Annotated in this window: 50 protein-coding genes and 2 pseudogenes (1 of these 52 cut by a window edge); 34 read left to right on the forward strand and 18 right to left on the reverse strand. The window is 69.2% G+C overall.

Translation table 11 applies throughout. The annotated features are described in order from the left end of the window. Positions 1 to 367: 367 nt before the first annotated feature. Together Aco03nite_RS47140 and Aco03nite_RS47145 are read left to right on the forward strand one after the other, a co-directional pair. Entirely contained in the window at positions 368 to 847 is a 480-nt protein-coding gene (locus tag Aco03nite_RS47140) for a hypothetical protein (RefSeq protein WP_203808726.1), read from the forward strand. Positions 848 to 961: 114 nt separating this feature from the next. Further along, complete coding sequence (locus Aco03nite_RS47145) at positions 962 to 1399, forward strand: CBS domain-containing protein (RefSeq protein ID WP_203808728.1); 438 nt, start codon at positions 962 to 964, stop codon at positions 1397 to 1399. Between the two features lie 61 nt (positions 1400 to 1460). Here Aco03nite_RS47145 and Aco03nite_RS47150 read toward each other — a convergent pair whose 3' ends face one another. Then, complete coding sequence (locus Aco03nite_RS47150; protein ID WP_203808730.1) at positions 1461 to 3473, reverse strand: polysaccharide biosynthesis tyrosine autokinase; 2013 nt, start codon at positions 3471 to 3473, stop codon at positions 1461 to 1463. Between the two features lie 222 nt (positions 3474 to 3695). After that, the gene (locus Aco03nite_RS47155) at positions 3696 to 4223 is read right to left on the reverse strand and encodes a hypothetical protein (RefSeq protein WP_203808732.1); all 528 of its coding nucleotides are present in this window, start codon (positions 4221 to 4223) and stop codon (positions 3696 to 3698) included. Positions 4224 to 4377: 154 nt separating this feature from the next. Here Aco03nite_RS47155 and Aco03nite_RS47160 point away from each other — a divergent pair, with 154 nt between their 5' ends. Further along, positions 4378 to 5877 (forward strand): alkaline phosphatase D family protein, encoded by a 1500-nt coding sequence (locus Aco03nite_RS47160; RefSeq protein ID WP_203808734.1) that lies wholly within the window; start codon positions 4378 to 4380, stop codon positions 5875 to 5877. Here the strand turns inward: Aco03nite_RS47160 and Aco03nite_RS47165 are convergent. From Aco03nite_RS47165 to Aco03nite_RS47175, 3 genes are all read right to left on the reverse strand, one after another. Further along, positions 5798 to 6136, reverse strand: a complete 339-nt coding sequence (locus tag Aco03nite_RS47165; protein ID WP_203808736.1) for a protealysin inhibitor emfourin — start codon at positions 6134 to 6136, stop codon at positions 5798 to 5800. The two genes, Aco03nite_RS47160 and Aco03nite_RS47165, sit on opposite strands and share 80 nt — an antisense overlap. Positions 6137 to 6248: 112 nt before the next feature. Continuing rightward, positions 6249 to 6824 (reverse strand): nucleoside/nucleotide kinase family protein, encoded by a 576-nt coding sequence (locus Aco03nite_RS47170; RefSeq protein ID WP_239146012.1) that lies wholly within the window; start codon positions 6822 to 6824, stop codon positions 6249 to 6251. A gap of 74 nt (positions 6825 to 6898) precedes the next feature. Then, entirely contained in the window at positions 6899 to 7822 is a 924-nt protein-coding gene (locus tag Aco03nite_RS47175; protein WP_203808739.1) for a siderophore-interacting protein, read from the reverse strand. A 159-nt stretch (positions 7823 to 7981) separates the two neighbouring features. On the opposite strand from Aco03nite_RS47175, the gene Aco03nite_RS47180 reads away from it, so the two are divergent. Continuing rightward, the gene (locus Aco03nite_RS47180) at positions 7982 to 8452 is read left to right on the forward strand and encodes a response regulator (RefSeq protein ID WP_203808741.1); all 471 of its coding nucleotides are present in this window, start codon (positions 7982 to 7984) and stop codon (positions 8450 to 8452) included. A 2-nt stretch (positions 8453 to 8454) separates the two neighbouring features. On the opposite strand, the gene Aco03nite_RS47185 is transcribed toward Aco03nite_RS47180, so the two are convergent. Next, positions 8455 to 9321: a universal stress protein gene (locus Aco03nite_RS47185; RefSeq protein ID WP_203808743.1), complete on the reverse strand. Its 867-nt coding sequence runs from the start codon at positions 9319 to 9321 to the stop codon at positions 8455 to 8457. Positions 9322 to 9680: 359 nt separating this feature from the next. Here Aco03nite_RS47185 and glnII point away from each other — a divergent pair, with 359 nt between their 5' ends. The 9 genes and pseudogenes from glnII (at position 9681) to Aco03nite_RS47230 (ending at position 18385) form a co-directional block, all read left to right on the forward strand. Continuing rightward, the gene (gene glnII / locus Aco03nite_RS47190; protein WP_203808745.1) at positions 9681 to 10691 is read left to right on the forward strand and encodes a glutamine synthetase; all 1011 of its coding nucleotides are present in this window, start codon (positions 9681 to 9683) and stop codon (positions 10689 to 10691) included. 88 nt (positions 10692 to 10779) lie between these two features. Then, complete coding sequence (locus tag Aco03nite_RS47195; RefSeq protein ID WP_275415989.1) at positions 10780 to 11538, forward strand: N-formylglutamate amidohydrolase; 759 nt, start codon at positions 10780 to 10782, stop codon at positions 11536 to 11538. Positions 11539 to 11579: 41 nt separating this feature from the next. Next, positions 11580 to 11909, forward strand: a complete 330-nt coding sequence (locus Aco03nite_RS47200; RefSeq protein WP_203808749.1) for an STAS domain-containing protein — start codon at positions 11580 to 11582, stop codon at positions 11907 to 11909. Further along, entirely contained in the window at positions 11902 to 12291 is a 390-nt protein-coding gene (locus Aco03nite_RS47205; RefSeq protein ID WP_203808751.1) for an ATP-binding protein, read from the forward strand. The genes Aco03nite_RS47200 and Aco03nite_RS47205 overlap by 8 nt, the downstream gene beginning before the upstream one ends. Before the next feature lie 112 nt (positions 12292 to 12403). Next, the gene (locus Aco03nite_RS47210; protein ID WP_203808753.1) at positions 12404 to 14716 is read left to right on the forward strand and encodes a rhamnogalacturonan lyase family protein; all 2313 of its coding nucleotides are present in this window, start codon (positions 12404 to 12406) and stop codon (positions 14714 to 14716) included. Positions 14717 to 14741: 25 nt separating this feature from the next. After that, positions 14742 to 15482, forward strand: coding sequence for an alpha/beta fold hydrolase (locus Aco03nite_RS47215; protein WP_239146017.1), 741 nt, complete (start codon positions 14742 to 14744; stop codon positions 15480 to 15482). Then, entirely contained in the window at positions 15479 to 15760 is a 282-nt protein-coding gene (locus tag Aco03nite_RS47220) for a TM2 domain-containing protein (protein WP_203808757.1), read from the forward strand. Before Aco03nite_RS47215 ends, Aco03nite_RS47220 begins: the two co-directional genes overlap by 4 nt. 36 nt (positions 15761 to 15796) lie before the next feature. Then, positions 15797 to 16429: pseudogene (locus Aco03nite_RS54935) on the forward strand (NACHT N-terminal helical domain 7-containing protein); the annotation flags it as partial. 102 nt (positions 16430 to 16531) lie between these two features. After that, on the forward strand, positions 16532 to 18385 hold the full coding sequence (locus Aco03nite_RS47230; RefSeq protein ID WP_203808761.1) for an NACHT domain-containing protein: 1854 nt from the start codon (positions 16532 to 16534) through the stop codon (positions 18383 to 18385). On the opposite strand, the gene Aco03nite_RS47235 is transcribed toward Aco03nite_RS47230, so the two are convergent. Beyond that, on the reverse strand, positions 18343 to 19230 hold the full coding sequence (locus Aco03nite_RS47235; RefSeq protein WP_203808763.1) for a helix-turn-helix domain-containing protein: 888 nt from the start codon (positions 19228 to 19230) through the stop codon (positions 18343 to 18345). The genes Aco03nite_RS47230 and Aco03nite_RS47235 overlap by 43 nt on opposite strands. A gap of 9 nt (positions 19231 to 19239) precedes the next feature. After that, positions 19240 to 20244 carry an LLM class flavin-dependent oxidoreductase gene (locus Aco03nite_RS47240; protein ID WP_203808765.1) on the reverse strand — a complete coding sequence of 335 codons (1005 nt, stop codon included), beginning with the start codon at positions 20242 to 20244 and terminating at the stop codon, positions 19240 to 19242. A 69-nt stretch (positions 20245 to 20313) separates the two neighbouring features. On the opposite strand from Aco03nite_RS47240, the gene Aco03nite_RS47245 reads away from it, so the two are divergent. Further along, entirely contained in the window at positions 20314 to 21171 is an 858-nt protein-coding gene (locus tag Aco03nite_RS47245) for a L,D-transpeptidase (RefSeq protein WP_203808767.1), read from the forward strand. 124 nt (positions 21172 to 21295) lie between these two features. Here Aco03nite_RS47245 and Aco03nite_RS55105 read toward each other — a convergent pair. Beyond that, a pseudogene (locus Aco03nite_RS55105) lies at positions 21296 to 21518 on the reverse strand (helix-turn-helix domain-containing protein); the annotation flags it as partial. Between the two features lie 187 nt (positions 21519 to 21705). Between Aco03nite_RS55105 and rho the strand changes: the two are divergent. The 4 genes from rho to Aco03nite_RS47270 all read left to right on the forward strand — a co-directional run bounded on the left by rho (position 21706) and on the right by Aco03nite_RS47270 (position 26696). Continuing rightward, positions 21706 to 22737, forward strand: coding sequence for a transcription termination factor Rho (rho, locus tag Aco03nite_RS47255; protein ID WP_203808771.1), 1032 nt, complete (start codon positions 21706 to 21708; stop codon positions 22735 to 22737). 149 nt (positions 22738 to 22886) lie between these two features. After that, entirely contained in the window at positions 22887 to 24350 is a 1464-nt protein-coding gene (locus Aco03nite_RS47260; RefSeq protein WP_203808773.1) for a PP2C family protein-serine/threonine phosphatase, read from the forward strand. Positions 24351 to 24516: 166 nt separating this feature from the next. Next, a complete protein-coding gene (locus Aco03nite_RS47265) occupies positions 24517 to 25839 on the forward strand; it encodes a phage tail tape measure protein (protein ID WP_203808775.1) in 1323 nt (440 codons plus the stop codon). Between the two features lie 104 nt (positions 25840 to 25943). Beyond that, complete coding sequence (locus tag Aco03nite_RS47270; protein ID WP_203808777.1) at positions 25944 to 26696, forward strand: hypothetical protein; 753 nt, start codon at positions 25944 to 25946, stop codon at positions 26694 to 26696. 41 nt (positions 26697 to 26737) lie between these two features. Here Aco03nite_RS47270 and Aco03nite_RS47275 read toward each other — a convergent pair whose 3' ends face one another. Then, on the reverse strand, positions 26738 to 27358 hold the full coding sequence (locus Aco03nite_RS47275) for a TetR/AcrR family transcriptional regulator (RefSeq protein WP_203808779.1): 621 nt from the start codon (positions 27356 to 27358) through the stop codon (positions 26738 to 26740). Between the two features lie 92 nt (positions 27359 to 27450). Between Aco03nite_RS47275 and Aco03nite_RS47280 the strand changes: the two genes are divergently transcribed. From Aco03nite_RS47280 to Aco03nite_RS47290, 3 genes are read left to right on the forward strand one after another with little or no spacing between them, the layout of a single operon-like run. After that, the gene (locus tag Aco03nite_RS47280; protein ID WP_203808781.1) at positions 27451 to 28599 is read left to right on the forward strand and encodes an acyl-CoA dehydrogenase family protein; all 1149 of its coding nucleotides are present in this window, start codon (positions 27451 to 27453) and stop codon (positions 28597 to 28599) included. A 13-nt stretch (positions 28600 to 28612) separates the two neighbouring features. Beyond that, complete coding sequence (fabG, locus tag Aco03nite_RS47285; protein WP_203808783.1) at positions 28613 to 29362, forward strand: 3-oxoacyl-ACP reductase FabG; 750 nt, start codon at positions 28613 to 28615, stop codon at positions 29360 to 29362. A 17-nt stretch (positions 29363 to 29379) separates the two neighbouring features. Continuing rightward, positions 29380 to 30537 carry an acyl-CoA dehydrogenase family protein gene (locus Aco03nite_RS47290; protein WP_203808785.1) on the forward strand — a complete coding sequence of 386 codons (1158 nt, stop codon included), beginning with the start codon at positions 29380 to 29382 and terminating at the stop codon, positions 30535 to 30537. 127 nt (positions 30538 to 30664) lie between these two features. Here the strand turns inward: Aco03nite_RS47290 and Aco03nite_RS47295 are convergent, their stop codons facing one another. Continuing rightward, complete coding sequence (locus Aco03nite_RS47295; protein WP_203808787.1) at positions 30665 to 31432, reverse strand: hypothetical protein; 768 nt, start codon at positions 31430 to 31432, stop codon at positions 30665 to 30667. Positions 31433 to 31481: 49 nt separating this feature from the next. Between Aco03nite_RS47295 and Aco03nite_RS47300 the strand changes: the two genes are divergently transcribed. Genes Aco03nite_RS47300 through Aco03nite_RS47310 form a run of 3 tightly spaced genes read left to right on the forward strand, consistent with a single transcriptional unit; the run spans position 31482 to position 33968 of the window. Next, on the forward strand, positions 31482 to 32441 hold the full coding sequence (locus tag Aco03nite_RS47300; RefSeq protein WP_203808789.1) for an ornithine cyclodeaminase family protein: 960 nt from the start codon (positions 31482 to 31484) through the stop codon (positions 32439 to 32441). Positions 32442 to 32493: 52 nt separating this feature from the next. Further along, on the forward strand, positions 32494 to 33126 hold the full coding sequence (locus Aco03nite_RS47305) for a CG0192-related protein (RefSeq protein WP_203808791.1): 633 nt from the start codon (positions 32494 to 32496) through the stop codon (positions 33124 to 33126). After that, positions 33123 to 33968, forward strand: a complete 846-nt coding sequence (locus tag Aco03nite_RS47310) for a DUF4037 domain-containing protein (RefSeq protein WP_203808793.1) — start codon at positions 33123 to 33125, stop codon at positions 33966 to 33968. The genes Aco03nite_RS47305 and Aco03nite_RS47310 overlap by 4 nt, the downstream gene beginning before the upstream one ends. Before the next feature lie 40 nt (positions 33969 to 34008). Here the strand turns inward: Aco03nite_RS47310 and Aco03nite_RS47315 are convergent, their stop codons facing one another. Then, entirely contained in the window at positions 34009 to 35367 is a 1359-nt protein-coding gene (locus Aco03nite_RS47315; protein ID WP_203808834.1) for an FAD-dependent oxidoreductase, read from the reverse strand. 173 nt (positions 35368 to 35540) lie between these two features. On the opposite strand from Aco03nite_RS47315, the gene Aco03nite_RS47320 reads away from it, so the two are divergent. The 7 genes from Aco03nite_RS47320 (at position 35541) to Aco03nite_RS47350 (ending at position 46112) form a co-directional block, all read left to right on the forward strand. After that, complete coding sequence (locus tag Aco03nite_RS47320; protein WP_239146013.1) at positions 35541 to 38426, forward strand: glycoside hydrolase family 3 C-terminal domain-containing protein; 2886 nt, start codon at positions 35541 to 35543, stop codon at positions 38424 to 38426. A gap of 112 nt (positions 38427 to 38538) precedes the next feature. Continuing rightward, positions 38539 to 39555 (forward strand): LacI family DNA-binding transcriptional regulator, encoded by a 1017-nt coding sequence (locus tag Aco03nite_RS47325; protein WP_203808797.1) that lies wholly within the window; start codon positions 38539 to 38541, stop codon positions 39553 to 39555. Positions 39556 to 39660: 105 nt separating this feature from the next. Continuing rightward, positions 39661 to 40968, forward strand: a complete 1308-nt coding sequence (locus Aco03nite_RS47330; RefSeq protein WP_203808800.1) for an ABC transporter substrate-binding protein — start codon at positions 39661 to 39663, stop codon at positions 40966 to 40968. Positions 40969 to 41024: 56 nt separating this feature from the next. Beyond that, positions 41025 to 41924 carry a carbohydrate ABC transporter permease gene (locus tag Aco03nite_RS47335; protein WP_203808802.1) on the forward strand — a complete coding sequence of 300 codons (900 nt, stop codon included), beginning with the start codon at positions 41025 to 41027 and terminating at the stop codon, positions 41922 to 41924. Then, positions 41921 to 42748: a carbohydrate ABC transporter permease gene (locus tag Aco03nite_RS47340; RefSeq protein ID WP_203808804.1), complete on the forward strand. Its 828-nt coding sequence runs from the start codon at positions 41921 to 41923 to the stop codon at positions 42746 to 42748. Before Aco03nite_RS47335 ends, Aco03nite_RS47340 begins: the two co-directional genes overlap by 4 nt. A gap of 9 nt (positions 42749 to 42757) precedes the next feature. Then, complete coding sequence (yicI, locus tag Aco03nite_RS47345; RefSeq protein WP_203808806.1) at positions 42758 to 45067, forward strand: alpha-xylosidase; 2310 nt, start codon at positions 42758 to 42760, stop codon at positions 45065 to 45067. A 334-nt stretch (positions 45068 to 45401) separates the two neighbouring features. Further along, on the forward strand, positions 45402 to 46112 hold the full coding sequence (locus Aco03nite_RS47350) for a hypothetical protein (RefSeq protein ID WP_203808809.1): 711 nt from the start codon (positions 45402 to 45404) through the stop codon (positions 46110 to 46112). 235 nt (positions 46113 to 46347) lie between these two features. On the opposite strand, the gene Aco03nite_RS47355 is transcribed toward Aco03nite_RS47350, so the two are convergent. Beyond that, positions 46348 to 47592, reverse strand: coding sequence for a DUF418 domain-containing protein (locus Aco03nite_RS47355; RefSeq protein WP_203808811.1), 1245 nt, complete (start codon positions 47590 to 47592; stop codon positions 46348 to 46350). 64 nt (positions 47593 to 47656) lie between these two features. Then, positions 47657 to 48289 (reverse strand): SDR family NAD(P)-dependent oxidoreductase, encoded by a 633-nt coding sequence (locus Aco03nite_RS47360; protein WP_307837686.1) that lies wholly within the window; start codon positions 48287 to 48289, stop codon positions 47657 to 47659. 166 nt (positions 48290 to 48455) lie between these two features. On the opposite strand from Aco03nite_RS47360, the gene Aco03nite_RS47365 reads away from it, so the two are divergent. Then, positions 48456 to 49046 carry a TetR/AcrR family transcriptional regulator gene (locus Aco03nite_RS47365; protein ID WP_203808813.1) on the forward strand — a complete coding sequence of 197 codons (591 nt, stop codon included), beginning with the start codon at positions 48456 to 48458 and terminating at the stop codon, positions 49044 to 49046. A 430-nt stretch (positions 49047 to 49476) separates the two neighbouring features. Here Aco03nite_RS47365 and Aco03nite_RS47370 read toward each other — a convergent pair whose 3' ends face one another. Together Aco03nite_RS47370 and Aco03nite_RS47375 are read right to left on the reverse strand one after the other, a co-directional pair. Continuing rightward, positions 49477 to 52719, reverse strand: a complete 3243-nt coding sequence (locus Aco03nite_RS47370; protein ID WP_203808815.1) for an NACHT domain-containing protein — start codon at positions 52717 to 52719, stop codon at positions 49477 to 49479. 7 nt (positions 52720 to 52726) lie between these two features. After that, positions 52727 to 53074, reverse strand: coding sequence for a hypothetical protein (locus Aco03nite_RS47375; RefSeq protein ID WP_203808817.1), 348 nt, complete (start codon positions 53072 to 53074; stop codon positions 52727 to 52729). 175 nt (positions 53075 to 53249) lie between these two features. Between Aco03nite_RS47375 and Aco03nite_RS47380 the strand changes: the two genes are divergently transcribed. Beyond that, a complete protein-coding gene (locus tag Aco03nite_RS47380) occupies positions 53250 to 55658 on the forward strand; it encodes a phosphoketolase family protein (RefSeq protein ID WP_203808819.1) in 2409 nt (802 codons plus the stop codon). Positions 55659 to 55836: 178 nt separating this feature from the next. Beyond that, on the forward strand, positions 55837 to 56289 hold the full coding sequence (locus tag Aco03nite_RS47385; RefSeq protein WP_203808821.1) for a peptidoglycan-binding domain-containing protein: 453 nt from the start codon (positions 55837 to 55839) through the stop codon (positions 56287 to 56289). Between the two features lie 40 nt (positions 56290 to 56329). Here Aco03nite_RS47385 and Aco03nite_RS47390 read toward each other — a convergent pair whose 3' ends face one another. Continuing rightward, entirely contained in the window at positions 56330 to 57088 is a 759-nt protein-coding gene (locus tag Aco03nite_RS47390; protein ID WP_203808823.1) for an energy-coupling factor ABC transporter ATP-binding protein, read from the reverse strand. Beyond that, positions 57085 to 57325, reverse strand: the end of a protein-coding gene (gene cbiQ / locus Aco03nite_RS47395) for a cobalt ECF transporter T component CbiQ (protein WP_203808825.1). 500 nt of this gene lie beyond the right edge of the window; 241 of the gene's 741 nt are visible here — the last part of the coding sequence; its start codon lies off the right edge, out of view; it ends in the stop codon at positions 57085 to 57087. The genes Aco03nite_RS47390 and cbiQ overlap by 4 nt, the downstream gene beginning before the upstream one ends.

Here is a 57325-nt window from a genome sequence, read left to right on the forward strand (position 1 = left end):
ACCGGGTGGGCCTTTCTGTGTTTCCGGAACTTTTTCGAACCTTTATCCGGGTCTGCGAACTGATCCCTGTGGATGCGCATCGGAACTTATGACGGGACGATGTGGGTCTGCGCGGGAGGCGGGGATGAGGATGCGGCGGACGGTTGTTGCGGCGGGGCTGGTGGCCGGGCTGGTGTTGCTTGCCGGATGCCAAGGTGGGTTCGAGCGCGTTGACGGGCTGGCATCGCCGGACGGAGCCGGCCATGTGGACGGTTCCTCGTCGGGGCAGAGCGGGTCGGTGACGGGTGAATCGGCTCCCGGCGGAGCGGGGCCGGGCGGAGCAGGGCCGGGCGGGGTGGCGTCTGGTGGGGTGGCGTCTGATGGGGCCTTGCTGGATGAGAAGTTGCGGCGTCGGGGGGTTACTCCTGTTCTCGGGCCGGATGGGCTCGGTGGACTGAAGCTCGGTACGCCGATGGCTGTGGCGGTGGAGTCCGGGCTGCTTGCCGTTGACTCGTTGTCTGCTGCTCGGATGGTCTGTAACGACGAGTACAAGGTTGCGGCGGCCGGCAGTGCGGAGTCTCCGGTGGTCTTCGACATTCATCGGGTGCTGGTTTCCCTGGTGGCTTTTCCGGGGGTTGCCACTCCTGAGGGCGACGGGCTGGGTAGTTCGGTTACGGCGGTTCGTAAGGCCTATCCGGATCTTCAGATGGTTCCTGAGTCCGACTTCGGGGCAGCTTCCGGGGGGAGCTGGGGATTTGTGTCGGTGCCGGGGAATGACCGGGCCGGCTACTACTTCGGTGTTCTCGACGACAGGGTTGCCCGGATCAAGCTTCAGCTGGATCGCACGGACTGCCATCCGATGATGTGACGGGCCGGGGGTGGGTGGTTCTTCTTGACAGCGGTGGGGCGGGTTGGGCATAGAGGTGGTACGCGAGTCGAACCACAGCGGGGATCCAACGTCGGACCAGTGCGAGGAGGGACTGTGCGGATCAGCGACATTCTCCGGGTCAAAGGGGACCAGGTTGTCACCGTGACGCCGGAGAGCAGTATCGAGCAGCTGCTGGAAGTGCTTGCCGAGCATCGGATCGGGGCCGCGGTCGTGTCCCGGGACGGGGCCGTGGTGGACGGGATAGTCAGTGAGCGGGACGTCGTTCGGGCACTGGCGTTGCGGGGGGCCGGGGTGCTGGCGGAACCGGTCGGTGCCATCGCCACCGCCAAGGTACGGACGGTGGCGCCCGACGCCCAGCTCGAGGATGTCGAACGGTTGATGACCCGGTGGCGGTTCCGGCACGTCCCGGTGGTGGTGGACGGCGCCCTCTGCGGGGTCGTCAGCATCGGTGACGTGGTCAAGAACCGGATCGGGGAGCTGGAGACCGAACGCAGCACCCTCACCGAATACATCACCGGCGACCGGGCCTGAACGGGCGACGCCACCGCCCGGACGGTGGGCGGTGGCGTCGGCTCGTGGTTCAGACCTGAGATCAGCCTCGGGCTCGGACGGTGTCCTTTCCGGACTCGACCTCGTCGGCATCCGGTGACGCCGGAGAAGAAGCCGGGTCGGCGGAGGACCCGGCCGGAGACGAGTCCGGGACGGCGACGACCGAGGTGGATTCCGGGTCGGCGGTGGTCTCCGGGTGGAGGCCGGCGATGTCGGCGGGAGAGGACGCCGCAGCGAGATCCTCCAGGTCCTCGTCCGAGGTCTCCGCGGTGTCGCCGGCATCCGAGGAAGCGGAACCGGACGAAGGGGAAGCGGAACCGGACGAAGAGGAAGAGGAACCGGACGAAGAGGAAGAGGAACCAGACGAAGAGGAAGAGGAACCAGACGAAGAGGAAGAGGAGTCGGGCGCGGCGGGGGTGGAGGAGTCGGGCTCGGCGGAGGAAGAGGCATCGGGCGCCTCGTGGTCGATGGGTGCTTCCACGGTGGGGCCCGGCACGATGTGAGCCTCCACGGTCGGCCCGGAAATGGCCTGAGCCCCGGAACCGGACGTGGCGGCCGCGTTGGTCGAGGCGTACACAGTGGCGGTCTGGGTCGACCCGTAGATGACCGGAACGGCGACCGTGGCGGTGCGCGCGTAGTAGTCCGCCAGATCGGTAGCGGCCTCGTCGTCCTCGGCCACCACCTCGACATAGGCGTGCGAGGTCACCCCGGGAGGCGCCACGTCGTCGGCGTCGGAGACGAGACGGTCGCGCGTGAGCGGCCCCTCCTCCGACGTCACCGAGTGCACCCGCGCCCGGGGCACCAGACCTCCGGCGCTCTTGGGCACGTTGACCAGAACCGGGCTGACGTTGCCGTGCACCACTTCGGCAAGCTCGTCCAGGGCACGCCGAACGGTCTCCCGCCGGGTGCGCCGGTAGTCACCGACGAGCAGCACCAGATCGCTGAGGGCGGCCAGCGCGATGGCGTCAGCGGCGCTGAGAACCGCGGACGTGTCGATGACGACGACGTCCGCGTGTTTCTGCACGGCCCGCAGCACCCGGGCGATCTGTGCGCTGTCCATCAGGTCGACATGGTCCCCGTCACGCTGCCCGGCCGGGATGAGGGACAGCCGGGGCACCCGGGTCTCCTCGATCACCTCGGACACGCCGGTGTCGCCGTCGAGCAGGGTGGTCAGGCCGTAGTCGCCGGTGACCTGGAAGACGTGGTGCAGCTGCGGGTTGCGCAGGTCGGCGTCGACCAGGACGACGGTGCGGCCGGCCTGGGCCAGGGTGACTGCCAGGTTCGCGGCGGTGGTGGTACGCCCCTGGTGGTCGCCGGGGCTGGTCACCAGGATCGTGGTGGTGCTGGTCGGGCGCAGCGCCGTCTGCAGGCGGGACCGCAGGTAGCGGTACGACTCGGCGGCCGGCGACTCCGGTTCGCGGAGCACCACGGGCGCCCCGGTGGACGTACCGGAAGGGCGCTTGTAACGGGGAATGGTGGCGATGACCGGGGTGCCGGCGAGTGTGCCGAAGTCGTCGCGGGAGCGGATCAGTCCGCGGGTGCGCGAGCGCAGGAACGCGGTGCCCAGCCCGAGGAGCAGTCCGGCGCCGAGCCCGGCGGCCAGGTCGGGGAGGAGCGGGCGGGTGTCGGGCTCCTCGGCCAGGGTGGGCTCGCTGAGGACGGTGACGTCGGCGGGGCCCTGGGCGCGGTAGCCGACGTACGCCTCGACGAGTGCCTTGGCCCGGATCTGGGCGCTGAGCCGGTTGTCCGATTCGTAGACGACCTTGAGCACGCTGGCGCCGGGGACGACCTCGACGGTCAGGTCGCGGGCGAAGTCGTCGATGCCGGAGCCGACCCGGCCGGCGGCGGGCAGCAGCACCAGGTCGGAGAGGGCGACCTCACGCTCGGTGGCGACGTCGGGTTCGACCGGGTTGGCGATCGGGGTGGTGACGGTCCGTGCCGCGGTGGTGGTGGTGTTGGTGAGGCGGGCCTCGACCAGGACCGTGGCCTCGGACCGGTAGACGGATGGCGCCTGCTGGTTGAGGCCGTAGGCGGCAGCGACCGTCGCTGTCGTCACCACCAGTGTCCATGGACCGTATCGGCGCAATAGTCGCGCGGATCGTCCGTAGGTCGTCATCGCTGGTGGCCTCCCCGTAGATCAGATCTAAGCCGAGGATTCTTCCATTCATCGGGGGTCCGGCGCGTCGATCATTCCGGCGATATGTGTCTCGTTGTTACGGCGCCCCGCGTGGGTCGGGCGGTGGATATGACGAGAATCTCCCCTGGTCAGTGACGTGCGTCAACGAACGACGGTGAACCGGCGCCGTCCGGGCCGGTCACTCTGGGTGCGAGTGGCGCGTACGGCGAGGGGTGCCAGGAACACCGCGACGGTGCCGAGGACGAAGCGCAGCATCACGTGGTCGGTTCCGGCCACGGTCTCCATGACGGCGCCGGCCGCCGCGGTGGCCGGGGCGATCACGGCCATCCGGGCGAGGGCGGCGCGGGGGTTGCGGAAGCGGTCGCCGTGGCCGAGCCAGTAGCCGGGCAGCAAACGCTGCAGCAGGACCGCGAAGAGCAGGGCCGGGAGTACGGCGATGAGCGCGACGACGACGCACATCAGCAGGCTCGCGCCGTTCAGGGTGGCGCCGACCGCGGCCGCGGTGGCCAGCATGATCACGTCCAGGCGCCGCCTGCCGTAACCGGTCTGCGCGGTCAGCCAGACGGCGGCGACGGCGAGCGTGGGCACCGGGAACCACGGCAGTACCGCGCTGGTCAGGAAGACCGTCAGGTAGGCGGCCGTGAAGGCGGCGGAACGCAGCGCGTACATGAACAGAACCATCGGCGTGGCCGGACGGGAACGTAGGGGAAAGCGGGCGGCAATGTGGTGTTCCGCGATTGCTTCCGATTTCTTGCGGCTCGTGTCATCTGCCGGGTCCGGGGCGGAACGCCGGAATTCACGTGCCACCCCGATCGTACGAATCATGGAGCGCATCGACAGGCGTTACTTCGTTCTCGGTGGTCTGGCGACCGCGGGAGCGTTGGTACTGCCGACCACCGCCACCGCTGCCGCCGCCGATCCGTTCCGCCTCGGGGTCGCCTCCGGTGATCCGAATCAGACAAGTGTGGTGCTCTGGACACGTCTCGCCGTCAAGCCGCTGAACGCCGACGGGCACGGCGGGATGGGCAAGGCCGACGTGCCGGTGCAGTGGCAGGTCGCCACCACGTCGTCGTTCAGCACCATCGTCTCGTCCGGGACGGTGGCGGCCCGGTACGCCAAGGCGCACGCCGTGCACGTCATCGCCGGTGGGCTGAGCCCGGGGCGGACCTACTGGTACCGGTTCCGGGCGCGGGGGCACATCTCGGCCGTCGGGCGGACCCGGACCACCCCGGCGACCGGCACGTTCGGCCCGGATCTGCGGATCGCCGTCGCGTCCTGCGCCAACTGGGAGGCCGGCTGGTACACCGGGTACCGGCGGATCGCCGAGGAGCGCCCGGACCTGGTGCTGTTCCTGGGCGACTACATCTACGAGGAGAGCGGGGTGCCGGGGCGGGTCCGCGCGCACGCCGGCGGCGAGGCGGTGACGCTGGCCCACTACCGGCGGCGGTACGCCCAGTACAAGACCGACCCGGATCTGCGGGCGGCGCACGCGGCCGCGCCGTGGCTGGCGATCCCGGACGACCACGAGGTCGAGAACAACTACGCCAAGCTGGCGCGGGTCAACAACGTGCCGGCGATGACGGCGGCCCGGTGGCGGACCCGCCGGGCCGCGGCGTACCGGGCGTTCCGGGAGAACATGCCGTTGCGGACCACGTCGTTTTACCGGCGGGTGCGCTGGGGGAGTCTGGCGACGTTCCACATGCTCGACACCAGGCAGTTCCGTGACGACCAGCCGTGCGGCGACTACTGGAAGGTGTGCGCGGCGGCGGACAAGGCCGGGCGCACGATCACCGGCGCGGCCCAGGAGAAGTGGCTGCTCGACGGGCTCGCCGAACGGGCCGCGACCTGGGACGTACTCGGGCAGCAGGTGTTCTTCGCCCAGTTCATGGACGCCAAGGGCGGGGCGAACATGGACGCCTGGGACGGGTACCGGGACGCCCGCAAGCGCCTGCAGCGCGGCTGGGTCAACCGGGGCGTGAAGAACCCGCTGGTGCTGACCGGGGACGTGCACGCGGCGTTCGCCAACGACCTGAAGCTGGACTACCGCAATCCGGGGTCGGCGACCGTCGGCAGCGAGCTGATCTGCACGTCGCTGACCTCCAACGGCAACGGCACGTCGCTGGAGGCGCTGCCGCACCGCGCCACCAACCCGCACTTCCGGTTCTATTCGGAGCGGCGCGGCTACACCATGGTCACCCTGGGCAAAGACCGGTCAAGAGCCGATTTTCGTACGCTGCCGCAGGTCACGAAGAAGGGCGCGAAGATCTCCACTCGCGCGTCGTTCGAGATCGAGGCGGGCCGGCCCGGTCTGCACCGGATCTAGGTTCGGCCGGGCGATCCGCCCGGAACCGGGTCAGGAAGCGCAGCAGTGGCCGCAACTCGCTGGGGACGCACGGTTCGGCCACCGTGCCGCGCCAGTGCCGGCCGCCGCACTCCACGGCCAGCTGGTAGCGGGTGAGATCGGCGTCCGACGCGGCGCCGATCTCGGCACCGACCCGGGTCAGGTCGATCTCCTCGATCAGGCGGGCCAGTTGCGCCGCCTGATCGTGGGGGAGGGTGGCGGAATCCACGACGACACGCATCGACCGCGCCGTGAATCCGCCCGATCGTCGCAGTTCGGCTCGCACACGTGGGGGCACAGCTATCGACGGTGGCACCCGCCCGACAGGTTCGCTGTCAGATCAAGGGCACAGCTCACTGTCGATTCTTGAGCAGTGGCGCGTGGACGTCCCGGTTGTCGACCACGAACGTGGCCCGGGAGTGCGGGTCGCAGGTCGCGTAGTAGATACGTTGCGCCTGCACGTACCGGCGCATCCCGGGGTGCTCCGGATCGGGTTCGGTGCCGTCCCGGGCCGCCATCCGCCGGGCCGTCTCGGTGAACGGCACGTCCAGGAACAGCGACAGGTCCCAGGCGCCGGCCAGCTCGTCCCGGTGCAGGAACAGGCCGTCGACCAGCAGCAGCGCCCCGGCCGGGGCCCGTTGCGGCGGCGGGTCCAGGATCTCGTCGGTGCCCAGGTCGTGGCAGGCGTGCCGGTACAGCCGGGAACCGCCCGGGGAGAACGGGGCCAGCACCCGGGCCCGGAACCGGTCGTAGTCGTACGAGTCCCGCCAGAACCCCTCCGGCGAGTCCCGGCCACGGCGGTAGCGGACCGCCCGCACGTGGTGGAAGTCGTCGATCGACAGGTGCACCACCGGACGGCCCCGGGAGCGCAGGATCCCGGCCAGTTCCCCGGCCATGATCGATTTGCCGGAGCCGTCGGGACCGTCCACGCCCACCCGTACGACAGCCGGGTCCTGAAGGATCGCGTCAGCGATCTGCTCCAGAACCCGGGACCGCGCCTCGCTCAGGACTCGGCCCGGCCCAGGCGCCAGTAACCCATGAACGCGACCGCCCGTCGGTCGACGCCGCACTCGGAGACCAGGTGGCGGCGCAGCGTCTTGATCACGCCGGCCTCACCGGCCAGCCAGGCGTAGAAACCGTCCGGGGCGCCGGCCGACTCCTCCGGGACCTCCCACAGGATGCCCTCGTCGATGTCCACGTCCTCCAGGACCGGTGCCGACACCGGGGCGACGCAGTCGCCGAGCAGTTTGGTGGCGACCTCGCGGACCGCCGGGATCACCTTCACCCCGTGCGCCTCACCGTCACGTGGCAGCCAGGTCACGGTGAAGTTCGGCGGCGCGACGATCGCCAGCTCGTCCGCGGACTCCGGGACCTCCAGCAGCGCGTGCCCGACCGCGTCCTGCGGCAGGCGGGCCAGGATCGAGGCGATCGCCGGGACCGCGGTCTCGTCGCCGACCAGCAGGATCCGGCGGGTGCCGGCCGGCGGGTGGAAGTCGATGCCGCCGGACGGGCCGTCGAACTCCGCGTTCGGCCCCAGAACGGTCATCAGCGAACCCGGGACGGCGTCCACCGCCCAGCGCGAGGCCGGGCCGTTCACCCCGTGCAGGACCATGTCGACGTCGATCTCGCGGTCCGCGGCACGGACGTCGCGGATGGTGTACGTCCGGATCGGGTTGCGCTTCTCGTCGGGCAGCTCACGCCAGCGCAGGTACCAGTCCTCGCCGGTGGGCAGGTGCTCGAAACCGGAGTCGGCCAGCGGCGGGATGAGCTTGATGCGCTGATCCCAGCCGTTGTCGGCGAAGTGGATCAGCTCGTCGCCGGTGAACGTCACCCGCAGGAAGTTCGGGCTGAGCTGCTCGGTGCGGGCGACCTGAACCGGGAAGAACCGGAACGGGACGGCCTGAGTGGGCACTGCGGTCTGGGTCACGGTCGCCTCCCTCAATTAGGTAACCCTAACCTAAACATCTATCTCGCAACTGTCATCACCGCCCCCGTCACACCGCACCCGAACGGCAACCGATGGTCCTCTGAGGTTCGGTGCGGGCGTGCCGAACAGTACGGTCCCAGCACGCTGCGAGGAGATGACATGCCCTACATCCCGTCCGTTCCGGCCACGACGCTCACGTTCAGTGACGCCGACGCGCTGCCGTGGTTCGCGGGTGACTGGAGCACGGCCCTGCAGCCGCCGACCGTCCTGATCGCCGACGACGACGGAGACCTGCGTGACCTGGTGGCGGTCAAGCTGGAGACGGCCGGGTACCGGATTCTCGAGGCCGACAACGGGCGCACCGCGATGTCACTGGCCGTGCACGAGCGCCCGCAGCTGATCCTGCTCGACGTGTCGATGCCGGGACTGGACGGCATCGGTTTCTGTTACGAGCTGCACTCGTCCCCGCAGACCGCGCACATCCCGGTGATCATCGTCAGCGGCCGGGGCGAGCCGGCCGACGTGGCCCTCGGGCACACCGTCGGCGCCGAGGACTACCTGATCAAGCCGTTCAGCCCGGCCGAGCTGCTGCGCCGGGTCCAGAAACTGGTCCCGGCCCACCACCCCTGAGGTCAGGCCGGGCGGTTCCCGTGGACCAGGGCGATGGTGCAGCGGGCCCGGTGCAGCAGGTGGCGGCCGATCGACGGGCGCAGCGCCACCCGCAGGGCCCGCCGGGCCCGCGCGCCAGCCACCACCAGCTGAGCCCCGGCCGCAGCCTCGGCCAGCACCTCACCGGGGCCGCCCACCAGGATCTCGCTGGTCACCGGAGTCCGCGGGAACCGTCGGCTCCAGCAGTCCACCACCGAACGCAGCCGATCACGCTCGGCGGCGACCGCGTCCAGGTTCACGTCACAGAGCACGTCGCGGCCGGGCGGCAGGGGCCAGGCGTGCACCGCCCGCAACGGGACACCCCGCATCGCCGCCTGCTCGAACGCGAAACCCAGGACCCCGGCGGACGCCGGCGAATCGTCCACCCCGGCCACCACCGGGGCACCGTCGCGCGGCTCGCCCCGGACCACCACGACCGGGCAGCGGGCGTGCGCGCTCACCGACGCGCTGGTCGAACCGAGCAGGGCCCGCACCACCGAGTGCCGGGGCCCGCCGACCACCACCAGCGCCGAGTCGGCGCTGCGCTGGGCCAGCGCGACCGCGGCGGTGCCGTGTTCCACTCTGGTGCACAACCGGACGCCCGGATGGCTGGCGCCGGCCGCCTCCAGGGCCCGCCCCAGCATCTCCCCGACGGCGTCGTCGGTGTCCGCGTCCGGATAGACCGCGGCAGCCGGCATCATCGCGGCCGCCGGGACATAACTGGGCCATTCGTACGCATAGAGCAGCTCGACCAGCATGTCGCTCCGCTGCGCCTCGTCCAGGGCCCAGCGGGCGGCCTTGCGTGCGTCGGGTGAGCCGTCATAGCCCACGACGATCCTCTGAGTGGCCACGGTGCCGCCTCCTTACGCCTACTACCCTGATCGTGGTCGGCGAAGGTCCCGTCGGCAAGGTCCATTGGTCGCCTTCGCAGGACTGTCATGAATCGTGCGTCACCGAGCGTCCACCGTCGACCACGCAGCGGATTCGGGCGGCCGGCGAGGCGCTGATCACAGCCGGGCGGACGGCAGTGCTCAAAGCGGCCAAAAACCGGTGAACGTTAGCTGGATCACGCGTCCGTAGAGCGGGAGCGGAAACATGGATTTGATCTGGGGTGGATAGCATCCTGACGTTCCACCTGGATTAAGTGACGATAAAGCACTTTTTTCAGTGATGAGCGGAGTACGCCCCTTTTTTGAGGAGAGACAGAACGATGGCGGTTAAGGCCGAGTACCTCTGGATCGACGGCACCCAGCCCACGGCGAAGCTGCGGTCCAAGACGAAGATCCTTGCCGCCGGCGAGGAGCCCGGCATCTGGGGCTTCGACGGCTCGAGCACCAACCAGGCGCCCGGCGACAAGTCGGACTGCGTGCTCCGCCCGGTCTTCACCTGCCCCGACCCGATCCGCGGCGGCGACAACATCATCGTGCTGTGCGAGGTCGAGCTGATCGACGGCTCCGCGCACCCGACCAACACCCGCGCCCCGCTGCGTGAGGTCGCCGACAAGTACGCCGACCAGGAGTCGATCTTCGGCATCGAGCAGGAGTACACGTTCTTCAAGGACGGCCGTCCGCTCGGCTTCCCGGTCGGCGGTGGCTACCCGGCCCCGCAGGGCGGCTACTACTGCGGCGTCGGCGCCGACGAGGTCTTCGGCCGTGAGATCGTCGAGGAGCACATGGACGCCGTGCTCGCCGCCGGCCTGCACCTGTCCGGCATCAACGCCGAGGTCATGCCCGGTCAGTGGGAGTTCCAGATCGGCCCGGTCGCCGCTCCGCTGGTCGCCGACGAGCTGTGGGTCGCCCGCTGGCTGCTCTACCGCATCGCCGAGAAGCACGGCGTCTCCGCCACCCTCGACCCCAAGCCGGTCAAGGGCGACTGGAACGGCGCCGGCGCGCACACCAACTTCTCCACCAAGGCCATGCGTGAGGGCTACGACGCGATCATCGCGGGCGCCGAGGCCCTGGGCAAGAAGCGCCAGGAGCACGTGGACGGTTACGGCGCCGGCATCGACGAGCGCCTGACCGGCCTGCACGAGACCGCCCCGTGGACCGAGTACAGCTACGGCGTCTCGGACCGTGGCGCGTCGGTGCGCATCCCGTGGCAGGTCGAGAAGGACGGCAAGGGCTACATCGAGGACCGTCGCCCGAACGCCAACGTCGACCCGTACGTGGTCACCCGCCTGCTGATCGACACCATCTGCGGTGCCGCGGCCGGCGAGAAGTAAGCAGTAAGCAGTAGAAACGTCGAAGGCCACGGCGCGTATCGTTCGCGCGGTGGCCTTCGACGTCGTTCCGGGTGATCCCGGTTCCCCGGTGATCCTGCACGTGCCCCATTCCTCCCGGGAAATAGTTGATTCAGGATTATTTCCGGACATTGTCCCGGAGGAATTGGATCACCTGACGGACGCGTACACCGATGTGATCGCTCGCCACGCCGTTGATCTCGCCGGGCGCAAACCGTGGCTGTTCATCAACCGGCTGTCCCGTCTGGTCGTCGATCCGGAGCGGTTCGCCGACGACGAGATGGTCGCGGTCGGCATGGGGCCGGTCTACACCCACGGGTACGCCGGGCGACGGTTGCGCGCCGACGACCCGGTGCGCGACGAGGCACTGCTGACAGAGCATTTCCGCCCGTACGCGGAAGCCATGACGACCCTGGTCGGGCAGCGGCTGACGGCCACCGGGCAGGCCTGGGTGATCGACGTCCACTCGTACCCGACCGCGCGCCTGCCCTACGAACTGCACGGCGACGGCCCCCGCCCGCCGGTCTGCCTCGGCACCGACGGTTTCCACACCCCGCCGGAGCTGATCGCCGCCGCCCGCGCGGCCTTCCCCGGCTCCGCGCTGGACACCCCGTTCGCCGGCTGTTACGTCCCGTTGGACCACTACCACCGTGATCCGGCGGTCCGCGCGCTGATGATCGAGATCCGCCGCGACCAGTACATGACCGAGCCCGGCGGCCCGCCCACCGCCGGACTGGCGACGATCTCCCGGGCCCTGGCCGATCTTGTCGACACCATCCCCGGACGGGTGGCCGCCGGTGCCACCGATCCGGCCGCCGGGATGACATGATGGCCGGGGCGGCCGACGCCGCGGGAAGGGTACGGCGATCAATGGCGAACTTCGAGGCGCGAACCTCCGCCGGGAGCGGCCGGATCACGGTGTCCCTCACCGGTGAGTGCGACCTGGCCGTCCGGGAGCATCTGACCGCCGTCCTGCTCGACGCCGTGCACCGGTCCCGGGCCGTCTTCGTCGACCTGGCCGGGCTCTGTTTCATCGACTCGAGCGGGGTGCACAGCCTGATCACCGCCCATCACGCGGCCAAGCAGACCGGCGGCCACGTCTACCTGGTCAACGCGGGCGGCCCGGTCGCCTCGGTCCTGGAGATCACCGGCCTCGACACCCTGCTGCGCGCCCCGGCCGAAGAACACCGTCATGCCTGAGTCCCTCGCCGAGAGCACCGACGGGATGTCCTACGCGGTCCCCGACGACCTGCGCCGGGTCCGGGCCTTCGTCACCGAGCGCGCCGTCGCCCTCGGCCTGTCCGAGGACCGGATCGACGTGCTCACCCTCGCCGTCAGCGAGCTGACCACCAACACGCTGCAGCACACCAGCGGCGGCGGCCACATCCGGGTCTGGGCCGAGGACGGGCAGCTCGTCTGTGACGTCGTCGACCGGGGGGAGGACCGCCCGTTCGGCCGGTCGATGCCGTCCGCCGAGGCGGTCCGCGGCCGTGGCCTGGCCATCGTCGAGCGGGTCTGCGACTCGGTGCACACCGCGAGCGTCCCCGGCGGCACCCTGGTCCGGATCTGCCTCGATCTCTGAGTCTTCGGTCATCGCGTTTTTCCGGTCATCGCGTTTTTCTGTTATCGCCCGCGGGCTGCGGCACCTATTCGGGTGGACCCCCGAGTCCGTTCCCCGAGCGATAAGGATCCCCATGCCCGCATCGAAACTCTGGCGGCTGTTACCGGTCGCCCTTCTCCCGGCCGGCCTGGTCGCGGCGGTGACACTGCCGGCCGCCGCGGCGACGACCCCGGTCGCCGGTGGCGTCTACACCCTGGCCTCCGGTTCCAGCGGAAAATGCGTCGACGTCACGAGCGCGTCGCTCCTGGTGCAGGTCGCCTGCAACGCGGCGGCCACCAACCACCAGTGGACCGCGCGCCAGCAGAACAACGGCCGGTTCCAGTTGGTCAACGGCAGCAGTGCCCAGTGCGTCGACGTGCCGAGTTCGTCCACCACGTCGGGTCTTCAGCTGCAGCAGTACAGCTGCGGTGACGCGACCAGGACCAACCAGCTCTGGACGTTCACCGCGTCCACCGCGGCGGCCGGGAAGTTCGTGGTCAGGAACGTCGCCAGTGGACTCTGCCTCGGCAACAAGGACGGCTCCACCGCCGGGAACAACCCGATCGTCCAGGAGACCTGCTCGGACATCGCCCGGATGCAGTGGTCGTTCAACTACGTGTCCGGACCGACCGCACCGACCACGCCGCCGCCGAGCGGGACCGGGCGGCAGATGGAGGACCTGGACCGGGGACTGATCAGCGTCCGGTCCGGCAGCGCCAACCTGGTGTCCTGGCGGCTGCTGGGCACCGAGTCCTACACGACGGGCTTCAACGTCTACCGCGCCGGTACGAAGGTCAACACCACGCCGATCACCAACTCCACGAACTACCTGGACTCCGGGGCGGCCGCCGGTGTGACGTACACGGTCACCGCGGTCGTCGACGGGGTGGAGCAGCCGGCCTCGCCGGCGTCGCTGAGCTTCGCCAACGGCTACCTGGACGTCCGTCTGCAGGTTCCGGCGGGCGGCACCACCCCGGACGGGGTCGCCTACACCTACTCGGCCAACGACGCGTCGGTCGGTGACGTGGACGGCGACGGCGACTACGAGATCGTCGTGAAGTGGGATCCGTCGAACGCCAAGGACAACTCGCAGTCCGGGTACACCGGCAACGTCTACGTCGACGCCTACACCCTGCAGGGCACCCGGCTGTGGCGCATCGACCTGGGCCGCAACATCCGGGCCGGGGCGCACTACACCCAGTTCCAGGTGTACGACTACGACGGCGACGGCCGGGCCGAGATCGCGATGAAGACCGCCGACGGCACCGTCTCCGGCACCGGCGTGACCATCGGCTCGGGCAGCGCGGACCATCGCAACTCGTCCGGTTACATCCTGTCCGGCCCCGAGTACCTGACCATGTTCAGCGGCCAGACCGGCGCCGCCCTGTCCACTGTCAACTACACCCCGGCCCGCGGCACGGTGAGCAGCTGGGGTGACTCGTACGGCAACCGGGTCGATCGTTTCCTGGCCGGCACCGCCTACCTGGACGGCCAGCGGCCCAGCCTGATCATGGCCCGGGGCTACTACACCCGCGCGGTGGTCGCCGCCTGGGACTTCCGCAACGGCACCCTGACCAGCCGCTGGACCTACGACTCCGGCAACAGCAACGTGGGCGCCTACGGCCAGGGCAACCACCAGCTCTCCATCGCCGACGCCGACCAGGACGGCAAGGACGAGATCATGTACGGGGCCGCGGCGATCAACGACAACGGCACGCTGATGTGGCGCAGCGGTCTCGGCCACGGCGACAGCCTGCACGTCGGCGACTTCATCCCGTCCCGCGCGGGCCTGGAGGTGTACCGGCCGTCCGAGTCCACGTCGCAACCGACCGACGCGATGCTCGACGCCCGTACCGGCGCGGTGATCTGGTCGCACGCCTCCTGTGGCTGCGACAACGGCCGCGGTGTCGCCGGCGACGTCTGGGCCGGCAGCGCCGGGGCCGAGGCGTGGTCCTCGGCGGTCGACGGCCTGAGCAGCACCACCGGCGCCAACGTCGGCCGCAAACCGTCGTCGACCAACTTCCTGGCCTGGTGGGACGCCGACCCGGTCCGGGAGCTGGTGGACGCCACCCGGGTCGACAAGTACGGCACGAGCGGCGACACCCGGCTGCTCACCGCCTCCGGGGTGGCCTCGAACAACACCACCAAGCAGACCCCGGCGGTCTCCGGCGACCTGCTCGGCGACTGGCGTGAGGAGATCGTCTGGCGGCTGTCCGACTCGTCGGCGCTGCGCATCTACAGCACCCCGATCGTCACCGACCGGCGCCTGCACACCCTGATGCACGACTCCGCGTACCGGGTCGCCGTGGCCTGGCAGAACACCGCCTACAACCAGCCGCCGCACCCGGGCTTCTTCCTCGGCAACGGTATGAGCACCCCGCCGCAGCCGAACATCTACGTGCGCTGAGGCATCATGTGGAGCCGTGGACACGATGGTGACGTCAGCGGACGGGACACGGCTCGCGGTGCGCCGGGACGGGCGGGGAGACCCGCTCGTCCTGGTGCACGGGTCGGCCGGCGGGCTGGACTCGTGGGATCCGGTGCTGCCGTTCCTCGCCGGGGATCTCGAGATTTTCCGGTACGCCCGGCGCGGCTACCCGCCGAGTGGGGACTGCCCACGGGCCAAGACGTTCGCCGACGACGTGGCCGACCTGCGGGCCGTCGTCGCGGCCGCCGGTGGCTCGGCGCATGTGGCGGGCGGGTCGTACGGGGCCACCGTCGGTCTGCACGCCGCGCTGGCGGACGGGGCCGGTATCCGTACGCTGACAGTGTTTGAACCTCCGCTCTTCGCCGCCGGGAACTCCGACGTGCTCGACCGTTATCGGTCGGCGCTCGCCGCCGGGGACCTGCTCGCCGCCAACCGGATCTTCGCCGCGGACGTCGCCCGGTTCCCCTTCCCCGGCCAGCTCGGGGCCGCCGACCCGGCCGAGGCCGGCGGCATGCTGCACGATCTGGAGGCACTCGCCGCCGACAGCACCGACGTCACCCGCTGGGCGGGCATCGGCGTCCCGGTGCGGATCGTGTCCGGCGGGGCGACCTGGGCGCCGATGCCGGACACCATGGACGCGCTGGCCGCCGCCCTGCCGAAAGCCGCCCGGGTGATCCTGGACGGCCAGTCGCACTTCGCCTCGCACACCGCCCCGGACCGTTTCGCCGAAGCGCTGCGCCGGTGAACGACCTGCAGTACCGGATCCGGCGGGCCGAGTTCGAGTACGAGTCGGTGAAGAAGGACAAACGCACCGCATACCTGCTGTGGTTCCTGACCGGCATCATCGGCGGCCACCGCTTCTACCTGGGCGACACCGGCCGCTCCACAGCCATGCTCTTCACCCTCGGCGGCCTCGGCCTGTGGACCCTCGCCGACGTCCTGTTCATAGCCCGCCGGGTCGAGACGATAAACCGCCACCGCCGAGCCACCATCATGGCCAACCACGGCATCATCGACGGCTAGGCGGCGTTCCGGGCCCTTTCGTTACCCGCTGATTTGATGCTGTCACATAGTGTTGTCGCTGTGGCCAAGGCATCGCCGTTGACATATGAGGGCGCGCTCACGTTGCTCGGCGCACATTCCCCATTTGCGATCGAGGTGCTGAACCGGGTGGCCGGCGGAGGGATCCTGCTGGGAGCGATCGTGGTTCCCGATGCCCTCGGCTTGGTCGACGGTAAGCAGGAAGCCGGCCGGCTGGTCCAACAGTTGACGACGGCAGCCACCGCCAGGTTGCACGGTATCCACGGGTACGGCCGGCACGAACTTCTTGCCGCTGCCCACACGACAGTCGTTCTGTCCGCCCTTTTCGACGCGCTGCACGAGACCATCGGGCCGTCGTTCAAGCAGCTCAAGGTCACCGACAGAGAGAAGCTCCAACTCGTGTCGGGCCCTGGCAAGGTCGTCACGCAGACGGACTGGATCGGTCAGCTGGCCGGGGCCGACCTTCCGCTTCCTGGACCGGCCTCCGGTTTCGAAGAGAACCTTCGTGCCGTGCTCGCGCCCCGGATCGCCGAACTGGCCGGAAGCGCGATCGCCTTCTTCGAAGGTCTGCGGGTCTGGAAAAGCTTCCGTCTCGACTCGTCGACCCTCGTGGCGCGGTCCACCGAGGCCTGGAGAAGGCGCTACCGGGACGCGTACCTGCGGTTGGCCTCGGACGTACCGGAGTTTTTCGTCTGGGCGTCACTCGGCGAGCACACGGCGACCCGAGAGGAGTTGCGAACAGCGAACGCCAGGTTGCTCGAGGTCCTGGACCGGACCTCCGCTGCGCTGGGCCAGTTGCACGACATCCTCGCAGCCGGGCATGTACCGGCACGCCCGGGCCGGGTCTCGATCCGTGGAAAGTTGGCCCGGGCCGCGACGGCCGTGCTCGACCAGCCGCTCCTGAGATCATCGGCACTACCTGCCGGGTTGTCCTTCCCGACGGTGGCCGAGGGATTCGTGACGCCCCGCTTCCGGTGCGCTGTCGTCTCACCCACCACCGGAGCCGGGCTGTCCCGGGAGGACTGGTGGACGTCCCGTCCCGTGCAGGAAGGGCTGGACCGATTCCTCGCCGCATACCTGTCGCATCCCGGGGCTGCTCTCCGCCCGTTGATCATGCTCGGCCATCCGGGTGCCGGGAAGTCGCTGCTGACCGAGATCCTCGCGGCACGGCTACCGAGCGAAAAGTTCACCGTCGTGCCGGTCCAGCTGCGCCGGGTCAACGCTGATGATCGACTCGTGCCACAGGTCGAGTCGGCGCTTCGGGAAATCTTGAAAGAACAGGTCTCCTGGGGGCAGATGGCCGATGAGAACGAGGATCTGACCAGGGTCGTGATCCTCGACGGGCTCGACGAGTTGATCCAGGCGACCGGGACCGCTCAATCGGCGTACCTGACCGATGCCGCCCGCTTCCAGCAGGAGGAGATGGCTCTGGGCAGGCCGGTTTCCGTAGTGGTCACCTCCCGAACCGTCGTGGTGGATCGGGCTCGCGTTCCGGACGGTGCCATGGTGATCAAGCTGGAGGATTTCGACGACGACCGCGTCAACTCCTGGCTCACCGCTTGGAACCGTGCAAACGTCGCAACACCCGGCTTTCGTGCGCTGATGCCCGCTGAGGTGCTCCGTCACGGTGACCTGGCCCGCCAGCCGCTCCTGCTGACCCTGCTGGCGATTTACCATGCCGACCCGACTGCGGCCCGGCTCGATGACGACACCGTCTCGCCTGCCGCCCTCTACCGGATGTTGCTCGACAACTTCATCCACCGCCAGGTGTCCGACAAACCAGATCGCCCACCATCGCCCGAACAGCTACCCCGATTGCTCGGCGAACTACGTCAGCGATTGAGCATCGCGGCGTTCGGCATGTTCAACCGGCAGCGCCAGCACGTCACCGAAGCGGATCTGGAACGCGATCTGGAGGTCTTCCTCGGGCGTGACGACAACCACGCGCACGGCTTCGAATCACCAGCGAGCCGAGCACACCGGACGGTGGCGGGATTCTTCTTCGTGCACGTGTCCCGTGTCGACGAATACTCAGAGGATCCCCGCCGCACCTACGAGTTCCTGCATGCGACCTTCGGCGAGTTCCTCATCGCGGAACGGGCTCTCCTGTTGCTCGACGGATATTCCCGCAGGCTCGCGGAACACCGAACCGACCCCGCCTACCATGAAGCACCGGACGACAGCCTGCTCCGGGCGCTGCTCTCGTATCAGCCCCTGACGCTTCGCAAACCAATTATCGAGTTCGCGTCCGCGCTGGCGAGCCAGATGGAATCCACTCGAAGAGAAGAGCAACTCGAGGCCCTGCGGAGACTTCTGGCAACGGCCCGGACCCGCGCTTTCGGCCGATATCAGCGCTACGAGCCCACTCCGCCGGACGTGGTCACCGCCTGCGCGACCTGGACCGCGAACCTGGTCGTGCTGGCGTGTCTGATCGATGCGGGAAGCGGCGATCCGAGCCGTCTTCCACCTCCAGGAGCGTCTCCGAACCACTGGTGGGATGCGACGGTACGGCTGTGGCAGGCCGGGTTGGCGGAGGAAGGCAGGAAGAGCCTGGACAGCGTGATCTATTCCCAGAGCCAGGGACGAGGAACATCGCCGGACTCATAGCCTGAGGCAACCCGATGCAGGAGTTGACTTGTTTGATCGGCATCCAGCGACGTGTTCCATAAGCCGGTCATCTGAGACTCGAACTGTCCCACCGTCGCCGCATCCTCGATCAGGACGTCACCCAGTCCTTTCTCGCAGTAGACGACGGTTCCCATCAACTCGCTACGAAGCAAGGCGAACGACTCGGCCCGGAAGGCAGGGCTCTCAAAAGGGATGACTCGCAGGGCCATGTAGGGCCTCCGGGCCAACTCGATGAGCTTCCGCATCTGGTCCGCCATGATCCCCGCGTCACCGATCCTCCGGTAGAGAACCGCTTCATCGATCACCATGTTCATGTCAGGCGGATCTCCCTTTTCATGAACCTTCTCCTGACGTTGCATGCGAATCGCCGTACGTCGTTCGAGCCGGTCACGTCCCGCTCCTGGCAGGGCCGAGTGCAGCAGGGCTTCGGTGTAATCCCGGGTCTGCAGAAGGCCGGACACGAAGCCCGAGGTGTATTCCGCCATGCTGTCGGCCTCGGCCTCCAGACCGATCAGATGCAGCATCGCGGGCGGGATCTCGGCACGATCGTCGTGCCACCAGCCGCGCCGCCGGGCCGCCTGCGCCCGCCGGAGCAGTTCCTCGGTGGCGGCCGAGCCGATCTCCAGAGTCAGGCAGAGGGCGCGCAGGTCATTGATGCTGATGCCGACGTCGCCGTTCTCGATGCGGGTGACCTTCGAGACCGACCATTCCAACAATTCAGCGACCTGAGCCTGCGTCAGCCCGACAGTCTCCCGGACACGCCGCAGGTCGGCCCGGAGCAGTCTGCTCGCGGCTATCGGGTTCAGTGCGCCGGCGGAGCCCACCCTTCGAGGCTATGCGAGCGTGGGCTTCCAGCCCAGGGCCGGGCCCAGGTGGGTGGCCATGTCGGTGAGGATCTGGACGTAGTCGTCGTGGTCGAAGGTGAACGGTAGGGCGAACGCCACCTCGGTCACCTCGCGGAAGGCCGCGTTCGACTCCAGCCTCTCGGCGATCTCGGCGGACATGCCGACGATGTCGGGAGCGAACATCATCCGTGCCGGGCCCTGCGGAGTGAGAGTCCGAGGTGTGCGCTTCTCCGCGTAAGCCTGATACCGCGAGATCTGATCGGCCGAAGCACTGTCGGTGGGGATCACGACCAGGCCCTGGGAGACCCGTGCCGCGTCCCCGTCAGGATGGGCGGCCCGGAACGCATGGATGTGCGACAACTGAATCGCCTCGAAGTCCTCCGACTCCTCGGCCTTGACCACACTGCTGGTCAGGAAGTTCATCCCGTGCGCTCCGGCCCAGGCCGCGGACCGCAGGGATCCACCGCCGTACCACAGGCGGGACGCCAGGCCGGCGGAATGCGGCTGCACCCGGTCCGAGAACTGCTCGAAGCCCTGGTAGCCGCTGAACGACGTGACCTTCTCACCACGTACGGCGGCAAGGAACCTCTCGACCCTCGCGAAGCTGAAGTCCTCCGCATCGGCCGTGTCGGGATAGAGCGCGCCTTTGACGTTCTCCCACTGCATCGGCGGGCCGACGCTGACACCGGGGTTGATCCGGCCGCCGGCGAGCAGATCGACGGTGGCCAGATCCTCGGCGAGCCGCAACGGGTTCTCCCAGCCGAGCGGGATGACCGCGGTGCCCAGCTCGATGCGGCTGGTGCGCTGGGAGGCGGCGGCCAGCACCGCGACCGGGGAGGAGATGCCGAACTGCAGGTGCCGGTGGCGCAGCCAGGCGCTGTCGAAGCCGAGCCGCTCACCCAGCTCGATGATCTCCAGCGTGGACTCGTGGCCGCGGCGCGGGTCGGCCTCGTCGAACAGGCCGATGGTGAGAAAACCCAGCTTGCTCAGCATGAGATCACCCTAGACCCGGCAATCCCCCGTGCGTCAGTGGGAGTTACCGAAGCCACTACCCTGGGACGCATGTCGACGCTGCGGTCCCGTCCGTACCTCTGGATCCTGGCGGTCGTCGCCCTGGTCGCCGGGCTCGGCACCGCGGTGCTGCTGAACCGGACCGGTGACGACGCGCCGGCTCGCACCGCGATCGGCGACGTGGTGATCCCGGACGCGAGCCCCAGCCCGAGCGAGAAGGCGCTGCCCGCGAAGAAGCCGCCGGCCGACCTGCCGGTGGTGGCGTACGCGAAGGGCCCGAAGGGTCTGGCCACCGACCCGGAGCCGGAGTCGGTGGTGACCATCACCGAGGCGCTGCGCCCGAAACAGAAGGTCGCCCTCTACGACGCGCCGGGCGGCGAGCCGCTGGCGTTCCTGCCGCCGCGGATCAGCGGGCTTGCCACCGTCGTCCCGATCGTGGCCCGGCAGACCGGCTGGGCCGCCGTGCTGGTCCCGGCCACCAACCGCAAGGTGGGCTGGGTGCCGACCGCCGGCTGGCGTCCCGAGCCGCTGCGCGACCAGCTGATGGTCGACCTGAGCAACCGCAGCCTGGTGTGGCTGCGCGGGGGCGAGGAGCAGGGCCGCTGGACGGTGGCGATCGGCACCGAGAAGACGCCGACGCCGACCGGGCGCACCTACGTGATGGGGCGCACCGGCACCAACGGCGCCGCCTTCGCCGGGCTGGACGCGCTGGTGCTGGGCTCGATCCCGGAGGAGCCGGAGAAGATGGCGGCCGCTTTCCAGGGCGCGCACACCGGCATCCACGCCTGGTCGAACAACGCCGTCTTCGGCAGGAACGTCTCCAACGGCTGCGTCCGGATGCCGCCGAAGGCTCAGCGTAGGCTGCTCGACCAGGTCGACCCGGGCACCCCGGTGATCGTGACCGCCTGAGCCGCGGAGAAGACGGACGAGGCCCGCGCGCAGACCATGCTGCGCCCGATGGACACCCGCGGCCCGTGCCGCTGGACCGCGACGGCCGTGCGGAACTGCGAGGTGGCCGGCCGGGCGGCCCGCAGCATCTCGCGGCGGACCTCGTCGAGCAGGTCCGGCATGGCCAGCCCGAGTGCCCGGCAGATCGCCGCGAGCACCTCCGACGATGCCTCCTTGGTGCCGCGCTCGACCTCCGACAGGTACGGCAGCGACACCCCGGCCTCGGCCGCGACCTGCCGCAACGTCCGCCCCTGAGCCAGCCGCACCTTCCGCAGCACCGCCCCGATCACCCGACGCAACAGTGGCATCCCGGTCTCCCCTCCCGTGTCCGAAGTCCGCTGCCATCATCGCTGGTTTCGCCGGGCGGTGCTAAGGTGGGCTCAACCCGATCCCGGATGCAGGCGATTCACACGCCCCCGGAGGTCGACTTTCCCCCGCCGCGTTCACCGCGGTTTCCACGGCCTCGTCTGCCGTCGTTTCGAATCGAGAACCATCATGTCCACATCCCTACCCGTCGACGGCATCGTCGACATCATCAACGACCGCGCGTGGCTGCGGACCAGCGGTTACGCGCCGTCCCCCGACGACATCGCGCTGCCGCGCGGGCACGGTTTCCGCCGCGGCGACCACGTCACCGGCACCCTGGAGCAGCCGATCGTCAACGGCCGCCCGCCCGCCAAGCGTCCGGACTTCTACCAGCTGACCTCGGTCTACCCGCGGGAACGGCTGCTGCTGGAGACCGAACCGCACATCCTGACCACCCGGGTCGCCGACCTGTTCATGCCGATCGGCAAGGGCCAGCGCGCGCTGATCGCCGCGCCGCCGAAAGCCGGCAAGACCACGGTCCTGCACGACATCGCGACCGCGATCGCCCACAACCATCCGGACTGTCACCTGATGGTGCTGCTGATCGACGAGCGCCCGGAAGAGGTCACCCACATGCGCCGCACGGTGAAGGGCGAGGTGATCGCGGCGACGTTCGACAGGCCGCCGCAGGAGCACACCGCGATCGCCGACCTGGCCATCGAACGCGCGAAACGCCTCGCCGAGCAGGGTGACGACGTGGTGGTGCTGCTGGATTCGCTGACCCGGCTGGCCCGCGCGCACAACCTGACGGCTCCGGCGAAGGGCCGCACCCTGACCGGTGGCCTCGACCCGACCGCGCTCTACCCGCCGAAACGTCTGCTGGGCGCGGCCCGCGCGCTGGACGGCGGCGGTTCGGTGACGGTGATCGCGACGGCTCTGGTGGAAAACGGCTCCGCAATGGACACGCTGATCTTCGAGGAGCTGAAGGGCACCGGCAACGCCGAGCTGAAACTGGACCGCCACCTGGCCGAACAGCGCCTCCACCCGGCCGTCGACATCGCCGCCTCCGGCACCCGGCACGACGAACTGCTCCTGCACCCCGACGAGTTGCCGCTGGTCAGCCGGCTGCGCCGGGCCGTCAAGATCCCCCAACTGCTGCCCCACCTGCGCGCGACGCCGTCCAACGCGGCGCTGCTACGCAAGATCCAGACCACGATTTAGTACGCCTACCCGGAGTCCCGTGACTACGCCGCGAGCCAGGCGGAACCTCCCGGCCGCAGCGCGACCGCCGGGCGGGTGCGTCCCGCACCGCGTACCGCAATGTGTGTTGTACGGCAAACAGTCCGGCGCCGCCCCGATAGGCTGCTCGGATGGTGGACGAGGCGGTCGTACGGGAGTTGATCGCCGCCGTCCCGGCCGGGTGCACCTGGATGCTTCCGGTGCCCGCCGCCGACGGATCCGTCGCCGATTTCCGGATCGCGGCCACCAGTGATCAGATCCGGGACATCTTCGGCCGGGGCACCCAGCGGGTCGACGGTCTGCTCGGTGAGTTGTACCCGAGCCTGCCCGGCAGTCCGCTGTGGAGCATGTACCTGCGGGTGATGGAGTCCGGCACGCCGGAGCGGATGGACGAGTTCCGGTACGCGGAGACCAGGTCCGGGATCGTCGCCGAGTCCCGTTTCGAGATCAGCGCCTCCCGGGTGCTCGGCGGGATCCTGGTGTGGTGGCAGCGGGTCGACGAGCACCAGCGCCGCCTGGAGCACACCGAGATACTGGGCAGTCTGGGCTGGACCGAGTACGACCTGGCGTCCGGCCGTACCGACTGGTCGCCCGGGATGTTCCGGATCTTCGGCGTCGATCCGGCACGGGATCCGCTGTCCCGCCTGGAACAGGCCCGGCTGATGCTGCCGGAGGACCGCGGGATCGCCGAGACCGCGTGGCAGACCCTGGACAGCGGGGCCGGCTCGGACGTGACCGCCCGGTTCCGGGTCGGCGACCGGGTCAGGCATCTGCGGATCCTGTCCGACGTGGCACGGGACGCGGCCGGCGCCCCGGTGAAGATCTACGCGGTGGTGCAGGACGTGTCGGCGCGGGTGGAGTCCCGTACCGAGATCGAGTCCCTGTCGGACCGGCTGCGGACCCGGGAGATGACCGCCCTGGCCGAGCACCGCCTGGCCGGGCAGTTGCAGAACCTGATCCAGCCGGTGCCGTCCGAACCGCTGGCGCTGGCCGGCCTGGAGGTGCTGGTCAGCTATCTGCCGGCGGAGAGCACCACGAAGGTCGGCGGCGACTGGTACCACGCGCAGACCCTGCCGGACGGGCTGGTGGCCCTGGCGATCGGCGACGTGGCCGGGCACGGCCTGGAAGCGGCCAGCGGCATGGCGCATCTGCGGTTCGCGCTGGTGGCGTGGCTGTCGATAGGCATCCGGGATCCGGGCGAGCTGCTGGGTCACATGAACCGGCTGTGCCTGCAGCTCGGGATCACCGGGACCGCGCTGATCGCGTTCTACGATCCGCGGACCCGGGAGCTGCCGTGGGCGCGGGCCGGGCATCCGCCGCCGCTGCTGAGCCGGGCCGGGCGGGTCGGCGAGCTGGAGCGCCCGGCGGGGCTGCTGCTGGGCGCCGAGCCGGAGACGGTCTTCCCGGTGTCCCGGGCCGGGCTGGAGCCGGACGACCTGGTGCTGTTCTTCACCGACGGTCTGGTGGAGCGCCGTGGTCTGCCGGAGGGCCGGTTCGCCGAGGTGCGGGAACACCTGGCGGCGTCGGCGGTGGGGATGCTGCACACGCCGAGCCCGGACGACGACACCTGCACGCTGGCGATCCGGGTCAGCTGACCGAGCCGGCGGGGATCCTGCCAGAAGTGTGCAAGGTCGGTGCCAGACCCATTCGTCACTGTCGTTCCCAGTGCTGCCGCCACCGGGCGGTGGCCGACCTGAGGGGGCAGGGAACGTGGGGACAACCGTTGTATCCAGGGCCGTGGCGGTCCTGACGACCACACTCATGACATTGATCGGTCTCGTGTTCGCCACGGCGCCGGCGCCGGCGCGGGCGGCGTTCGTGTCGTCGATCGGCGGCCCGATCACCCGGGCCGAGGTCATGGAGCGGGCCCAGTACTGGCTGGACCACCAGCCGGGGGCGTACTCGCAGACGGGTTTCTCGCCCGATCCGATCGGGTCACGCAACTACCGGCGGGACTGCTCCGGGTACGTCGACATGGCCTGGCACCTCGGCGTCGACTACACCACCCACAACCTGGAACGGGTCGCCACCCGGATCAGCCGGGCCGACCTGCGGCCCGGTGACGTCCTCAACAGCACCCAGTTCCACGTGATCCTGTTCAAACGGTGGAGCAACAGCGAACACACCCGGTTCGACTACTACTCGTTCGGGTCGACGCCGGTGAAGCTGAAGACGAACATCCCGATCACCGACAACTGGGACTCGCACCCGAACAGCGGGTACATTGCCATGCGGTACAACCGGATCATCGAGGACGGCGCGAGCGGCACCAGCCCGTACGCCGACGGCACCCTGCTGCGCGAACCGAACGGCTCGATCGCGGTGATGGCGGGCGGCGCGGCCTTCGCCTTCAACAGCATGGACGAACTGAACGCCGCCGGTTACGCCGGCCGCCCCTACGTCAGCGTGGCCGCCGGAACCCTGGCCACCCTGCCGCCGACCCGGGTCGCCGACGGCACGCTGGTCCGGCGTTCGGACGGCTCCATCGCGGTGATCGCCGGTGGCGCCGCGTTCTCCTTCGCCAGCATGACCGAGCTGACCGCGGCCGGGTACGGCAGCCGCCCGTTCGTGAACATCGGCTGGAACGCCTACAACGCGCTCCCGGCCAGGCCTCGGGAGGGCACGATCATCCGCCGGACCGACGACGGTTCGATGTCGGTGGTGGCCGGTGGCGCCAAGTTCGCCTTCGTCAGCATGGCCGAGGTCACCGCGGCCGGGTACGGCTCCACGCCGTTCGTGAACGTCGGCATCACCGCCTACAACGCGGTGCCCACCGAACCCGCCGACGGCACTCTCCTCCGCCGCTCGGACGGTTCCATCGGGGTGATCGCCGGTGGCGCCCGGTTCGACTTCGTCAGCATGGCGGAGTTCACCGCGGCCGGATACGACAGCTTCATCAACGTCGGCACCCCGGCCTTCAACGGCGTCTCCACCACTCCCGCGAACGGCACCTTCGTCAAGGCCACCGGCGAGCCCGGCACCTGGCGACTGGCCGACGGCAAGCGCACACCGGCCACCCCGGGCGCGGGCCAGCCCGTGACCAGCCTGCCGCTGGGCGCACTACGAGCGATCCCGACCGCATAACCCACCCGACGAGGCGGCGGCGTGGGGCCCACCGGCCCTGCGCCGCCGGCCTTCGGTGATCATGTCGTCTCGCTGAAGATGACCCTGAGACTAGGGTGTCGGCCATGAACGGCGTTCTGGCGTGGGTGGTGCGGTGGCGGCTGGCCGTTCTGGGCGGGTCGCTGGCCGGTGCGGTGGCTTACGAGGTCGGGCAGCGGCTGACCGATTACGATCCGGGACTGCTAGCCGGGCTCGTGATGCAGGTCGTGCTGCCGTTCGGGCTGGTTTTCGCGGCCGCGGTGAGTGGCCGGCAGCATCATCCGGCGGTGCTGGTGGCCCGGCCCGCAGTGCCCGCCCTGGACGTGCCGGTCAACCCGTGGATGGTTCTCGGGGCGGCCGGTTACACGATTCTCGGCGCGCGGACGCTCGGGAACCTGACCCGGGATCTGTTGGACGACGGTGGCGTCTGGCTCTGGGCGGGGTTCGCCGGGTTCTGGCTGCTGCTGTTGGCCGGGTTCTGGGCGGCGGCTCTCGGGCGGTTCGGGGTGCGGCTCACGCCGGAGGGCATCGTCGACCGGCAGGTCCTCGGTTCGCTGTTCATTCCGTGGGGGGCGCTGAGCGGGCCGGTGCCAGCGTTCGCGTTCGACGCGCACCAGGTCACGCTGGTCGTCGAGGACACCGGGCGGATTGGTAGGCGCGGGGTGCGTGCCGGGGATCCGGCGGTGCTGCCGGCCACCGGGGTGAATGCCGAGCTGCTGGCGCGGGCCATCCACGAGTACGTGAACCGGCCCGAACTGCGCCCGGCGATCGGCACCGAGGCGGAGCTGGCCCGGTTCCGCAGCATCCCGCAGATCACCGAGCTGACCGCCCAGCCCTGAGCCGCAGGCTTGAGACACCGGTCTTGTCGAGGCGCTGAGTCTCAGCCCTTGCGGAGCCGGGCCGACAAGCCGTCGACGAAGGTGGTCAGGGCGAAGTCGAAGCTGTCCCGGTCCACGGTGTCGGCGTGTTCGCGTAGGCGGTGGGCGTCGCCGAGTGCCGGGTACCTGTCGATGTAGACCTGCACGTCGTCGGTGAAACCGCGCGAGAACGAACCCATCGCCGCGCCCAGGACCAGGTATTTCGTCGAGGCGCCGATCATCGTGGCGTCCCGTGGGTGCCAGCCGGCGGCCACCAGGCCGCCGTGCACGGTGTCGGCCCGGCGCAGCGAGGCGTCGCGCTGGCCGGGGCCGCGGGCCAGGAACGGGACGATGTGCGGGTGCTCGGCCAGGGCGGCGCGGTAGGACCGGGCCCAGAGCAGCAGGCCCTCCCGCCAGCCGGCGGCGAACCCGGAGACGTCCACCTTCTCCATGATCTCGCTGGCCACGTCGTCGAGCAGTTGCTCCTTCGTCGGGTAGTGGAAGTACAGCGCGGGGGCGGACACCCCCAGGGCGGCGGCCAGTTTGCGCATGCTCAGCCCGTCGAGGCCGTCCCGGTCGATGATCGTGAGCGCGGAGGCGCGGATGCCGGGCCTGCTGAGCAGCGGCGTCGACGGCCGTGGCATGCGGGCCTCCCGGAGAGCCTGGTTTAACTAACGGTGTTAAGTTAGCATGACCCGAGAAACCTGACAGCGTTCAATTAGCGGGAGCGGCTGACATGAACCTCGGCCTGACGAGTGAGCAGGAGCAGTTCCGGGCGCTCGCCCGCGAGTGGGTGGACCGCGAGGTCGTGCCACACGCCACCGAGTGGGATCGCGCCGAGCAGGTCGACACGAAGATCGTCGGCAAGCTGGCCGAGCTGGGCTTCCTCGGTCTCGGGATCGACGAGGAGCTGGGCGGCTCGGGCGGCGACTTCCTGACGTACTGCCTGATGATGGAGGAGTTGGGCCGTGGCGACACGTCGGTGCGGGGCATCGTGTCGGTGTCGCTCGGGCTGGTGGCCAAGAGCATCCAGGCGTACGGGACCGAGGCGCAGCAGACGCGGTGGCTCCCGGCGCTGTGCGAGGGCGAGACGCTCGGCTGTTTCGGACTGACCGAGCCGGGCACCGGTTCCGACGCGAGCAGCCTGATCACGAAGGCGGTCCGCGACGGCGACGACTGGATCATCAGCGGCGAGAAGATCTTCATCACCAACGGGACGTGGGCGGGAGTCGCGCTGATCTTCGCGCGCACCGGCGGGCCGGGTCCGAAAGGGATCACCGCGTTCCTGGTCCCGACCGACAAAAGCGGATTTGTCCGAAATGAAATCAAGGGCAAACTCGGCCTGCGAGGCCAAGCGACCGCCGAGATCCGGCTGGACGGGGTGCGCGTGGAAGACGACGCCCGGCTCGGTGAAGAGGGCCAGGGCTTCAAGATCGCGATGGCGGCCCTGGACAAGGGCCGGATCGCGGTGGCGGCCGGCTCGGTCGGGCTGGCGCGAGGCTGCCTGGAAGCGTCGATCGGTTACGCGAAGGAAAGAACCCAATTCGGAAAGCCGATCGCGAGCTTCCAACTCGTACAGGAAATGATCTCTGATATCGCGGTGGAGACCGACGCCGCGCGACTGTTGACGTGGCGGGCGGCCGACCTGGTCGACCGCGGTCTGCCGTATCGGACCGAGGCGTCGATGGCCAAGCTGTTCGCCACCGAGGCCGCGGTCAAGGCCGCCAACCAGGCCATTCAGATCTTCGGTGGGTACGGCTACGTCGACGAGTTCCCGGTCGGCAAGGCCCTGCGCGACGCCCGCGTGACGACGCTCTACGAGGGCACCAGCCAGATCCAGAAGTTGCTCATCGGCCGCGCGCTGACCGGAATCAGCGCTTTCTGATCAAGGAGAGAACATGAGCCGGGTAGCCGTCGTGACCGGTGCCGCGCGAGGCATCGGGGCCGCCACCGCACTCCAGTTCGCCCGCGAGGGCGCCGCGGTGGCGGTGCTGGATCTGGACGAGCAGGCGTGCGCGGAGACCGTCGACCGGATCATCGCGGCCGGCGGCACGGCTGTCGCGTTCGGGTGCGACGTCGCCGACGAGGCCCAGGTCGACACCGTGATCAACAAGGTGGCGGGGGAGTTGGGCGGCGTCGACGTGCTGGTCAACAACGCCGGGGTGCTGCGCGACAACCTGCTGCACAAGATGTCGTCGTCGGACTGGGACATCGTGATGAACGTGCACCTGCGCGGCGCGTTCCTGTGCAGCCGGGCGGCCCAGCGGCACATGGTCCCGAAACGGTCCGGCAAGATCGTGAACACGTCGAGCGTGTCCGCGCTGGGTAACCGGGGTCAGGCCAACTACGCGGCGGCCAAGGCCGGGATCCAGGGCTTGACCCGGACCCTCGCGATGGAGTTGGGTCCGTTCAACATCAACGTGAACGCGGTGGCGCCCGGCTTCATCGTGACCGAGATGACCGACGCCACCGCCGCCCGGGTCGGGGTGCCGGCCGCTGAGATGCGGTCAAAGGCCGCCGAGATCACCCCGCTGCGGCGGGTCGGCCGGCCGGAGGACATCGCCCGGGTGGTCGCGTTCCTGGCCAGTGACGCCGCGTCGTTCGTCACCGGCCAGACGATCTACGTGGACGGCGGCCGCCGTCTCTAGAAGGGATGATCTACAGCATGCGCCGTTCGATCTTCAACGAGGACCACGAAGCCTTCCGGCAGACTCTGCGGGAGTTCATCGAGGCCGAGGTGGTGCCTCGCTACGACCAGTGGTTCGCCGACGGCCAGGTGCCGCGCGACCTCTACAAACAGCTCGCTGAGCTGGGCATCTTCGGCATCGAGGTGCCGGAGGAGTTCGGCGGGGCGGGCATCGACAGCTTCAAGTTCGCGGCCATCCAGACCGAGGAGACGATGCGCGCCGGCGTCTCGTTCGGCGCGGCCGGGGCACACGTCGCGCTGGGCCTGCCCTACCTGCTGGACCTCGGCACCGAGGAGCAGAAGCAGCGCTGGCTGCCGGACTTCGTCTCCGGCAACACGATGTACGCGCTCGCCATGACCGAACCCGGCACCGGCAGCGACCTGGCCGGCATGAGCACCACCGCCAAGCTGTCCGAGGACGGCACCCACTACGTGCTGAACGGCGCGAAGACCTTCATCACCGGCGGGGTGCTCGCCGACCGGGTGATCGTCTGTGCCCGCACCTCCCCGCCGAAACCGGACGACCGCCGCTTCGGCATCACCCTGCTCAACGTCGACACGACGCTGCCCGGCTACGCGGTCGGCCGCAAGCTCGACAAGCTGGGCCTGAAGACCAGCGACACCGCCGAGCTGGCGTTCGTCGACGTCCAGGTGCCGGTCGCCGACCGGCTCGGCGAGGAGAACCGGGGCTTCTACTACCTGGGCAAGAACCTGCCGAAGGAGCGCCTGAGCATCGCCTACGGGGCGTACGCGCAGGCCGCGGCGGCGGTCCGGTTCACCATGCAGTACGTGCAGGACCGGAAGGTCTTCGGCCAGACCGTCGCCAGTTTCCAGAACACCAAGTTCGAACTGGCCGCCTGCCAGGCCGAGGTCGACGCCGCGCAGGCGGTCGCCGACCGGGCCCTGGAAGCGCTGGACGCGGGCGAGCTGACCGCTGCCGAGGCGGCGTCCGCGAAACTCTTCTGCACCGAGGTCGCGCACCGGGTCATCGACCGCTGCCTGCAGCTGCACGGCGGCTACGGCTTCATCAACGAGTACCCGATCGCCCGTCTCTACGCCGACAACCGGGTCAACCGGATCTACGGCGGCACGTCCGAGGTGATGAAAATGATCATTGCGAAGGACATGGGCCTCTAGTACGGAGTCTGCGTGGCCCCGTGCCAAGTCGACAGGTCCCCGGTCCACCACGCGAGGTTCGCGGTGGACCGGGCCGACCCGCGGCCGCCGGGCCGGATGCGGTGGTCCCGGTCGTCCGCGCCCGTGGTCAGCGCTGTTGTTCCCCGTACCGCCGCGGGGATGATCTCGACCGCCACCAGGCGGCGACGTGGAGCAGCACCGCCCACCCGATGAGGCCGCCGACCAGGGCGATCGCCGCCGCCGCACCCCAGTCGCCGGATGTCGACGACAGCGACGACTGCCCGATCGAGGTGGCTCCGGCCAGCGGTGGGAACGCCCAGAGAAACACCTCCGGGTACACGATCCGGCCCCGCTCGGTCAGCCCGGCCAGCATGACCGCCAGCCAGCCCAGCACCGCGAGGAGCACGAGCATCGCCCATCCACCGCTGGTCCTGGGCAACCGCAGCCGGCCGATCGCGGCGCCGATCAGGGCGTAGAGCGGGAACGCCACGAGCAGCGCCCAGTAGTGCGGGCCCTCGACCACCCGATCCGGCGCCCACAGCACCTGACCGTCGGCGCCGACCAGTGGCCGCTCCTCGCCCAGCCACCGGGCCGTCCCGACGACCGCCGCGCCGGTGACCGCACCGCTGACCACGGCCAGACCGGCGGCCAGGGCGGGCGGGTGCCGCCGGGCGAGCATCGCCCCCGCCACCAGGACCAGCACGTGCCCGCACAGCACACCTGACGTGTTCCGCATGACCTCGCGGTAGCGACTCCAGTCCCACTGCTGGTCCTCGGTCTGCGGATCGAAGTCGATCAGGTCCAGGTACAGCGCGTCGTTGAAGTCGAGCAGGGCCAGAACCAGCAGGACACCGGCCGGAACCACCCACACCGCGGGATGCCGCAACACTCGCATGGAAGGCACTGTGCCACTGGTCGGCCACCACAGTGTCTAGTGTGATCTCATGCTGGTGCTCTCCGCCGCCGACGTGCGCGCCCTGCTCACGCCGGAAGTCTGCCGTGACCTGATGCGCGAGGCGCTCGTCGCGGTCGCCGAGGAACGGACCTTCCTGCCGCTGCGGACCGTGATCCGCCCGCCCGGGCTGGCCGGCGCGCTGGCCCTGATGAGCGCTCATCTGACCGGCCCCGATCCGGCGTTCGGCATGAAGTCGGTGTGTGTCTTCCCCGGCAACCCGCTGCTCGGCAAGGACGGCCACCAGGGCATCGTCACCCTCTTCGACCCGGAGACCGGCGAACCGCTGGCCGCCGTGAACGCCTCCGCCGTCACCGAGATCCGCACCGCCGCCGTCTCCGCGCTGGCCACGTCGGTGCTGGCCCGCCCCGAGTCCCGGGTCCTGACCATCTTCGGCACCGGGGTGCAGGCCCGCGCCCACCTGAACGCCCTGACCGGCCCGGGTTCCGGGTTCGGCTTCGACGAGGTGCGCGTGGTGGGCCGGACCTTCGACGCCGCGTTCCGTTTCGACGAGCGGGCCCGCCCGTTCAACGACCCGGCCGAGGCGGTGTCCGGCGCCGACGTGATCGTCACCGCCACCACGGCCCCCGACCCGATCCTGATGGCGGACTGGGTGGCGCCCGGCACCCACGTCAACGCCGTCGGTTCGTCGATCCCCACCACCGCCGAACTGGAACCGGCCCTGCTGGCCCGCTCGGTCCTGGTCGCCGACCGCCGGGAGTCCCTGTTCCACGAATCCGGCGACTTCCTGCGGGCGGCCCCGCTGATCGACCGGTCCCACGTGCACGGCGAGCTGGGCGACATCCTGACCGCCCGTCTTCCCGGCCGCAGCACCCCCGACGAGATCACCGTCTTCAAATCCCTGGGCCTGGCGATCGAGGATCTGCTCGTGGCCCGGCACCTGTTCACGACGGCGGTCGCCGCCGGCCGCGGTCAGCACGTCGAATTCTGACCGCGGGGATCCTTCGGAGCTGACGGCTCGGCGGTCCGCATAGGCTTCCGGGATGGCTCTCCTCCACAAGGCGACGATCGTCCCCAGCAAGCTCGAACTGCTGAACCGCTGGCTGCCCACCCGGCCCTGGTCCGGCGGGGCCGCGGATGTCGAACGGGTGGCCGCGGGCCGCTTCGACGACCCGGCCGGCGCGGTGGGCATCGAGACGCTGATCGTGCGCGACGCCGGCGGACGGCTGTTGCACGTGCCGCTCACCTACCGGGACGCTCCGCTGGAGGGCGCCGACCGGTGGCTGGTCGGGACGACCGAGCACTCGGTGCTGGGCGCGCGCTGGGTCTACGACGCGGTCGGCGACCCGGTCTACGTGTCCCAGCTGCTGGCGACGATCCGCTCCGGCGGCCGGGAGGCGGTCGAGGAGTTCGAGGTCGACGGGCAGCGCCGGTCCCGAGTGCCGGACCTGGCGCTCCGAGGGTCCGGCGCCCCGGAAGCCGGGTCCGGCACCCCGGAAGCCGGGTCCGGCGAGCAGACCGCGGTGACCGACGGTGATCCCGCCGTCATCGCCCTGAGTGACGGCGAGTTGACCGTGATCCGGGTGCTCGGGCCGGTGCCACCCGGCGCGACCCTCACCGGCGCCTGGGACGGCGACGGCTCCCCGGCGGTTCTGGCCACCCTGACAGCGCGATGACCGCCGACCACGGGGCCCGGCTGCGCGCCGCCGGCGAGCGGCTGGCCGAGGAGTTCAAGACCGTTGCCGGCGTACGTTCGGTGCTGCTCACCGGGTCCGTCGCGCGGGGTGTCGCGGACCGCTGGTCGGATGTGGAACTCCTGATCCTGTGGGAGGACGCGCCCTCCCCGGAGGCCCGTCACGGTGCGGCGTCCCGGGCCGGGGGAGAGGTGTCCGCCTTCCACGATCACGACCCGGACAACGCCGAGTGGTCCGAGGACGTGCTGCTGGACCGGGCCGAGGTCCAGGTCAGCCACCGGATCGTGGCCGAGGTGGACACCTGGATCGCCGACGTCCTGGAGCGCGCCGACCCGGCCCTGGTCAAGCAGGATCTGATCGCCCTGCTCCGGGACGCGGTGGTGCTGCACGACACCGGCCCGGTGGCCGGCTGGGTGGCCCGCACCGAGGTCTACCCGGAGGCGCTGGCCCTGGCGATGGTCGGCGCCCACCTGGACTTCCGGTCCTCCTGGCAGCGCCGCAGGCTGCTGGCCCGCGGCGACCTGCTGCCGCTGGCCGAGGACCTGCTGGACACCGCCCGCAACGTGCTGCTGGTGCTGCTCGGCCTGAACCGGGTGTGGTTCCCGCATCTGGGGTTCAAGGGGATGTCCCGGGTGGCCGAGGCGCTGCCGCTGGCCCCGCCCGCGCTGCCGGCCCGCCTGGACGCGCTGTTCACGGCGACCCCGGCCAGCGCGGTCCCGGCCGCCGACGCGCTGATCTCGGAGACGCTGATCCTGGTGGCGAAGAACATGCCGGCGGCGAACGCCCTGGACGAGCTGGCCCACCTCGGCCGGGAGCGCTTCTAGCTCCCGTGTGGCGGCTCCCACGGGATCCGCCACACGGAACCTAGATCTTGTCGGCGGCCTTGCGGGCGGCGATCAGGACCGGATCCCAGACCGGGGCGAACGGGGGCGCGTAACCGAGGTCGAGGGCGGTCATCTCGACGACCGTCATCCGGTTCCAGACGGCGATCGCGAAGGCGTCGATGCGTTTGGCGGCCTCGGCGCGGCCGACGATCTGGGCGCCGAGCAGCAGGCCGGTGTCCTTCTCGGCGATCACCTTGACGGTCATCGGGACGGCGCCGGGGAAGTAGCCGGCCCGGTTCGTGGACTCGATGGTGGCGGTCACGAACCGGAAGCCGGCGGCCTCGGCCTCCTTCGAGGACAGCCCGGTGCGGGCCACCTCCAGGTCGCAGATCTTGGTGACGGCGGTGCCGATCACGCCGGGGAACGTGGCGTACCCGCCGCCGATGTTGATCCCGGCGACCCGGCCCTGCTTGTTGGCGTGGGTGCCGAGCGGCACGTGCAGGCTCTTGCCGCTGACCAGGTGGGTGACCTGGACGCAGTCGCCGGCCGCCCACACCCCGTCGACGACCCCGTCCGGGCCGGTGACCCGTTGCCGCAGGTCGGTGGCGAGTCCGCCGGTGTCGCCGAGCGGGATCCCGGCGGCGTCGGCGAGCGCCGTGTTCGGGCGCACCCCCAGCCCCAGGACGACGACGTCGGCCGGGATGGTCCCGTCGTCGGTGACCACCGCCCGCACCCGGTCGTCGCTGGTCTCCAGGGCCCGGACGGCGACGCCGGTCCGCAGCTCGATGCCGAGGCCGCGCACCGCGTCGGCGACGAGCGCGCCCATGTCCGGGTCGACGGTGGACATCGGCTGCCCGGAGCGTTCGACCAGGGTGACCCGCAGCCCGCGCCGGATCAGGGCCTCGGCCATCTCGACGCCGATGTAGCCGCCGCCGATCACCACCGCGTCGCGGGCGTCGAACGAGGACAGCCAGGCCTCGATGGCGGCCCCGTCGCCGAGGGTCTGCACGCCGAAGATGCCGCTGGCCGGGTTGTCGGCCCAGGCCGGGCGCACCGGCACCGCGCCTGCCGCGTACATCAGGACGTCGTAGCCCTCGGTGATGTCCTTGCCCGCGGCGATGTCACGGACGGTCACCGTCCGGGCGTCGAGGTTGATGCCGGTGACCTCGTGGCCGGTCCGGACGTCGATGTGGTCCTTGCGGAAGGTGGCCGGGTCACGGGCGATCAGCTCGTCCGGGCCGCCGACCAGGCCGCCCACCCAGTACGGGATGCCGCACGCCGAGTAGGACGTGAAATCGCCCCGTTCGAACGCGAGGATCTCCAACTCGCCGGGGCCGAGACGGCGCCGGGCCTGGGACGCGGCGGACATTCCTGCCGCATCCCCACCGATGACTATCATTCGCACCGGTCCATTCTGCCTGTGTTACCGGAGGATTTCCGGAAAGCTGCGCCGAGTGGTTGCCCATCACATCGGCCCCGCTCTATGGTGGCCTCACCGCCGTCACATCATTCCCGGGGCGATTTCCAGTCGTCGTCGAAGCGCTTCGACGACGATTCATGAGGAGAATTCCTATGCGCGGATTCGCCGTGCTCGCGGCTGCCCTTCTAGTTGTCCCACTTCATCCCGGAGCGGCGCAGGCTGCCCCGGAACTCCCGTTCCGTGACCCGTCCCGGCCGCTGGCCGCCCGGGTCGACGACCTGGTCGGGCGGCTCACTCTCGACGAGAAGATCTCGCTGCTGCACCAGTATCAGCCGGCGATTCCCCGCCTCGGGATCGGCCTGTTCAAAACCGGGACCGAGGCCCTGCACGGTGTCGCCTGGTCCAGCGACCACGGGGCGGGCGGAGCCAAGATCGACGCGACCGCCACGGTGTTCCCGCAGGCCGTCGGACTGGCCAGCACCTGGGACCCGGAGTTGATCAAGCGGGTCGGCAGTGCGGTCGGTGACGAACTGCGCGGGTTCCACGTACAGAATCCGCAGGTGTGGGGTCTGAACGCCTGGGCCCCGGTGGTCAATCCGCTGCGTGACCCGCGGTGGGGCCGCAACGAGGAGGGCTATTCCGAGGATCCGCTGCTCACCGGCGCGATCGCCACCGCGTACGGCGACGGTCTGCAGGGTGACGACCCCGATCACCTGAAGGTCGCGCCGACGCTGAAGCACTACGCCGCCTACAACAACGAGACGCTACGGGACCGGACCTCGTCGAACGTGCCGCAGCGGGTCCTCGACGAATACGACCGCAAACCGTTCGAGATCGCCCTGAAGAACGGTTCCGCGACCGGTGTGATGGCCGCCTACAACCTGATCAACGGGCGGCCCGCCACCGTCGACCCGGACCTCGGGACGCTGTTGCGCGACTGGAGTGACCAGCGGCTCTTCAACGTCAGCGATGCCTGGGCGCCGACAAATCTGACCGGTTCGCAGGCGTATTTCGCGACCCGGGCCGAGGCGGACGCCGCCACGATCAAGGCGGGACTGGACAGCTTCACCGTCGACGACACCAACGCCGAGCCGACCACCACCGCGATCAAGCAGGCCCTGACACAGGGGCTGCTGACCGAGGCCGATGTGGACGAATCGGTCGGCAACGCGCTGAGCATCCGGTTCCGGCTCGGCGAGTTCGACCCGGACGGTGGCCCGTACGCGACGATCGCCCCCTCGGTGATCGACAGTCCGGCCCACCGCGCGCTGGCCCGCCGGACCGCCGCCGACGCCGCGGTGCTGCTGAACAACGACGGGATCCTGCCGCTGCGGGCCGGCGGGTCGCTCGCGGTCGTCGGTCCCACGGCGGGCAAGCTCTACAGCGATTGGTACGGCGGTCAACTCCCGTACCGGGTCAGCATCCTGGACGGCCTGACCGAACGGGCCTCGTCGGTCACCACCGGCACCGGCGCCGACCGGATCGCGCTCCGCGAGGTGACCACCGGCCGCTACGTGACCGCCGGCGCCGAGACGGTCGGTGTCACCGGGAGCAGCCCGACGGCGGCGTCCCAGTTCGACAGCGTCGACTGGGGTGACGGGGTCTCGACGCTGCGCAGCGTCGCCAACGGCAAGCTGATCAGCTACAACTGGGGACCGTTCGTCACGAACGCCGACGAGCCCAACGGCTGGTTCGTCCAGCAGCAGTTCCGGCAGGAGCGGCAGCCCGACGGCACCTACGTCCTGCACTACGTGGGCTACGAGACCCAGGAGTCCTGGTTCCCGGCGAACCACTACGTCACCGTGGGCGACGACGGCAACCTGACGCTCGGTGCCTCGTCGGCCGCCGGCGCCGCCCGGTTCACCAGGGAGCTACTGGTCGACGGGGTCGCGCAGGCCGCGGCGGCCGCGAAGAAGGCGAGGACCGCGGTGGTGGTCGTCGGCACCGACCCGTTCGTCGCCGCCCGCGAGGTCCACGACCGGTCCTCGCTGGCCCTCGGCGAACGGCAGGAAACCCTGATCACCGCGGTCCGCAAGGCCAACCCGCGGACCGTCGTGGTGGTGCAGAGCAGTTACCCGCAGACGATCCCCGCCGCGCCCGGCGTCCTGTGGACCACACACGCCGGGGCCGAGACCGGGCACGCCGTCGCCGACGTGCTGTTCGGCGACGTCAACCCGGCCGGACGGCTGACCCAGACCTGGTACCGGTCGGCCGCCCAGCTGCCCGCGGACCTGCTCGAGTACGACATCATCCAGTCGCGACAGACCTACCTCTACAGTGCGGCGAAACCGCTCTATCCGTTCGGTCACGGTCTGTCCTACACGACGTTCACCTACGGCCGGCCTGCGGTACGCGACGGCAAGGTCACCGTGACCGTCACCAACACCGGGAAGCGGACCGGATCCGAGGTGGTCCAGCTCTACACGCATCAGCGCAGCTCAAGGGACGTCACCCCGATCAAGCAGCTCCGGGGCTTCGAGAAGGTGACGCTGCGTCCCGGGCAGTCGAAGACGGTCACGATTGCGCTGACGACGGCCGACCTGGCCCGCTGGGACCAGACCCGTGGGCGCCGGGTCGTCGAGACCTCGGTGCATGACGTCCTGCTCGGGTCGTCCTCCACCGACATCCGGGCCCGCACCACCCTCGCGGTCCGGGGCGAGACGATCCCGCCGAGAGACCTGTCGAAGACCACCAGAGCGGAGACCTTCGACGCGTACGCCGGAGTAAAGCTCCTGGACGAGACGAAGACCAGCGGAACCGTGGTCGGAGCGCAGGCCCCCGGCGACTGGCTGGCCTTCAAGGACGCGACGCTCCGCAACACCGGTCGTTTCACCGCGACCGCTGCCGGCACGGGCACCGTGCAGATCCGTGTCGGCTCGCCGACCGGCCGTCTGCTCGGTACCGCGACTCTCGCCGACACCGGAAGTGTCTACACATACCGGTCGATGACCGTCCCGCTGGCGAGGTTCAGCGGCCGGACGACGGTCTACCTGGTGCCCAGCCCCGGCCTGCGGCTGGCCGGCTTCACCATCAGTTGACGGCGCGGAGTGGGGCACTCGCCGTGAGGGGAGAGTCACGGCGAGGGCTCCACTGCGCCGGTGATCAGTAGGATCCACGAAAGGAGAGGCTTTGGGGACTTGGGGAGGCTCAGTGCCGACGATCAACGACGTCGCCAAGGCGGCCGGGGTGTCGCCCAGCACCGTGTCGTATGTTTTGTCCGGCCGTCGCCCGATCTCCGCCGAGACCCGCGCCCGCGTGCAGGCCGCCATCGCGGAGCTGGGTTTCCACCCGCACGCCGGGGCCCGCGCCCTGGCGAGCAGCAAGACGAACGTGATCGCGCTGGTCGCGCCGCTGCGGGTCGATGTGAACGTGCCGGTCATCATGCAGTTCGCGACGGCGGTGGTGACCGCAGCCCGGTCGTACAACCATGACGTCCTGCTGTTGACCAAGGACGAGGGGACGGCCGGCCTGGAGCGGGTCGCCCACAGCACCATGGTCGACGCCTTGATACTGATGGATCTGGAGCGCGACGACCTGCGCATCCCGGCGTTGCGCAAGCTGAAGCAGCCGTCGGTGCTGATCGGGTTGCCGGCCGACCACACCGGCATCGCGTGTGTCGATCTGGACTTCGGCGCGGCGGCCCGGCTGGCGCTGGAGCACCTGGCCGGGCACGGGCACCGGCGGATCGGCCTGGTCGGCCCGTCCCCGGCGGTGTACAAGCGGCAGACGACGTACGCGGACCGCTTCCTCACCGGTTTCCTGGAGTCGTCGGTCGAGCTGGGACTGCGCACGGTGACCCACCCGTGCGAGCCGGGCGCCGCGGGTGTCCGGTCCGCGCTGGCCGACCTGGACGCCGAGCTCGACGGCATCACCGCCCTGGTGGTGCACAACGAGGAGGCGCTGCGCCCGCTGCTGGACCTGTTGCGGGCCACCGGCCGGCGGGTGCCGGAGGACATCTCGATCGTGACGGTCTGCCCGCGTGACGTGGCGATGTCCCTGCCGGTCAACCTGACGTCGATCGACATCCCGGCGCACGACGTCGGCACCCTCGCGGTGGAGACGGCGATGCGGCTGCTGGACGGTCGCAGCATCGAGTTCACCCGGCTCCTCGCGCCGAGTCTGGTCGAGCGCGACAGCTGCCGCGAAATCTCCTCGTCACACCGTTGACATGAGCCACCGTGAATCAATAGCGTCTCGACAAGAGCCATCGTCGAAGCGCTTCGACGACTGATTCGCTTACTTTCCTCAACCAGTCCCTCTGGGAGGACGGCTATGTTCCGATCACGTTCCGGCCTGGCGGCCGGTGCACTTTTGCTGGCAGCGTCCCTCGGCCTGACCGCGTGCGGCGGTTCTGACGACTCGACCGAGGGCGCGGACGCCAAGGTCCTCAACCTCTGGCACTACGAAGCTCCGACCAGCGCGATGGGTGTCGCCTGGGCCAAATCGATCGAGCTGTTCAAGGCGAGCCACCCGGGTGTCGAGGTCAAGTTCGAGGAGAAGGGCTTCGAACAGATCCAGCAGAACGCCCAGATGATCCTCAACTCGGACAGCGCCCCGGACATCCTCGAGTACAACAAGGGCAACGCGACGGCCGGCCTGCTGTCGAAGCAGGGCCTGCTCACCGACATCTCCGACGAGTTCACCAAGCGCGGCTGGGACAAGAAGCTGAGCGCCAGCCTGCAGACCACCGCCAAGTACGACGAAGACGGCATCATGGGCAGCGGCAAGGTCTTCGGCGTGCCCAACTACGGCGAGTTCGTCACGGTCTACTACAACAAGAAGATGTTCGACCAGTACAAGCTGGCCGTGCCGACGACGCTCGACGAGTTCACCAAGGTGATGGACACGTTCGTGCAGAACAAGGTGACGCCGCTGTCGGTCGGCGGCTCGGAGTACCCGGCCCAGCAGATCTTCTACGAGCTGGCGCTGGCCAAGGCCGACCGGGCGTTCATCGACGACTACCAGCTCTACAAGAACAAGGTCGACTTCAAGGGCCCGCAGCTCACGTACGGCGCCACGACGTTCGCCGACTGGGTGAAGAAGGGGTACATCGGCAAGGACTCGGCCGGTATCGGCGCCGAGGACATGGCCGTCGCGTTCACCCAGGGCAAGTTCCCGATCATGATCTCCGGCTCGTGGTTCTACGGCCGCTTCGCCTCCGAGGTCAAGGACTTCGAGTGGGGCACCTTCCTCTTCCCGGGCAACACCCTGCACCCGGGCTCCAGCGGCAACCTGTGGGTGGTGCCGGAGAAGAGCAAGGCCAAGGCCCTCGCCTACGACTTCATCGACATCACCATGTCGCCGGAGATCCAGGCGCTGCTCGGCAACAGCGGCGGTGTCCCGGTGGCGGCCGACCCGTCGGCGATCACCGACCCGAAGAACAAGGAGCTGGTCGAGACCTTCAACAAGATCTCGACCGCGGACGGCCTCGCCTTCTACCCGGACTGGCCCGCCCCCGGTTACTACGACGTGCTCGTCGCCGGAACGCAGGGCCTGATCAACGGCTCGAAGACGCCGGACGCGGTCCTCGACGAGATCGCCAAGCCGTACAACGAGAACCTGGCTGATCTCGGCAAATGAGCAACGCGCGGCGCGGGCGGTGACCACCGCCCGCGCCGCGAAGGAAAGGGGCCGGCATGGCCGGAGGTTCTACCCGGGACCGCGGTTACGCGGTGTATCTGATTCCCGGCGTGCTGGCTTCGCTCGCGGTGATCGTCGTGCCGCTGGTGATGACCGTGTACTACAGCTTCACCAAGTGGACCGGGGTCGGCGACCCGCGCTGGGTCGGCTTCGACAACTACACCCGGCTGTTCGGCGACACCCTGTTCTGGCAGTCGTTCGGCAACATCGGGCTGCTCGTCATCGCGATGGCGATCGTCCCGACCCTGATCGGGCTGGTCCTGGCCGCGGTGCTCTTCGACTACGTGGCCAAGCACTTCGGCGACCGGTGGGCCGGGCTGTTCCGCTCCGGCTACTACCTGCCGCAGGTGCTACCGGTCGCGGTCACCGGCATCGTCTGGTCCTGGATCCTGCACCCGAGTTACGGCTCGCTCAACCAGATCCTGGACACGATCGGGCTCGGCTCGCTGGGCCGCAACTGGCTCGGTGACGAGAAGTACGCGCTGTACAGCGTGATGGCCGTGATGATCTGGTTCCAGCTCGGCTACCCGATCGTGATGTTCATGTCCGGGTTGTCGCGCATCGACCCGTCCCTCTACGAGGCCGCCGACCTGGACGGGGCGACCTGGTGGCAGCGGTTCCGCAGGATCACCGTCTACATGATCCGGCCCGAGTTCTACGTCGTGCTGGTCACCACCACGATCGCCGCGCTCAAGATCTTCGGGCAGGTCTTCGTGCTCACCAAGGGCGGGCCGAGCAACTCCACCCTGGTGCCGTCCTACTTCGCGTACAAGAACTTCTTCGAGAAAGCCCAGGTCGGGTACGGCTCGGCGATCTCCACCGTGCTGACGGTGCTGATCGTCATCCTCGCCTTCCTGTTCCTGCGTCTCCAGCACAGGTCGGAAGAGCTCAGATGACGGTTCGCAACCCGGTTCGCTTCTTCGTTCTCGCCGGACTGCTCGTGCTGTTGCTGCTGATGGTCGGCCCGCTTCTCGCGGTCGCCGTCAACGCCTTCAAGAGCCCCGCGGAGTACGCCGCCAACGGTCCGCTGTCGATCCCGGGCAGCCTCTACCTGGACGGCATCGTCGACTTCTGGAACCGGGTCGACTTCGGGCAGAAGCTCTGGAACAGCTTCGTCAGCGCGCTGACCGTGGCCGTCCTCGGTGTGGTGCTGTCCATCCTGAACGCGTACGCGCTCGGCATCGGCCGGGTCAAGGGCCGCGTCTGGTTCCTGGTGTTCTTCCTGGTCGCCAACCTGCTCCCGCAGGAGGTGCTGGTCTACCCGCTCTACTACATCTCCAAGGAGGTGGGGCTCTACGACAGCCTGATCGCGATCATCATCATCTTCACGGTCATCCAGAGCGCCTTCGGCACCTACCTGCTCACCTCGGTCTACACCGAGTTCCCCCGGGAGATGCTGGAAGCCGCGGCCATCGACGGCGCCGGCAAATGGCGCACCCTGTGGCGGGTCGTCGTCCCGATCAGTGCCCCCACCCTCGCGGTGCTGTTCACGTTCTTCTTCATCTGGACGTGGAACGAGTTCTTCCTGCCACTGATCTTCCTGGTCGGCAACGACAACCAGACCGTTCCCGTCGCTCTCGGCGTCCTGCAGGGCGACAAGATGATGGACGCCACCACGACCAGCGCCTCCGCCCTGATCGGCATCGTCCCCGCGATCCTCTTCTTCCTGATCTTCCAGCGGACCCTCACGCGCGGCATCGCCGCCGGCGCCATCAAGTAAAGGATGTCGATGAAGTTCACCGATGGCTACTGGCGTAAGCGCGCCGGACTGACCGTTCTGCACCCCGCCCAGCTCCAGGACACCGCGACCACCGCGGACACGCTGACCGTGTACGCCGCGACCCGGCCGATCACGCACCGCGGTGACACGCTGAACTCGGCGCTCATCACCGTGGAATGTACCGCCCCCGCGCCCGATGTCATCCGGGTGACCATCTCGAACTTCACCGGCGGCCGGCCGCGGACGCCTGTCTTCTCCATCGCGGAGTCTCCCGTGGAGGTCTCCGTCGATCAGCATTCGCTGACGTCCGGCTCGCTCACCGCACGGTTCACGCCGGGGGAGAAGTGGGCGCTCGACTTCCTCGACCCCGACGGGCGGCGGCTCACCGGCAGCGGCTGGAAGGGCATGGGAATCGTCACCGACGGTTCCGGCGGGGAATCCGGGCGATCCGGCGACTACGGCAACGCCGGGCACTACGTGCACGAGCAGCTCGACCTCGGGGTCGGCCAGGTCGTCTACGGGCTCGGCGAGCGGTTCGGGCCGATCGTCAAGAACGGGCAGACCGTCGACATCTGGAACGAGGACGGCGGCACCAGCAGCGAGCAGTCCTACAAGAACGTGCCCTTCTACTTCACCAACGGCGGGTACGGCGTCCTCGTCGACCATCCGGGCAAGGTGTCGTTCGAGGTGGCCAGTGAGATGGTCACCCGCAACCAGTTCAGCGTCGAGGGTCAGAGCCTGTCGTACCTGGTCATCCACGGTCCCACCCCGGCCGAGATCCTCCGCAAGTACACTGCGCTGACCGGGCGGCCCGCGCTGCCGCCGGCCTGGTCGTTCGGGCTGTGGCTGACCACGTCGTTCACCACCGACTACGACGAGGAGACGGTCAACAAGTTCGTCGGCGGGATGGCCGACCGGGACCTGCCGCTGTCGGTGTTCCACTTCGACTGCTTCTGGATGCGCGAGTTCAACTGGTGCGACTTCGAGTGGGATCCGCGGGTCTTCCCCGACCCGGAGGGCATGCTCAAACGGCTCGCCGACAAGGGGCTGCGCACCTGCCTGTGGATCAACCCGTACATCGCGCAGCGGTCCCCGCTCTTCGCCGAAGGCGCGTCGAAGGGGTACCTGCTCAAACGGCCGAACGGCGACGTCTTCCAGTGGGACCTGTGGCAGGCCGGGATGGGCCTGGTCGACTTCACCAACCCTTCTGCTCGCGAATGGTATGCCGCCAAGCTGCGCCGCCTCGTCGACATGGGGGTCGACGCGTTCAAGTCGGACTTCGGCGAGCGCGTCCCCACCGATGTGGTGTGGCATGACGGTTCCGACCCGGAGCGGATGCACAACTACTACACGCAGCTCTACAACCAGGTCGTCTTCGACGTGCTCCGGGAAGCCCGCGGTGAGGGTGAGGCGGTGCTGTTCGCCCGCTCGGCCACCGTCGGCGGCCAGCAGTTCCCGGTGCACTGGGGCGGCGACAACTCCAGCACCTTCGAGTCGATGGCGGAGAGCCTGCGCGGCGGGCTGTCGCTGACATCGTCCGGTTTCGGGTTCTGGAGCCACGACATCGGCGGTTTCGAAGGTATGCCGGACCCGGCCGTCTTCAAACGCTGGGTCGCGTTCGGCCTGCTGTCGTCGCACAGCCGCCTGCACGGCAGCTCGTCGTACCGGGTGCCGTGGCTGTTCGACGAGGAATCGGTGGACGTGCTGCGCTCGTTCACCCACCTCAAGTACCGCCTGATGCCGTACATCTTCGGCGCCGCCGTGGAAGCCCACCGCACCGGTGTGCCGGTGATGCGCTCGATGCCCATCGCGTTCCCGGACGATCCCGGCACCACCTATGTGGACCGGCAGTACATGCTCGGGCCGGACCTGCTGGTGGCCCCGGTGTTCTCGGCCGGGGGAGAGGTGACCTACTACGTTCCCGCTGGTACGTGGACCCGCTACCTCCCCGCCGCCGGAACCGCGGAGACGATCGAGGGCCCGCGCTGGGTGACCGAGACCCACGGTTTCGACACCGCCCCGCTGCTGGTCCGCCCCGGCGCGGTGATCCCGGTGGGCGCCCGCCAGGACCGCCCCGACTACGACTTCCGCGACGGCGTGACCCTGCACCTGTTCGACCCCAGGCCGGGCCGGACCGCGGTGGTGATCCCCGGCCAGTCAGAATCCGACACGGTCTTCACGGTATCGGTGGAACCCGACCGCATCGTGGTGGGCCGCATGGGCGACGCCCTCCCCTGGAACGTCCGAGTAGGCGAAAAGGTAACCGAAATCCCCGCCGACCAGGACAGCTGCACCCTCCCCTCGGCCGGCGAGAGCTGACCTCCGCCGACCGGAACAGCTGCACCCTCACCCTGGGGCAACAGCGTGGGTGAAAGGTGACCTCCGCCGATCAGGACAGCTGCACCCTCACCCTGGGTTAGCAGCGCCGAACGCCCGGCCCCATCCACCGATGGGGCCGGGCGTCTGCCTTGCCGGTTGAGCGATCGCTCAAGATGCACTACAGTGGCTTTTGAGCGCCTGCTCAATATTTCCTGTCGTTATCGCCTGGCCAGGACTCTTTCTGCCGGAACTCTGTGCAAGGAGTCCAGGCCAAGGGCTCCTTGTCATGGCTCCTTGTCAGGCTCTCTGTCAGGCAGAACGCGGAGGCACCCGGATGAGAACTCCACGACTGGCGAGCCGAGTCCACCGGCGGCTCCTGGTGAACTACCGCACCGACCCGGACATCACCGCACGGCTGTTGCCCGCCCCACTGCGCCCGCAGATCGTCAACGGATGGGCGGTCTCCGGAATCTGCCTGATCCGGTTGAGCGTCCTCAACGGCCTGGTCACCGAGAACGCCGCCCACCGGATCGCCGTCGCATGGGACACCCCCGACGGCGTCGCTCAGGGCGTCTACATCCCGCGCCGAGACACCGAGTCCCGGCTGGTCGCCTGGGCCGGCGGCCGGATCTTCCCCGGCCACCACCGGCACAGCCGGTTCGACGTGCAGGACGAAGCAGGCGAACTCCACCTGGCTTTCGCCGACGTCGACGTCCATGTCCGCCCGGCGGCCACCCTCGCAGGCAGTCACCTGTTCACCGAGACCGCCCAGGCGTCGGAGTTCTTCCGGCGCGGCGCCGTAGCCTACTCAGCCACCCCCGACCCGACCCGCCTAGACGGTCTACACCTGCTGACCGACGGCGGCGACGTCACCCCGGTCGAACTGTCCTCGGTCCGTTCCGCCTACTTCGACGACCCGTCCCGCTTCCCACCAGCCACAGCCATCCCCGACAGCGCCTTCCTGATGCGAGACCTGCCAGCCGTGTGGAAGCCGCTGCCCCCGATGACGGTCCGCCCAGCCACCGAACAGCCGGCACCCGCATAACCACCGGCCCGGGACCGGGGACCGATCCTGTGCCGTGAGGCCGCGCAGCATCACGGGCCGGCTTCGCCCGTGAGTCGACCTCCCCGCCGCGTTCGTTGACCGCGTTCGTTGCGGACCGCGCCCGCCGAACCGCTGTCGAGCGGTGACCGCGTGGTACCGTCACGCCGTTGTGGACTGTCCGGTCCGTGGTGACGTGGATCGGCGGGGTCGGAATCCGGTCCGCGTCGTGGGCTCGTCATGACTCGCCGCCGGTCGTGGTCGCTGGTTCCGGGGTCTTCGCCGTTTCCGTGTCTGGGGAAGGGCGGCCGCCATAGGTGACCTTGCGGGTCAAGGTTTCGAACGGGCCGCGCCGGCCGGACCGCCGCATCAGGTCGGCGATCAGGACGGTCGTCGCCCATGTGGCCACCGCCAGTAGTGCGGTGCCGCTGACGGTGAGCGTGCCGGAAAGATCGAGCAGGAACGGTGTGAACACCACCGCCCACGTCACCGACTGCATCAGATAGCAGCTCATCGAACGTTGCCCGGTCGCCACCACAGCCCGCAAGATCGCCCCGGGTGGCCGGGTGCTCTCGTTGCCGTTGTCTTGGGGGCCTTGGTTGGTTCGGGTGGGTTCGAAGCGGAGTGCTACCAGGGCGAACAGTGCCGCGTAGCCGAAGCCGCCGACGGTGCCGGTGGCGTCGTGCAGGGCTGCCGCGGCCTCCAGGAGTGGCTGGGCGGGGGCCGTCGTCACGCCGGACAGGAGCAGGGCGATCGGCTGAGCGCCCAGCACCGCGGCTCCGATGCCGGCGACGGCCACCGTGAGCAGCAGACGGCGGTGCCGCAGGGGATGCTCCAGGATGCGGCGGCGGCCGGCCCACAGGCCGAGGGCGAACGGGCACAGGAAACCCAGCGGGCCCAGTGCGGCGACGAACAGCGCTGTCGGTGGTCGCTCGGTGAACATGTCGGCCGGGCCGGTGGGCAGCATCGACTGGTCCGGCCCGGCATGGCTGATCGTGGCCAGGTCGGCGGTCGGCACGCTGGTCAACAGCAGGAGGACGACCGCCACCACGATCAGCCAGCGGTCCCGCCAGAAGACCATCAGCGCGCCGATCAGCAGGAGCACCCCGTAGGCCGCGAGGATGTCACCGACGTAGAAGAGCGTGGCGTCGGCCAGGCCCACCGCGATCAGGATCGCGGAACGTCGCCACAGCAACCGCCGGACCGCCGGCCGGCCACGGTCCTGCTGGCGCTGGACGATGCGGGCCACCCCGTACCCGAAGAGGAGCCCGAACATCGGGAACGATCGCCCGTCCACGAACGTCGACAGGATCCACACCACCGACCGGTCCAGGACCGTGCCGCCCTCGGGGTATCCGCCCAGATAGGACGTACCGTGAAGGAAGTAGTGGGTGTTGGCCAAGGCGATGAACAGGAGCATGAAGCCGCGGGCGAGGTCCGGGCCGAGAGCCCGTGCCGCCGGGGGTAGAGGGCCGATCCGCATGTCGCCGACACTACGAATCCGGCGGTGCCCGCCGCAGTTGGCGGAAGTCTACGATTGCCGCGACTTAAGTATCGGCGACCGGTTCACCAGTCAGGATGCCGTTCTCGTCCTGCAGGGTGCCGGTCGGGCCGTCGGCGGCGAGGGTGGCCAGGCGGACGACGGTGCGGGCGCTGTCCGGGACCGGGCGGCCGATCCCGTACGCGGCGGTCATGTCGGTGGCGGTGGTGCCCGGCTCGACGGCGTTGAACTTGATCTGCGGGTGCAGCTTGGCGTACTGCACCGTGAGCATGGTGGCGGCCGCCTTGGATGCCGCGTAGAGCGCGAGCGGCATGCCGGACTCGGGCCGCTCCGGGTTGGTGACCGCCCAGAACGATCCCATGCTGCTGGAGACGGTGACCACGGTCGGGTTCGCGGACTCCCGCAGCAACGGTAACGCGGCCTCGGTGACCCGGACGACACCGACCGCGTTGACGTCGAACGCGCGCAGTGCCGCCGGGCCGTCGACGTCACCGTCCGCGAGGATGCCCGCGTTGTTGATCAGGACGTCGAGCCGGCCCACGGTCGCCAGCGCGGCCCGCACCGACGCGTCGTCGGTCACGTCCAGCTGGACGAAGCGCGCGCCCAGTTCGGCGGCGGCCTTCTCGCCGCGGCCGGTGTCACGGGCGCCGATCCAGACGGTGTGGCCGATCTCGATCAGCTGCCGGGGCGGTCTCGAACCCGATGCCCTTGTTGGCGCCGGTGATCAGGGTGACGGTCATGCGGACTCCTTTTGTACTGATCGGTTGCGGCACCGCCGTAGCAAGTTTTGTACCGATCGGTCGGTGACCTGGGCCACGATTTGTACCGAGCGGTAGAGTGGGCTGATGAGTACCGGACGGCCGCGCGCCTTCGACGAGGAAGCGGTCCTCGACCGGGCCGCCGAGACCTTCTGGCGGTACGGCTACGAGGGCGCGTCGCTGAGTGCCCTCACCGCCGCGATGGGCATCAACCGGCCCAGCCTGTACGCCACGTTCGGCAGCAAGGAGCAGCTGTTCCGGCGCGTCTTCGCCCGCTACCACGCGAAGCAGGTCGGCTCCGCGAGGGCCGCGCTCGACCAGCCCTCGGCGTACGCGGCAATTGAAGCCTTTTTGCGCGCCAGCGCCGACGGCCTGACCGCAACCGATCACCCGCTCGGATGCCTCTCCATCCAGGGCGGGCTGGCCTGCTCGCCGGAGAACGCGGCGATCTCCGAGGTGCTCGCGGCGGGCCGGGCCGAGACCGAGGCCGCGATCGAGGCGCGGATGTCCCAGGCGGCGGCCGAGGGCGACCTGCCGGCCGGAATGGACGCCCGGGCGCTGGCACGGTTCGTGATGGCACTCAGTGAGGGCCACGCCGTGCACGCGGCAGCCGGCGCCGGCCGGGCGGAACTGCACGCCTCGGTCGACGTCGCCTTGAAGGTCGTCGCGATCCGCTGACAGTTTCCGGTCCGGGTGTCAGCGTGCGCATCCGGCCGCCGACGTCCATGGCGAATCTCCCGTCGAGAGGCCGGAAATATCCCCCCGCATTTCCGGAGTTGATCCCCATGAGTGCTGCGATTCCCCGGCGTGCCCTCATCAAAGCCGCCGGAATCGGCGACCAGGTCTCGTTCGCTGATCCACTACATGGCCCGGTCCGTGAGAACAACGTCTCCCGTGGACCTGCAAGGCTGCCGACTCGGTGACGATGCAGCGCTTCATCGTGGCGGGTGGCCGGGGGTGGGCTCAATAGGCGGGGCGCGGCCAACGCCTACACCGTCGGATTCGCGAATGCGGCTCGGTGCCGGGGTGGTCACTGCGAGCCTCGGCCTCTCCTTCGACTGCATCGACTTGCTCGCCGGACACTGCCCAGGCCTGTGGCCATCACAGGTCACCGGTCCGAAGCCAACGCTGTGAACATCGTCCGGAGGCGTGGCACCAAATCCGGGCGGGTATTTTTGACGTTCTGCACCAAGGAATCCTGCTCGGAATTTTGTCCCGCCAAGCGGCCGGGCAGTGCCGTGAGCAGGCCCTGCTCGAAAAGCCTCACCAAGAGGTCTGCGGTGACGTCCGGGTCGATGAGGTTATACAACTTGGCAATTACTCCGATTCCGATCGATGCCAGATTGCGGTCATCCTGAGGCTGACCTCGACCGAGGAACTCTAGGATGCGGCGGAGGACCACGGTTGCCAGGAAGCCATGAATCCCGTTTTGGTCGTAGATTCGTTGCAGAAGCGCGACGGCGATTCGAGCGTCGACCCGATCGGCGTGCAGATGATCCAGTAGCACGCGGACGAAGCCGCCATGTCCGAGTCCGTCATCGCGAGGTAGGAACATTTGCGTAGCGAACTGATCTGCGGCTTGGACGTTCTCGGTTGATGGACCGACCATGACGCGGAGGATGATGTGAGCAGCTGATGCCATGGGCCGGCCGTCGGCAACGGCGAATTGGTTGATGTTCAATCCGAGTGATTCGCTGAGCGGCTCCAGCGAGTGCTGCACGATGTCATCGAGCGTGTCACATTGGAAATAGGCTTTGCGTCGTAGCGCCAAGGGATTCAAGTCCCCCAGGTCGAGGTATCCATCGAGCAAGTTTTGACCGATTTTGAAAGTCCGGGAGAGATCGACTTCGCGAGGGGTGACCTTTTTGTCGAGAACAAGCTTAATGTCGCGAACACCGTCAAGCCAGATCCGGTCCACGTCGATGGAGTCGACCAGAGAGGTCCAGCCATCGGTCGTGAGCTGGGAACGCCAGAGCAGGGCTTGCGCATGCCAGGCGTCGACCGGGTCCGCGAGCTCCGAGTACAGCTCGCGGGCGTGGACGGTGCCGGTGGCGAGGCTGATCAGGAGAAGGTTGGCGGCGTAGGACGCATAGCGGGCCGGCTCGCTCGGGGACTGCGGGCGGTAATCGGCGTAACGTGCGGTCGGGGGAGTGCGATTGACCGTCCGGAACAATCGCAACGCGACCTGCCGGACGCCGTCGCGGACCTCGGCGGTCGTGGATTCCGACAGGGCTGCCAGGAATTCGACGACCGGGGCCCGGAGACTGAGTGGCTCGAATGACAGCAGGGCCCGGAGCAGGTCGTCGTCGGCGGGGCTGGAGTTGAACGACATCGTGGATGCGGCGTCTCGGGCGGCCACGTCGCGGATCAACTGCCAGGTCAGGCGGGCCACGAAGTACTCGGCGAACGTGGCGTGCAGGAACTCGAACGTCTGGAGTCTCTCCTCGTTCTGGGACGCCCTTGCCTGGTGGATGAAGAAGAACCTGCCCAGCGTCAACTCCGCGGTGCCCAACGGCGTTCGCATGTCGGTCGTGGGCGGGCGCTGGGCCGGAGTTCCGAACGGCAGCGCCGCCAGATCGCGGGCCAGGTCGGCCTCGGCCACCCATTGTGCCGCTCGGTTAAACATCGCGAACGCCACCACCGACAGGCGGCGCAGTTCGTTCTCCACTGCCACGTCACGGTCACGAGAGGACAGGCCGGGCCGCTGCTTGGATATCTCGCGGAGGGCGAAAGAACGCAACAGGTCCTCGTACAGCTGATGGGCCTGGATGTTGCCTTCGGCCTTTTGCAGCGCGTTTCCGGTGGTGTCGTAGAGGGCCAGCATCAGCAACAACAACGGCTGCCCGGCCAGGACCCGATGGGCCAGCACCACCGAGGCGGGCAGCGGCCGTAGACCCTGGGCTGCGAAATTGACCGCGTTGAGGTCGTTCCAGATGTCGAGCCAGGTGCCCACCCGCACGTCGTCGAAGGGGTCCAGGCGGATCGCGACCGTTCCCTCCGGGGAGCGGGCCCGGTCGGCCACCGCGGTTCGGGTGGTGACCAGAACCGCGACCGGGCGCCGCAATTCCGCCTCCCGTTCCTGGAAACGCGCGACCTTCAGCAGGTAATCGGTCTGCGTGACCCCGACGGCCTGCAGCAACTCGTCGAAACCGTCCAGGATGACGACCGGCAGCGCGCCCCCGGCGGACCGGGCCAGAGCCGGCCATTCGATCCGTTCGCCGGTGGCCAGCAGGATCGCGTGCTCGATCTGAAGCTGCAGCTCGTCGATGGTGGAGACGTCGCGCAGCACGACCCGCACCGGCATGAAGTCGGCGGACGGCAGCCGGGCCGCGAGAACCCGGGACAGCACCGACTTCCCTGACCCGGGCTGTCCGAGAACGAGCAGCGGCGCGCGCACCGCTTGCGGCGATGTGAGGTGCCCGATCAGGAAGTCCGAAAGATCGCCGCGCACCGCTCGGCCGTCCCACCAGGCTTCCTCACTGATCCGGTCGCCGGCCAGCACGTTCGAGGCCCGGAGCAGGGGCGGCACATACGCTTCACCCAGCGACGGCATCCGGATCCCGTCCGGAACCTCACCGGACTCGGCAACTTTCCGGGTCAGCTCTGCCCGGTTCGCGACAGCCAGACTCTGCCGTCGTTCCTCGGGCAGCCGTCCACTGGAGATCTCCCGCAGCAGCTCCTCCATGCCGGCGAGCGCCGCCCGGGTCGCCCGGTGCTCACGCATGCTCGCCCAGCAGGCGACTTCCGGGAAGTCCGCGACCAACCGGCGGAAGGATTCCTCGTACCGTCGGCAGGCTTCGGCAGGAACCGCGGCCAGACCGGCCTCGAACCGCGCCCGGTCAGCAGCAGGCAAGGTCTCCCAGGCGGCCAACCCGCGAACGAAATGCCGGACCCGTGCCTGCAGGAGCGAGTACCGGTCCCGCAACAGCTGAAGGAACCTCTCCGGCGGCGTCTGCGGATTCGGCATCAGATCACCGAAATGATGCAACGGCAGATCGGCTCCACCGGCGAGGGTGGTCTGCTCCGTCCGGGTGGGCAGCAGCGCGTCGAAGCCGAGCGAACCCAGCGCCTCGAAGAACGCGGACACGGCGAGCACCGTGTGGGCGGCCTCCAGACGGGCCGTGCGGTCGTAGCGGGACAGGCCGTTGCGGCGTTCCGACAGGGTGCGGACCAGGTCGTGGCTCAGGCGTACCAGCTCGACCTTCGCGTCGAACAGGCCGAGGATCTCGGCGGCTCCGGGGGCGGCGCCCAGCATCAGCCAGCCGGCCGACTTCTCCAGGGCGGTGACGATGCGGCTGTCCTGTCCGCCGAGCAGGCGGGCGGCGTCGGCGTAACTGAGCGACCGTGGCATCAGCCCATCATGAACTGTCGAAGCCGGCGAAGCGGCGGGCCAAGGCCCGGTGTTCGGCGGCGGCTCGGAGTGCGTCGGATTCGGCGATCGGGGAGCCGGGCATCGGGCCCAGTTCCGCCACCTGGTCGGCGAAGCGTAGGTGCTGGGCGCTGGCGTGTTCCCGGCACGGCAGGCAGGTGACGCGTTCCGGCAGGTGGGAGGTCATGGCCAGGGGCACCTCGGTGCCGCAGCCGGTCTCCACCGCGGCGGGGAGCTCGGCGACCAGACCGAACGTGGCGGCGAGCATGTCGCGGGTGCGCCCGGACCCGCTGAGCCGGGCCTCGACGTGGATGTGCGGATCCGTGTGTGTGGCCATCGACTCGACGGTAACTCGCTCTTCACTCAAGGGTGGGAGCCTGGCGGGGTTAACGTCCCCACCGGAGGGGACCTAAGACCCGTGCCGGTGTTCTTCGCCGCCGATACGTTGATCGAGACAAGTCAGGAACTCCGAAAAGACAAGTCAGGAACTCTGAACGTCGAGAGGAACGACCGTGACCGCCACGTTTGACCAGCAGGAACTCGTGCGGAAGCTCGCCGCGCCGGACGACGCCGAGGTCGCCGGCCTGGACGCCTGGTGGCGCGCGAACAACTACCTGACCGTCGGACAGATCTACCTCCAGGGCAACCCGCTGCTGCGTGAGCCGCTGACGTCCGAGCACATCAAGCCGCGCCTGCTCGGCCACTGGGGCACCAGCCCGGGCCTGTCGTTCGTCTACGCCCACGTCTCCCGGCTCATCAAGCAGACCGGTCAGCAGGCCATCTACCTGGCCGGGCCGGGGCACGGCGGTCCGGCGCTGGTCGCCGCGGGCTACCTGGAGGGCACGTACTCGGAGATCTATCCGAAGGTCAGCCAGGACGAGGGCGGTCTGCTGAAGCTGTTCCGTCAGTTCTCCTCGCCCGGCGGCATCCCCAGCCACGTGTCGGTGACCACGCCCGGCAGCATCCACGAGGGCGGCGAGCTGGGGTACGTGCTGGTGCACGCGTTCGGCGCGGTGATGGACAACCCGGATCTGCTGGCGATCGCGGTGGTCGGTGACGGCGAGGCGGAGACCGGTCCCCTCGAGGGCTCCTGGAAGGGTGTCTCCTTCATCAACCCGGAGCACGACGGCGCGGTCCTGCCGATCCTGCACCTCAACGGCGCGAAGATCGCCGGCCCGACGGTGCTGGCCCGCAAGGATCCGGCCGAGGTGCGCAAGTTCCTGGAGGGTCACGGCTACGACGTCCTGGAGATCGAGGGTGAGGATCTGCCGGGCATGCACCACCGGTTCGCGCAGACGCTCGCCGAGGCCTGGGGCAAGATCAAGAGCATTCAATCCGACGCCCGCGGCGGTACGTGGGACGGCAAGCGCCCGAACTGGCCGTTGATCATCATGCGTACCCCGAAGGGCTGGACCGGCCCGGAGAAGATCGACGGCATCACGGTGACCGGCACCTGGCGTTCGCACCAGGTCCCGCTCTCCGGGGTCAAGGGCAACGACGAGCACCTGGCCGAGCTGGAGAAGTGGCTCAAGTCGTACAAGCCGGAAGAGTTGTTCGACGCCTCCGGCGCGCCGGTGCGGCAGATCCTCGACGTGGCTCCGCCCGGTGACCTGCGGATGAGCGCCAGCCCGCACGCCAACGGCGGCCTGCTCACCAGAGATCTCGACATCCCGGACTTCCGTGACTACGGCATCGAGGTGAAGACGCCGGCCGCCGAACGTGCCGAGTCGACCCGCAAGCTGGGCGAGATGATGCGCGACATCTACTCGCGCAACCCGGACAGCTTCCGCCTGTTCTGCCCGGACGAGACCAACAGCAACCGGCTCGGCGCCGTCTTCGAGGTCTCCGACCGTGGCTTCATGGAGTCGGTCACCGCCGACGACGTGAAGATCAGCAACAAGGGCCGGGTCATGGAGGTGCTGTCCGAGCACAACTGCCACGGCTGGCTGGAGGGTTACAACCTGACCGGGCGGCACGGCATGTTCGCCACCTACGAGGCGTTCGCCATGGTCAGCGCGTCGCAGACGGTCCAGCACGGCAAGTGGCTGCAGGAGGCGTCGCACCTGCCCTGGCGGGCCAAGGTGCCGAGCCTGAACATCCTGCTCACCTCGACGGCGTGGCGCAACGACCACAACGGTTTCTCGCACCAGGGCCCCGGCCTGATCCAGGTGGTGCTGAACCAGCGTGGCAACGTGGCCCGCGTCTACCTGCCGCCGGACGCGAACACCCTGCTCTCGGTGGCCGACCACTGCTTCCGGTCCCGGTCGTACGTCAATCTGATCGTCATCGACAAGCAACCGCAGCTGCAATGGCTGACCATGGACCAGGCGATCGAGCACTGCCGGCAGGGCGCGGGCATCTGGGAGTGGGCCGGCAACGACGACGGTGGCAGCGATCCGGACATCGTGCTGGCCTGCGCCGGCGACGTGGTCACCATGGAGACGGTGGCCGCCGCGCAGATCCTCAAGGAGAAGCTGCCGCAGCTCAAGGTCCGGGTGGTCAACGTGGTCAACCTGATGACCCTGCCCCGGCCCAAGGACCACCCGCACGGCATGAGCGAGACCCTGTTCCGTGAGCTGTTCACCGAAACGGTGGACGTGGTGTTCAGCTTCCACGGCTACCCGGGCGCCATCCACCAGCTGGTGCACGGCCGCCCGGACGCCGACCGGTTCCGGGTGCGCGGTTTCATCGAGCAGGGCACCACGACCACGCCGTTCGACATGACGGTTCGCAACCGGGCGTCGCGCTATCACCTGGTGATGGACGCGATCAACAACGCCAAGCGGCTGCCGGCCGGCGCCAGCGAACTCAAGGCGTGGTGCGAGAAGCAGCTGGAGAAGCACGAGAAGTACGTCGTCGAACACCTCGAGGACATGCCCGAGGTGCGGGACTGGTCGCTGGGGGACTGGGCCGAGCACTGAGATGACCATTACCGCGCGCGAATCAACAGATTCGCGCGCGGTGCATTCAGCAAGAACCAAACAATTCTTGCGAATCTGCAGTCGTGGGACTTCTCACCCTTTTATTCATCGGCGCTTTACCAGAGAGTGATGGGAGCACAACCACCCGTCGCTCGACGATGAGGAAGGGGACCCCCGTATGACCGCCACCCTGAACCCCTGGCCGACGACCCGGCAGGGATCCACCGACCACCCGGTGCAGACGTTGCAGTACCTGCTTCTCGCCCACGGTCACACGGTCACCGTCGACGGAGTCTTCGGCTCCGAGACCGGCGCCGCGGTGCGCGCCTTCCAGTGGGCCAAGAGCATCCCCGACAACGGGGTCGTCGACTCGGCGACGTGGCGGGCGCTGCTCGTCGAGGTGCGGCCCGGTGCGAGCGGCAGCGCGGTCCGTGGTCTCCAGGAGGAGTTCGCCCTGGATGCCGCCGACGGCGTGTACGGGCCCAAGACCGAAGCCGCCATCCGCGACCTGCAGGAGACGCTGCGGTCCACCGGCGCCCCGGTGTCGGTCGACGGGATCGCCGGCCCGCAGACCTGGCAGGCGGTCGTCAGCGGCCTCCGCGAAGCGGCCCCGTTGAGCAAAGCGGCCTGACGCTCCGTCCGGTGATCTCCGGCGCGGTCCGCGCCGGAGATCACCGCCGGAACGAGGGGTCGAAGCCGAACGGCAGTTCCAGGCGGTGGGCGGCCATCAGCTCGCGGTCCGCGAGCAGGTCACCGGTGGCGGCGTCGGCCACGATCCGGCCGCCGTCCAGGATCACCGAGCGAGGACAGAGCTCCAGCGCGTACGGCAGATCATGCGTCACCATCAGCACCGTGACCGGCAGATCGGCGAGGATCCCGGCCAGCTCACGGCGGCTCGCCGGATCCAGATTGGACGACGGCTCGTCCAGCACCAGGATCGACGGCCGCATCGCCAGCACGGTCGCCACCGCCACCCGGCGGCGCTGCCCGAACGACAGATGATGCGGGATCTGGTCCCGGTGCTCCAGCATGCCGACCGCGGTGAGCGCCTCGGTGACCCGTGATGCGAGTTCCTCACCGTGTACACCCAGATTGGAAGGTCCGAAAGCGACGTCCTCGGCGACCGTCGGCATGAACAGCTGATCGTCGGGGTCCTGGAAGACGATGCCGACCCGGCGGCGGATCTCGGTGATCGCCTGCCGGTCGCGCGGGGTGACCGGCAGCCCGGCCACCTCGACCCGCCCGCCGCCACCGTGCAGGATGCCGTTGAGGTGCAGCACCAGGGTGGTCTTGCCGGCGCCGTTCGGGCCGAGCAGCGCCACCCGCTCCCCGTCGGCGATCGACAGGTCGACGCCGAACAGCGCCTGCCGCCCGTCGGGGTAGGCGAAGGTCAGACCACTGATCGCGAGTGCCGGAGTCACGTCGATCATGCTAGGGCCACGGCGATGCCGAGAGCCGCGGCCGGTAGCAGTGCCGAGAGAACCCACTCGCGGACGGGAGCCGTTCTCGACGAGCCCACCGGCATCCGGCCGGAGTAGCCACGCGACAGCATTGCCAGGTACACGCGCTCGCCCCGCTCGTACGACCGCAGGAAAAGTGACCCCACGCCCACCGCGAACGCCTTCGCCTGCCAGAGGAACCGCGGGTCGTAACCGCGCGACACCCGG

Origin of the sequence: Actinoplanes couchii (assembly GCF_016862075.1) — a bacterium.
GTDB lineage: Bacteria > Actinomycetota > Actinomycetes > Mycobacteriales > Micromonosporaceae > Actinoplanes > Actinoplanes couchii.

Bases quoted from the DNA above. Each gene is read 5' to 3' on its own strand.
- Aco03nite_RS47155 (WP_203808732.1), bottom strand. From the start codon at position 4,223: ATGTACGCGCTGCGTTCCGCCGCCTTCACGGCCGCCTACCTGACGGTC.
- Aco03nite_RS47160 (WP_203808734.1), top strand. From the start codon at position 4,378: ATGGAGCGCATCGACAGGCGTTACTTCGTTCTCGGTGGTCTGGCGACC.
- Aco03nite_RS47165 (WP_203808736.1), bottom strand. From the start codon at position 6,136: ATGCGTGTCGTCGTGGATTCCGCCACCCTCCCCCACGATCAGGCGGCG.
- Aco03nite_RS47180 (WP_203808741.1), top strand. From the start codon at position 7,982: ATGCCCTACATCCCGTCCGTTCCGGCCACGACGCTCACGTTCAGTGAC.
- glnII (WP_203808745.1), top strand. From the start codon at position 9,681: ATGGCGGTTAAGGCCGAGTACCTCTGGATCGACGGCACCCAGCCCACG.
- Aco03nite_RS47200 (WP_203808749.1), top strand. From the start codon at position 11,580: ATGGCGAACTTCGAGGCGCGAACCTCCGCCGGGAGCGGCCGGATCACG.
- Aco03nite_RS47205 (WP_203808751.1), top strand. From the start codon at position 11,902: ATGCCTGAGTCCCTCGCCGAGAGCACCGACGGGATGTCCTACGCGGTC.
- Aco03nite_RS47210 (WP_203808753.1), top strand. From the start codon at position 12,404: ATGCCCGCATCGAAACTCTGGCGGCTGTTACCGGTCGCCCTTCTCCCG.
- Aco03nite_RS47215 (WP_239146017.1), top strand. From the start codon at position 14,742: ATGGTGACGTCAGCGGACGGGACACGGCTCGCGGTGCGCCGGGACGGG.
- Aco03nite_RS47240 (WP_203808765.1), bottom strand. From the start codon at position 20,244: ATGCTGAGCAAGCTGGGTTTTCTCACCATCGGCCTGTTCGACGAGGCC.
- Aco03nite_RS47245 (WP_203808767.1), top strand. From the start codon at position 20,314: ATGTCGACGCTGCGGTCCCGTCCGTACCTCTGGATCCTGGCGGTCGTC.
- rho (WP_203808771.1), top strand. From the start codon at position 21,706: ATGTCCACATCCCTACCCGTCGACGGCATCGTCGACATCATCAACGAC.
- Aco03nite_RS47260 (WP_203808773.1), top strand. From the start codon at position 22,887: ATGGTGGACGAGGCGGTCGTACGGGAGTTGATCGCCGCCGTCCCGGCC.
- Aco03nite_RS47265 (WP_203808775.1), top strand. From the start codon at position 24,517: ATGACATTGATCGGTCTCGTGTTCGCCACGGCGCCGGCGCCGGCGCGG.
- Aco03nite_RS47270 (WP_203808777.1), top strand. From the start codon at position 25,944: ATGAACGGCGTTCTGGCGTGGGTGGTGCGGTGGCGGCTGGCCGTTCTG.
- Aco03nite_RS47275 (WP_203808779.1), bottom strand. From the start codon at position 27,358: ATGCCACGGCCGTCGACGCCGCTGCTCAGCAGGCCCGGCATCCGCGCC.
- Aco03nite_RS47280 (WP_203808781.1), top strand. From the start codon at position 27,451: ATGAACCTCGGCCTGACGAGTGAGCAGGAGCAGTTCCGGGCGCTCGCC.
- fabG (WP_203808783.1), top strand. From the start codon at position 28,613: ATGAGCCGGGTAGCCGTCGTGACCGGTGCCGCGCGAGGCATCGGGGCC.
- Aco03nite_RS47290 (WP_203808785.1), top strand. From the start codon at position 29,380: ATGCGCCGTTCGATCTTCAACGAGGACCACGAAGCCTTCCGGCAGACT.
- Aco03nite_RS47295 (WP_203808787.1), bottom strand. From the start codon at position 31,432: ATGCGAGTGTTGCGGCATCCCGCGGTGTGGGTGGTTCCGGCCGGTGTC.
- Aco03nite_RS47300 (WP_203808789.1), top strand. From the start codon at position 31,482: ATGCTGGTGCTCTCCGCCGCCGACGTGCGCGCCCTGCTCACGCCGGAA.
- Aco03nite_RS47305 (WP_203808791.1), top strand. From the start codon at position 32,494: ATGGCTCTCCTCCACAAGGCGACGATCGTCCCCAGCAAGCTCGAACTG.
- Aco03nite_RS47310 (WP_203808793.1), top strand. From the start codon at position 33,123: ATGACCGCCGACCACGGGGCCCGGCTGCGCGCCGCCGGCGAGCGGCTG.
- Aco03nite_RS47315 (WP_203808834.1), bottom strand. From the start codon at position 35,367: ATGATAGTCATCGGTGGGGATGCGGCAGGAATGTCCGCCGCGTCCCAG.
- Aco03nite_RS47320 (WP_239146013.1), top strand. From the start codon at position 35,541: ATGCGCGGATTCGCCGTGCTCGCGGCTGCCCTTCTAGTTGTCCCACTT.
- Aco03nite_RS47330 (WP_203808800.1), top strand. From the start codon at position 39,661: ATGTTCCGATCACGTTCCGGCCTGGCGGCCGGTGCACTTTTGCTGGCA.
- Aco03nite_RS47335 (WP_203808802.1), top strand. From the start codon at position 41,025: ATGGCCGGAGGTTCTACCCGGGACCGCGGTTACGCGGTGTATCTGATT.
- Aco03nite_RS47340 (WP_203808804.1), top strand. From the start codon at position 41,921: ATGACGGTTCGCAACCCGGTTCGCTTCTTCGTTCTCGCCGGACTGCTC.
- yicI (WP_203808806.1), top strand. From the start codon at position 42,758: ATGAAGTTCACCGATGGCTACTGGCGTAAGCGCGCCGGACTGACCGTT.
- Aco03nite_RS47350 (WP_203808809.1), top strand. From the start codon at position 45,402: ATGAGAACTCCACGACTGGCGAGCCGAGTCCACCGGCGGCTCCTGGTG.
- Aco03nite_RS47355 (WP_203808811.1), bottom strand. From the start codon at position 47,592: ATGCGGATCGGCCCTCTACCCCCGGCGGCACGGGCTCTCGGCCCGGAC.
- Aco03nite_RS47365 (WP_203808813.1), top strand. From the start codon at position 48,456: ATGAGTACCGGACGGCCGCGCGCCTTCGACGAGGAAGCGGTCCTCGAC.
- Aco03nite_RS47370 (WP_203808815.1), bottom strand. From the start codon at position 52,719: ATGCCACGGTCGCTCAGTTACGCCGACGCCGCCCGCCTGCTCGGCGGA.
- Aco03nite_RS47375 (WP_203808817.1), bottom strand. From the start codon at position 53,074: ATGGCCACACACACGGATCCGCACATCCACGTCGAGGCCCGGCTCAGC.
- Aco03nite_RS47385 (WP_203808821.1), top strand. From the start codon at position 55,837: ATGACCGCCACCCTGAACCCCTGGCCGACGACCCGGCAGGGATCCACC.
- Aco03nite_RS47390 (WP_203808823.1), bottom strand. From the start codon at position 57,088: ATGATCGACGTGACTCCGGCACTCGCGATCAGTGGTCTGACCTTCGCC.